The organism is Pseudomonas sp. PDM05 (assembly GCF_014851685.1).
Lineage (GTDB): Bacteria > Pseudomonadota > Gammaproteobacteria > Pseudomonadales > Pseudomonadaceae > Aquipseudomonas.
In genome coordinates this window covers 228,368-282,941 of record NZ_JACVAC010000006.1, presented here as the reverse complement: position 1 = coordinate 282,941, position 54,574 = coordinate 228,368, and the positions used below count along the sequence as shown (strand labels likewise).

Here is a 54,574-nt window from a genome sequence, read left to right as displayed (position 1 = left end):
TCAATTGGCGCACTTCCAAAAGGCCGACCCGGCTTATGGAGAAGCAATCGCAAAGGCGTTGGGTGTATCGCTTAACTGACTCTAAACGATAAGCAGAACCGCCCTCATTTGGGCGGTTTTTGCGTTATTTCAGCTACTTTTCTGCGAAAATCTTCACTTTTCTGCCGTTGATCCCGTGACCTCCGAGTCATCATGGTTCAAACTACAGACTTTCAAGCAGGGAGATGTAGGGCGATGCAAGGTCACCCCGACGTAATCGATTACCTCAACACGTTGCTGACGGGCGAACTGGCAGCTCGTGACCAATATTTCATCCATTCGCGTATGTACGAAGACTGGGGCTTTACTGAGCTCTACGAGCGTATCAACCACGAAATGGAAGAAGAGGCACAGCACGCCGACGCGCTGATGCGCCGTATCCTGATGCTCGAAGGCACGCCACGTATGCGTCCCGATGACCTGGATGTAGGTACCACAGTGCCTGACATGCTCGCTGCCGACCTGCGATTGGAATACAAAGTCCGTGCTGCACTCTGCAAAGGCATCGAACTCTGCGAACAGCACAACGACTATGTCACTCGTGAAATCCTCCGCGTGCAGCTGAACGATACCGAAGAAGATCACACCTACTGGCTGGAGAAGCAGTTGGGCCTGATCAAGCTCATTGGCCTGGAAAATTACCTGCAATCGCAGTTCTAATTCCCGGCTATAAAAAAGCCCCGGTCACCTTAGCGGTGACCGGGGCTTTTCATTGGGCCCGATAAAGTCAGGCCCGGTCGCGGGCCAACAATGGTTTCAAGTAGTAACCGGTGTGCGACTGAGGCATCTCGGAGACCTGCTCCGGCGTACCTACCGCGATGATCTGGCCACCTTTGGAGCCACCTTCCGGCCCAAGGTCCACCAGCCAGTCGGCGGTTTTGATCACATCCAGGTTGTGCTCGATCACGACCACCGTGTTTCCGTGGTCGCGCAAGCGGTGCAACACGTCCAGCAGTTGCTGGATGTCCGCAAAGTGCAGGCCGGTTGTCGGTTCATCGAGGATGTAGAGGGTCTTGCCGGTATCGCGCTTGGACAGCTCGCGCGACAGCTTGACCCGTTGCGCCTCACCACCGGACAGCGTGGTCGCCGATTGCCCCAGCTTGATATACGACAGGCCCACATCCATCAGTGTTTGCAGCTTGCGCGCCAACGCCGGGACTGCATCGAAGAACACCCGCGCTTCCTCGATGGTCATCTCCAGGGTTTCATGGATGCTCTTGCCCTTGTATTTGATCTCCAGGGTTTCGCGGTTGTAGCGCTTGCTCTTGCACACATCACACGGCACGTAGATGTCCGGAAGGAAGTGCATTTCCACCTTGATCAAGCCATCGCCCTGACAGGCTTCGCAGCGTCCACCCTTGACGTTGAACGAGAACCGGCCTGGCCCGTAGCCCCGCGAACGGGACTCCGGAACGCCCGCAAACAATTCGCGGATCGGCGTGAACAGCCCGGTATAGGTCGCTGGGTTTGAGCGTGGCGTGCGACCGATCGGGCTCTGGTCGATGTCGACTACTTTGTCCAGGTGTTCCAGGCCCTTGATGCTGTCGTGCGCCGCTGCTTCCAGGGTGGTTGCGCCATTCAAGGCGGTAGCGCTCAGCGGGAACAGGGTGTTGTTGATCAGCGTCGACTTGCCTGAGCCGGAAACACCTGTCACGCAGGTCAGCAGGCCAAGCGGGATTTCCAGGTCGACATTGCGCAAGTTGTTCCCGCGCGCGCCCTTGAGGTGCAACGCCAGCTTCTTGTTGCGCGGTGTCCGTTTGGCCGGCACTTCAATCTTGACGCGACCAGACAGGTACTTGCCGGTCAGTGAGTCCGGGTGCGCCATGACTTCGGCAGGCGTACCTTCGGCGACAATATGCCCACCATGCACACCGGCGCCCGGGCCAATATCGACGACGTAGTCCGCCAGGCGAATCGCATCTTCGTCGTGTTCAACCACGATCACGGTGTTGCCAATGTCCCGCAGGTGTTTCAGCGTACCGAGCAGGCGATCGTTGTCCCGTTGGTGCAAGCCAATGGACGGCTCATCAAGGATGTACAACACCCCTACAAGACCGGCACCAATCTGGCTGGCCAGGCGAATCCGCTGGGCTTCACCGCCCGACAAGGTATCCGCGCTGCGATCCAGCGACAGGTAGTCCAGGCCCACATTGACCAGGAACTGCAGTCGCTCGCGAATTTCCTTGAGGATCTTGTCGGCAATTTCCCCGCGACGGCCTGTCAGTTTAAGCACGCCAAAGTACTCGCAGGCATCACCGATAGGCAGGTTGGTTACCGCCGGCAACGTCTTCTCGCCTACCCACACATGCCGCGCCTCGCGACGTAAACGAGTGCCCCGGCAATCCGGGCACGGTTGGGTGCTTAGGAACTTCGCCAGTTCTTCGCGCACGCTAGCCGATTCGGTTTCGCGGTAGCGGCGCTCCAGGTTCGGCACGATGCCTTCGAACGGGTGGGAGCGTTTAACGACGTCGCCACGGTCGTTCAGGTACTTGAAGTCGACATTCTGCGTGCCGCTGCCGTGGAGGATGACCTTCTGCTGATCCGCCGGCAGTTGGTTGAACGGCACTTCGAGGCTGAATTTGTAGTGTGACGCCAACGACCCCAGCATCTGGAAGTAGTAGACGTTGCGCCTGTCCCAGCCGCGTATCGCGCCCTCCGCCAGGGTCAGCTCGCCGTTGACCAGGCGCTTGATGTCGAAGAACTGCTTCACACCGAGGCCATCGCAAGTCGGGCACGCGCCGGCCGGGTTGTTGAAGGAAAACAGCTTGGGTTCCAGCTCACTGATGGCGTGGCCACAGATCGGGCAGGCAAAGCGCGCGGAGAAGATGATTTCTTCACCCGGCTCGTCGTCCATCGGCGCCACCAGGGCAATGCCGTCTGCCAGCTTCAGTGCTGTCTCGAACGATTCCGCCAGACGCTGTTGCAGGTCGGCCCGCACCTTGAAGCGGTCCACCACGACATCGATGGAGTGCTTTTTCTGCTTGTCGAGTTTCGGCGCTTCATCCAGCTCATAGAGCTTGCCGTTGATCCGCGCGCGTACGAAACCTTGTGCGCGAAGCTCCTCGAAGACGGAAAGGTGTTCGCCCTTGCGTTCACGAATCACCGGCGCCAGCAGCATCAGCTTGGCGCCTTCCGGCTGTGCCAGTACCAGGTCAACCATCTGGCTGACGGTCTGGGCTTCCAGGGGAATGTCGTGGTCCGGGCAGCGCGGGATACCTACGCGCGCATAGAGAAGACGCAGGTAGTCGTAGATTTCGGTGATGGTGCCCACGGTGGAGCGCGGGTTATGGGAGGTCGACTTCTGTTCGATGGAGATCGCCGGCGACAGGCCTTCAATCGTGTCGACGTCGGGTTTTTCCATCATCGACAGGAACTGCCGGGCATAGGCCGACAACGATTCCACATAGCGCCGCTGGCCTTCGGCATACAGCGTGTCGAACGCCAGGGACGATTTGCCGGACCCGGACAAGCCGGTGATGACGATCAGTTTGTCCCGGGGCAGGGTCAGGTCGATGTTCTTCAGGTTGTGGGTTCTAGCCCCACGAATCAGGATCTTGTCCAAGATGGCCTCGCACGGCGGGCGTAAATAATGCAGGAGTATACGGCTAAAGACTGGATGAATATACACTGTCAAGTGGCCGCTTGCAGCCTTACATGAAAGCTGCGCGGCAAAGCGCCGCATATACCCTCTCAATCGATGGGACTGGTAGAATCGCCGCCGGTTCACACGAGGTTTTTCCATGCACGATCCCCACAGCGAACGCATGAGTAGCGGCGAGACCCGAGCGGCAAGCGGTCTGGCCCTGGTGTTCGCCTTCCGTATGCTTGGCATGTTTATGGTGTTGCCGGTACTCGCGACCTATGGAATGGATCTCGCAGGCGCGACCCCCGCCCTCATCGGCCTGGCGATTGGCGCCTACGGCCTGACCCAGGCAATTTTCCAGATTCCGTTCGGGATCATTTCCGACCGCGTTGGCCGTCGTCCGGTGATTTACCTGGGGCTGATCGTGTTCGCCCTCGGCAGTGTGCTCGCGGCGCAGTCCGATTCGATCTGGGGCGTGATCGCCGGTCGCGTCCTACAGGGCGCCGGTGCGATTTCTGCCGCCGTCATGGCGCTGCTGTCGGACCTGACCCGCGAACAGCATCGCACCAAGGCCATGGCCATGATCGGCATGACCATCGGCCTGTCGTTTGCCGTGGCCATGGTGGTCGGCCCCTTGCTGACGCGCGCGTTCGGCTTGCACGGGCTGTTCCTCGCCACGGGCGGCATGGCGTTGTTCGGCATCGTGATCGTCGCCTTCATGGTGCCGCGCTCCACTGGCACATTGCAGCACCGTGAGTCCGGGGTTGCGCGCAAGGCGTTGTTGCCGACACTCAAGCACCCCGACCTGCTGCGCCTGGATTTAGGTATCTTCGTATTACACGCGATGCTGATGTGCAGCTTTGTCGCCTTGCCCCTGGCCCTGGTGGAAAAAGCCGGCCTGCCCAAGGAGCAGCACTGGTGGGTCTACCTCACCGCGCTGTTGATTTCGTTCTTCGCCATGATCCCGTTCATCATCTATGGCGAGAAGAAACGCAAAATGAAACAAGTGCTGCTCGGCGCCGTCGCGACGCTGATGCTCACTGAGCTATTCTTCTGGCAGTTCGGCGATAGCCTGCGAGCGCTGGTCATCGGTACGGTGGTGTTCTTCACCGCGTTCAACCTGCTGGAGGCTTCGTTGCCTTCGCTGATCAGTAAAGTTTCACCGGCCGGTGGCAAGGGCACGGCGATGGGGGTGTACTCCACCAGCCAGTTCCTTGGTTCTGCATTGGGCGGCATCATGGGTGGCTGGATGTTCCAGCATGGCGGTTTGTCGGTTGTGTTCCTCGGATGCGCTGGGCTGGCTGCACTTTGGCTAGCCTTTGCTGTTACCATGCGCGAACCCCCATACGTCACAAGCCTGCGCCTGCCGTTGTCGCCCGAAGCCATTCGTGAAGCCGGCCTGGTAGAGCGCCTGAAGGCCGTTGTTGGGGTAACAGATGCGGTAGTGATCGCCGAAGAAGCCGCCATCTACATCAAATTGGACACCGAATTATTGGATCGCGCGACGCTCGAGCAACTGGTCAATCCAGTGCCGACAGCGCGCCCAGCCTAGGAGAACGTTATGGCCCGTGGGGTTAACAAAGTCATATTGGTCGGTACATGCGGCCAGGATCCCGAAGTTCGCTACTTGCCTAACGGTAACGCCGTGACCAACCTGAGTCTGGCGACCAGCGAACAGTGGACCGACAAGCAAACCGGCCAGAAGGTCGAGAAAACCGAATGGCACCGTGTGTCGATGTTCGGCAAGGTGGCAGAGATCGCCGGTGAATACCTGCGCAAAGGTTCGCAGGTCTACATCGAAGGCAAGCTGCAGACCCGCGAGTGGGAAAAAGACGGTATCAAGCGTTACACCACCGAAATCGTGGTCGACATGCAAGGCACCATGCAACTGCTGGGCGGCCGTCCACAGGGCGACCAACAGGGCCAGGGCGGCATGTCCAACTCGGCTCCGCGCCCACAGCAGTCGCGTCCGCAGCCAAGCCAGCAGCCACAGCGTGAGTCGCGTCCAGCGCCACAGCAGGCTGCTCCGCAACCGGCTCCGGATTTCGACAGCTTTGATGACGATATCCCGTTCTAGGATACCGCCCGGACCTGCCGTGCAGCGTCTTTCCCAAAAGCCCCCTGAGCCCTGCTCTCGGGGCTTTTTGTTTGCCTGCGAAAAACACCCTCAAGGATGAACACCGTGCCAAACACTCTTCTGGTCTTCCTGTTCAGTGCGATTTTTGTTGGCGTCTGCCCTACGCTGCAAGCGGCCCCAAACGCCTCGGCGTCCCTTGCGGGCGACAAAAAACTGGTCGTAGGAATCTGGGCCATGCAGGCGTTGAACGAAGGCAGAACCAATGTGGCCGAATTCAGGCCTGACGGCCAACTGTTGCTGCACGCGTTCAACTGTGTGGCATCCAGCCAGGAACCGACCGATGTGATGCGTTATTCCGTGGCCGATGACGGCAAGGTGATCAACATGATCTTGCCGACCAAAACCATCGAGCTGAAAGTGCTGACCTTCTCGCCGCAGTTCATGCAGTTCACCTCCCGTACCGGGGGGATGGAAATCAGGTACGACTTCGAGAAAGTCGACGACGTCGACTCAGTGTGTGAGCGATACCCGGAACTCAAGGCGGAGAAGGCGCGCAATACCCCCTATGCGAGCAGTGACTTTGTCGCCGCGCCGGCCATTCCCGAACACCCGGGCATGGAGCGATACCTTGGGACATGGGGGTCCAACAACGTCGCTGTGGTTGAAATCCTGCGAGACGCCGCCGACGGTTTTTACCTGAGTATGCCCAGCGACGGAACCTGGCATTACCTCTATAACGACGTGCATTGGGTCGGCGACGAACTGCACTTCCAGAGTTACACCTACTCGGATAATTCTGCGTCGTTTCCCTCACCCAAACACAAGCAGCGGATTCCGACCAGCCTGACGCCCATGTCCGACGGCATCTTGCGCCAAAACTTCACCCTGTTTGGCGATCCCTATCTGGGCATTTTGACGCGCATGAAATAGTCGGCGTGGTGTTTCGGCGGGTTTGTCGTCACGCCTCACAAGATTTAGGCTGTGGCCCACCTCAAGCGAAGGAGAGTCGCCATGACCTGGTCTGCCAAGCAGTACACGATGTTCGAACAACAGCGTACCCGCCCAGTCCGGGATTTGGTCGCGGCCATTCCTGACACCGAAGTCCACAGCGCCGTCGACCTGGGCTGCGGCCCCGGCAATTCCACTGAAGTATTGGCCGAGCGTTTCCCAGACGCCCACGTCACTGGCATGGACAGCTCCGTCGACATGCTGGCCGACGCGCGTAAACGCCTGCCGGCGCTGAATTTCGAACTGGCGGATATTGGCGACTGGAGCCCGGCGCAACCACTCGACGTGATCCTGGCCAACGCCTCGCTGCAATGGCTGCCGGACCACGCCACACTCTATCCGCACCTGGTCAGCCAACTGGCACCCGGCGGCACCCTGGCCGTGCAAACCCCGGACAACCTCGACGAACCCGCCCACCGGCTCGCCCGCGAAGTCGCAACGGATGGTCCCTGGGCCGCCAAGATCGGCGCGGTCAGACACAACGAGCGCCACACCGCGAGTTACTACTACGAGCTGCTGAGCCAACATTGCAGCACCGTCGATATATGGCGCACCACCTACCTGCACCCGTTGGCGAATCACGCGGCCGTGGTGGAGTGGTTCAAAGGCTCGGCATTACGCCCATTCCTTGCAGCGCTTACCGATAGCGAAAAGGCTGCGTTCCTACAGCAATACCAGGCACGGATTACCCAAGCTTACCCAGCCCTGGCCGATGGTACTGTCCTGCTGCCATTCCCGCGCCTGTTTATCATCGCTTCCCGCTGACACCGGCCGAGCAAGTGACGGTCATGCCGCCGTCGCTTGCGCCTTCAGGTATTCGTCCGCCGAAACCACGCCTGCGTAACCGAACGCCAACGATGCCATATACGCATCGTGCACTTGCGCGGCCGGAATCACTCGGCCATTGAACTCCAGGTCCCGCGTCGCGCAGGCATCGTGAATCAGCGTGACCTTGTAGCCCAGATCCGCCGCCGCCCTCACCACGGCATCGATGCACATATGGCTCATGCTGCCGACCACCACCAGTTCGGTGATGCTGCGTTGCTCCAGCAATGCACGCAGGTTGGTTTCGCGAAACGCGTTGACGAAGTGCTTCAGCACCACCGGCTCGTTGCCTTGGTTCAGCACCTTTGCATGCAAATGCGCGCCTTCGGAGCCCGGCGTGAAGAACGGCGCGTCCTCGGAGGTGAACTCATGGCGCACGTGAATCACCGCATCCCCGGCCTGCCGAAACGCTTGCAGCACCTGCGCCGCCTTGTCCGCAGCGGCGTCCACGCCGTCGAGCGGCCACTTGCCCTGCGGGAAGTAGTCGTTCTGTATATCGATTAGGATGAGTGCTCTCTTGGCCATGTGTATTGCCTCGTGATGGGTTGATAGGCCCAGTATCTTAGCTGGCGTGTGCACCCGGGATTGGCTGCACCGACAAAAACAGGGGGAAAACTGACAATGGCTGTTGTTGAATTGGGTGTGTTGATCTACCAAGGCGCGCAACTGGCCGCCGTGCACGGTTTGACCGACCTGTTTGGCGTGGCCAACCGGATCGCCGCCGAGCATCAATCTGCGCAGTTGCCGTTGCTGCGGGTCAGTCATTGGCAGGTGGATGTCACCGGCACACCTGCGCGGGTATTCGACAGCCATCCTGGCCCTGATCAACCGATGATGGCCGTCTTGGTGCCACCCGCCATTGGCGACTTTACCGAAGAACAAGCGCCGCCGGCGCTGCTGGAATGGATCCGCCAGCAGCACGCGATGGGTACAGTGCTCGGCGGCGTGTGTATCGGTTCGATCATGCTGGCGCGCAGCGGTCTGTTGGACGGGCGTAGCGCCACCACCCACTGGTCCTCCGCCCAGTCCTTCGCCAGGCGCTTTCCCGCTGTGCGCCTGGAAGCGGACAAACCCATCGTCGATGACGGCGACCTGATCACCACCGCCGGGCTGATGGCCTGGTCCGAACTGGGCCTGCGCCTGGTCGACCGGCTGATGGGGCCGAGTGTTGCAGCGGATACTGCGCGTTTTCTGGTGATCGAACACAGTGACAGCGCCAGCCAATGCGGCAGCAACTTCGCGCCGATTCTCGGGCATGGCGACGGCGCGATCCTCAAGGTTCAGCATTGGCTGCAAGCCAGCGGCGCAGTGGATGTCAGCGTCGCGGCCATGGCGCAAGAGGCGGGCCTGGAAGAGCGCACTTTCCTACGGCGCTTTCGCAGTGCCACGGGGTTGAAACCCACCGAATACTGTCAGCACCTGCGCGTGGGCAAGGCGCGGCAAATGCTTGAATTCACCAACGGCACCATCGACCACATCGCCTGGACCGTGGGTTACCAAGACCCCAGCGCCTTTCGTGCCACCTTCAAGAAAATCACCGGCCTGGCCCCCAGTGATTACCGCAGTCGGTTTGGTGTCTGATCGTGCAGAACACCACCGAATCACGGCCGCCTCGTGCAGAATAAAACAGGCGTTATGCCATCGCTTTTTGCGTAACGGCTTGATTTGACAGCCTTCTGTACTCTGCGGGCCTTGGCGTGATCCCTGCATTCCTTCCCCTACACACAGGGCTGCACAGCCGAGGGGAACGCATGACCCCGACACAACGCAAGAAACTCGTAGTCGCCCACTCCACCCGCGAGGGGGCTGCGCAGCATGAGGTCGACACCAATCATCCAGTCCCGATAAGCAGGGTGTCATTGACGCCGCCTTCGCGGGCAAGCCCGCTCCCACAGGAGAGTGCATTCCAGCAGGAAGAATGCATTCCAGCAGGAAGAATGCATTCCAGCAGGGAGAATGCATTCCAGCAGGGAGAATGCATTTCAACTGTGGGAGCGGGCTTGCCCGCGAAGGCAATAGATCAATCAACAGCGATTCAAGCCGGTGCCTTCTTCACCCGCAACGCCTTGGCCTTGGCCTCTACCGCGAGGTACATCACCAATGCAATCAACAGCGGCACAATAAAATAAATCGCCCGGTAGGCAATCAACCCCGCCAATAAACTGCCCCGCGACGCCTCATGCTGCAACAGCGCGATAAACACCGCCTCGAGCACGCCCAAACCCGCAGGAACATGGGTGAGCACACCGGCAATCGCGCTGATCAGCAATACCCCCAACACCAGTGGATAATCGAGCTTGGCCGGCAGCAGGGTGAAGATCACCGCCGCCATCAGCGACCAGTTCAACGCGCCCAAGGCCAGTTGCAGGCATGCCATGCGCACCGACGGCAGATTGATCTCCATGCCCCGGATCGCCCACGCGCGCTTTTTGCAAAACTGGCACGCTGCCAGATACCCCAGGCTCGCCAGCACCAACACCAGGCCAATGCCCTGCAACGCGCCGGTGCTGACTTTCCAGCCCGGCGGCATGCGCACCAGGCCGCTGCTGAACACCACCCCGGCCAGCGCCATGTAGCCAAACCAATTGGTTGCCAGGCTCAGGCCGAGGATCTTGGCGATATTGCCGTTGCTCACCCCCAGCCGCGAATACAATCGATAGCGCATGGCAATGCCGCCGACCCAGGCGCTGAGGTTGAGGTTGAACGCATAACTGATGATCCCCACCGGCAGAATCTGTTTCCAGCCCAGGTTCTGGCGGATGTAGGTGCGGCCGATCAGATCGAAGCTGGCGTACACCAGAAAACTGCACAGCGTCAGCGCGCCCGCGATCAACAAGGTGCGCAGCTTGAAATCGCCCAGGGTCTGCAGCACTTCACTCCAATCGATGCGTCGGGCGAGGAGGGTGAACAGCACAATCAGCGCCAGGAAGAACAACACGGTCAGTGGTTTCTTCCAGTTGGCAAAGCGCGAAGCGCTGGCTTCAGAGGTCATGGGCCTGGCTCTCGATGGGTTTCAACCGCGGCTTGTGCGCTGGCAACCAACCCGTCAGCGCGGGGAAGTGACGCATCACATGAAACACCAGGAACCCCACGGTCAACCGCCATAGCCATAAACGCGGCTTGCGGTTTTCCGGCATGGTCTGACAGTGGTCTTTCGCTAGGGTTTGCAGGCGCTCGTACAGCTGTTGGTTGAACCGGCGGTCATGAATCAACACGTTGGCCTCCAGGTTCAGCGACAGGCTCAGCGGGTCCAGGTTGCTTGAGCCCACGGTGCTCCACTCTTCATCCACCAGCGCGACCTTGCCGTGCAGTGGGCGCTGGCAATATTCGTGGATCACCACGCCGTCCTTGAGCAAGTAGTCGTAGAGCATGCGCGCCGCCAGCTTGGCCAGCAGCACATCGGGCTGGCCCTGCATGATCAGTTGCACCTGTACGCCCCGGCGCGCCGCATTGCGGATTGCGCGCAGCAGGCGGTAGCCGGGGAAGAAGTACGCGTTGGCTATCACCACGCGTGTCTGCGCCTTGCCCAGGGCATGGATATAGGCTTCTTCGATGTCATCGCGGTGTTGCAGGTTGTCACGGTAAATCAGGCGCACCAGCCCCTCGCCTTGATCACCGGGCCACGCTGACGGTGGTTGCTGACGCCGCCGCCAGCCGCGCCGCATTCGCACCTGGCGACCGCTCTGCGCCAGGGCGAAGTGATGCAAGTCCGCCACCGCCGGGCCCGTCACCTGCACGGCGTAATCCTGCTTGGCCTCAGGGCCGAAATCCCCCAGGTGATCCGCCGAAAAATTGATCCCGCCGATAAACGCCACGTTGGCGTCCACGACCACAATCTTGCGATGCAAGCGGCGAAACCAGTTGGTGCGAATGCCCAGGGTCTTGGACGCGGGGTCGAACATCTGCACCGTCACGCCGGCGTCGGCCAATTCGCCGAGAAACGCCGGCTGCAACTCACCGCAACCAAAACCGTCCAGGCTGACCACCACCTTCACCCCACGCCGGGCCGCCTCAATGAGCACGCCTTGCAGCTCAAGGCCTACCTTGTCTTCGAACAGGATAAAGGTCTCCAGCAGGATCTCCCGCTGCGCCTGGCGCAATACCTCGAACACCTTGGGGAAGTACGCTTCGCCGTTTTCCAGCAACTCAACCTGGTTACCGCTCTGCCAGCCGTAATCCAGGTCACGGGCCTTGGTTTGATCCGGCGGCTGGTCGGTGGCGATGTGTTCGACGGCAATGTTCATAGCTCGATCTCCACCGACAGCGGCACATGGTCAGACAAATGCGACCAGGGCCGCGTGGTCAACACCTGGGGGTTGTGTACCTTGAGGTTGCGCACGTAGATACGGTCCAGAGGCAGCAACGGCAGCCGCGCCGGGAACGTGCGCGCCGGCTTGCCATGGGCCTGCACGAATACTTCGGTGAGGCCGCTCTGGCTCAAGTCGGCCTTCTGCCGCCAGTCGTTGAAATCGCCAGCGACCACCAGCGGCGCTTCGGCGGGAATCTCGCGAATGCGCTGCTCCAGCAGGCGCAACTGTTGCTGGCGATGGACCTCGCGCAGGCCCAGGTGGATGCAGATCGCGTGCACCTCATGGCCGCTGCCCGGCAGGCGCAGCACACAATGCAGGAGGCCGCGGTTTTCATGGCCGCTCTGGGAAATGTCGAGGTTGTCATAGCGCACGATCTGGAATTTCGACAGCAGCGCGTTGCCGTGATCGCCGTGGGGATAGACGGCGTTGCGTCCGTAGGCGAACTGCGGCCAGATGCTGTCGGCGAGGAATTCGTACTGTGGCATGTTGGGCCAGTCGCTGTAGCGCTGCGGGTGGCGTTCGTGGGTGCCATGGATTTCCTGCAGGAACACCATGTCCGCGCCCACGGCACGCACCGCTTCGCGCAGCTCGGGCAGGATGAATCGCCGGTTCAGGGCGGTAAAACCCTTGTGGATATTGACCGTCAGCACCGTGAACCGAGTGATGGCGACGTTGGGGGTGATGGGCATCCAGTCGGGGATCGCAGCCATGGTTGCTCCTGAAAAAGAGTTGGGGGCTTACCCTCGTTTAAGGCTGACTCTAAGGGGCCGCGGAAAGTTTCCAGCGTCCTACGGATGGCATAAACATGGCCGCGCGGGGGAACGATCAAGCCTCAATCCCGTCAGTTCCTTACAGACCCATCTGCAAGGAGTCCGGTGTTTTGCTGAATTTCAAGACTGCATTCCTGCTCGCCGCGCTGCTGTTGTGCGCCAGCGGCGCCCTGTACGCCGCGGATTCCGCGCCCGAAGCCCAAGCACCGGCCAAGCCTGAGTTATTGGTGGAAGGCGGGCTGTTGGGGGCCATCAGTTCCAGCATCGACGATGTGCAACAGCAGCTCGACCTCAACCAGGGCCTCATCGACGCCTGGCGCCTGCGCGCCGATCGCGCGGCGGATGAAGTAGGGCGGTTGGTCGATCAGACGTCCGAGCGTTCGCCATGGAGCGTGGCCGGGGACTTCGTCTTGTTGTCCGGGGTGTGGGTCGGTGCGTTTGCCTTGCTGACGTTGCTCGGGCGCTTGATTGTGCAGCGCTTGGGGCGACGCCCATGGTTTGAGCCGCGCGAGCGCCTGCAGGCGCTGCTCGGGTACGTGGTGCCCTATACGATTCCCGCACTGATTTGTCTGCCGCTGACCCTCTATGTCAGCCACTTTTTACCGACTTCCGTAGGACGTGCGCTGGCGCTGTGTTTTGCCTACGCCACCAGCAGCGGGATCTTTTCCACATCGATGCTGCTTTGCGTGATCGTCATGTTCAATCTCGGTCACAAGCGTTCGGCGGTGCGGATTATTCGCAATTATTGTCCCAAGCCGCTGTTCCTGATCGGCTTCCTGGCTGCCCTCAGTGATGCCCTGACCAGCCCGCAAATCGCTCGCCAACTCGGCGGCAATATCACCAGCAGCGTCGCGGTATTTACCGGCCTGTTTGCCGCCGTGATCTTTGGCGTACTGGTCGTGCGCCTGCGCCGCCCGGTGGCCCATCTGATTCGCAATCGGCCGCTGGCCCAGCGCCTCAAGCATCCGGCGTTGCAACAATCCCTGCGGGTGTTTTCCGGGCTGTGGTACTGGCCGATCCTGTTGATGGTGCTGGTCTCGGCGATCAATCTGATTGGCGCCGGCGACGACAATCAAAAAGCCCTGCGCTGCGCCTTGTTCACCACGATCCTGCTGATCGGCACCGTGTTCCTCAGTACCGTGCTGCAACATCTGTTCAAGTCGCGCAGCCAGGTGGCGATCCAGCGCAGCAGTGCCTACAAGGAGCGTTTTCTCAGCCTGCTGCACGCAATCCTGCGCATTGCCATGGCGATCGGCTTTATCGAGATCCTCGGGCGCATCTGGGGTGTCTCGTTGTTCGAGTTCGCCGAGCGCAATTCCATCGGCCGGGCGATCAGCGATTCACTCAGCAGCATCGGCCTGATCCTGTTGATGACCTGGCTGTTCTGGGTGGTGCTCGACACCGCGATCCAGGAAGCCTTGAAACCGCCGGTGAACAAACGCTCCAGCCGCCAGCCGAGCACTCGGGTGAAAACCATCCTGCCGCTGGTGCGCAATGCGGTGAAGATCATCCTGGTGGTGATCTGCGCGATCACCACCATGGCCAATCTGGGGATCAACGTTGCGCCGCTGCTGGCGGGTGCCGGAGTGGTCGGCCTGGCGATCGGTTTTGGTTCGCAGCAACTGGTGCAGGATGTGATCACCGGGCTGTTCATCATCATCGAAGACACGCTGTCCATCGGCGACTGGGTGGTGCTCGACTCGGGCCACGCCGGTACGGTCGAGGGCTTGACCATTCGCACGTTGCGCCTGCGTGACGGCAAGGGGTTTGTGCATTCGGTGCCGTTCGGGCAGATCAAGGCGGTCACCAACCAGTCGCGGCAATTTGCCTATGCGTTCTTCTCGGTGCAGTTCACCTACGACACCGATGTGGACAAGGCCGTAGAGTTGATCCGCGAGGCGGGGCAGTCGATTCGCGACGATGTGTTCCTCAAGTACAACCTGCAAGGGCCGCTGGAGGTGTTTGGCGTCGACAAGATGGACCTCAATGGCGTGGTGCTCACGGCGCAGTTCCGCACGGTGTCGGGCGGGCAATACGCGGTGAGCCGTGCGTTCAACCAGCGCTTGAAAAAGCTTGTGGATAACTGTGCCGAGGTGCAGTTCGCGCAGACTTATCCACAGCAGGTCCTGGTGCCCGCACGAGCAACCCTTGAGCATGACCCGGCCGCGGCCAGCACGAAAACAGTTAATCCGTGACGGTTGCGCTACAAACCCGCAAAATGCAACGATTCTGACCAATACTTAAATAGCCATCGTTCCAAACTGACCGGGCCTGCTCAATCTATGCGAATGCGCCTTATGTTGTTGGGCGGCGGGAATGCCCTCGGGCAGGCGCTGATTCGCCTCGGTGCAGAGGAAGACATCGGTTTCCTCGCCCCCAAACCGCCCCAAGACGGCTGGGATGCCGCGAGCCTTACCCAATTGCTCGACGACACCCGTCCCGATGCGTTGATCAACCTCGCCTACTATTTCGACTGGTTCCAGGCCGAAGCCGTCAGCGAAACCCGTCTGGCCGCCCAGGAGTTCGCCATCGAACGCCTGGCCGAACTGTGCCAGCACCACACCATCACCTTGCTGCAACCCTCCAGCTACCGGGTGTTCGATGGCTCCCGCGCCACCGCCTACAGCGAAAAAGACGAGCCGGTGCCCCTGGGCCTGCGCGGCCAGGCGTTGTGGCGTATCGAACAGAGCGTGCGCGCCACCTGCCCGCAACATGTGTTGCTACGGTTTGGCTGGCTGCTGGATGACAGTGTCGAGGGCTCCCTCGGGCGCTTCCTGGCCCGTGCCGAGAAACCGGACGAATTGCTGATGGCGGACGACCGTCGCGGCAATCCGACGCCCGTGGACGATGCGGCGCGGGTGATCATTTCGGTGCTCAAGCAGCTCGATTGCGCGGCGCCGTTGTGGGGCACCTATCACTACGCGGGCCAAGAGGCGACCACACCGTTGGCGCTGGGCCAGGCGATCCTCACCGAAGCGCGCAATTACCACCCATTGGCCATCGAATCACCCACCGCCCAGGCCCATGCGGCCCGGCCGGATGCGGGTGACGAACCGCAGCATGCGGTGCTGGCCTGCAAGAAGATCCTGCACACCTTTGGTATCAAACCACGGGCCTGGCGGGCGGGGTTGCCGGCGTTGCTGGATCGTTACTACCGTCACAGCTGACACAGCCCAAACGCAAATGTGGGAGCTGACCGCTGTGGGAGCCGGGCTTGCCCGCGATGCAGACACCTCGGTGTATCAGTGATACCGAGGTGTTGCTATCGCAGGCAAGCCAGCTCCCACAGAGGCCAGCTCCCACATGGGTTATGCGCTGCCGCTTAGAACTTGTAGCCGATACCCACCATGTAGACCATCGGGTCCACGTCCACATTGACCTTGGCACGAGTGCCAGGTGCCACGGCGTTGTTTTCCACGGTGGCCTTGGTGCTGATGTCGATGTAGCGCGCCTGGGCGTTGATCATCCACTTGTCGTTGATCATGTAGTCCGCACCGATCTGTGCGGCCCAGCCCCAGGAGTTTTCAGCCTTGAAGTTGCTGAAACCGGCGCCTTGAGCGCGGCTGCCGACGTGCTCGTCGTAGATCCAGGTGTAGTTGATACCGGCGCCCACGTACGGTTGGAAGGCAGACTTGTTGTCCAGCGGGTAGTACACGACGCTCAGGGTCGGCGGCAGGTGTTTCAGGGTGCCGAGCTTGCCGTTGGCGGCGCCGAGGGCGGTGTTCTTGATCTTCACGTCATGTTCGAACGGCGTGGCGGCCAGCAGTTCGATACCGACGTGGTTGGTCAGCATGTAGGCGAAGTTCAGGCCCAGTTGGGTGTCGCTGCTCATGGTCGCCTTGCCGCCCAGGTTGGCGCCTGCCAGTGGGCCCTGGTCAACCTTTACGGTGCCGCTGTCGGCCTTCGGGTTGACGGTAATGGCACCGGCGCGAACCAGGATGTCGCCCGCTTCGTGAGCGTGGGCAACAGGGGCGACGAGGGCGAGCGCGAAGAGGGACGCGCCGAGCAGTGACTTGTTCATGGGAGCTCCAGGGGACGTTTAAAAGTTGTAGGTCCAATGGTAAAGATCGTTCCGTGCGGTCTTTTGATTCAGCTCAATGAAAGGGCGATCAGCGTTATTACTGCAGTTCGTACATGTAAATCTTCTCGGCCTCCATCTGGTAACCGGCGTCGGCCAGCTCGCTGGTGGACGGCTTGACCTGCATCGCGCCCTCGATCCAATACGGCTGGTATAGCTCATCGAGTTTCACGCCGACTTCGCTTTTGACATGCACGATCTGGTTCGACGGCGGCGGTGGCACATGGATGCATGCGCCGAAATACGGCACCAGCAAGAACTCGGTGGTGCGGCCTTCTTCGCTGACTTCCAGCGGCACGATATAGCCCGGCAGGCGGATGTGCTGGCCGTCGAGGGCCTGTACCACGGGGGCGTTGGGCAGGTCCTGCTTGGCGGCCGGCGCCGCTTCGACCGATAAGGTATCGGCCATGTTCGACAGGTCGTGCAGCGGTTTCATGTTCGGTACTTCCGGCGGCGCATCCGGCGGGATCATCTCCTGCCACGACAAATCCTTGGGCTGCCCGGCAGCCCAGGCAGGCACGCTCATCAGCAGCAACAGCGCAAACAGGGCACGACGCATCGAAGCCTTCCTCATAAACGAATGGACAGGCCGTCGGCCAGGGATTGTCGATAGGCACGCCACGCGGGCACGCCTCCCATCAACAGCGCGGCGGCCAGGATACCGGCGAGCAACGTCCATTCATATTCGCTTGGCCATGCCATCGGCAAGTCCAGGCCGTAGTTGGCCTGCAAGTACCCACGCGAGGCGGCGATGCACACGTACAGCAAGCCAATGCCCGCGACCACGCCGGACAGCGCCAGGGCGAAGGCCTCGAAGATCAGCAATGTCGCGATGTGCCACGGACGTGCGCCCACCGAGCGCAAGATCGCCATTTCGCGGCGGCGCTCGTTGAGGCTGGTGAGGATCGCTGTGAGCATGCCGATCAAACCGGTCAGCACCACGAACAGCGAGATCACGAACAGCGCTTTTTCGGCGGTGCTCATCATGCTCCACAACTCTTGCAGCGCCACGCCCGGCAAGATCGCCAGCATCGGCTCGCCACGGAATTCATTGATCTCCCGTTGCAGGGCGAACGTGGAAATCTTGTTGTTCAGGCCCAGCATGAACGCAGTGATGGCCTGCGGGGTGAGGTCCATGTTGCGCGCCTGATCTGCGCTGATACGGCCTTTGCCCTGGGCCGGCACGCCGTTGTGCCAGTCGATGTGGATCGCCTCCATGCCGCCCAGGCTGATGTGCAACGTGCGGTCTACCGGGGTGCCGGTGCGTTTGAGGATGCCGACCACGGTGAAGGGTTTGTCGTCGTGCTTGACCAGGCTGACCACCGCCACGCCATGGGCCAGTACCAGCTTGTCGCCGAGCTTGTAGTGCAACGCCTCGGCGACTTCGGCGCCGAGCACCACTTCGAACGGGTCGCTGGCGAAGGCGCGGCCGCTGGCCAGTTCGAGGTGTTGCTTGCGGCCGTACTGATAGTGCTCGAAGTAGGATTCGTTGGTGCCCATCACGCGGTAGCCACGATGAGAGTCGCCGAGGGAAATCGGGATCGCCCATTTCACCTGGGGGTTGGCGGCGAAGTGCTCGTAGCTGTCCCAGCGGATGTTGTTGGTGGCATTGCCGATGCGGAACACCGAGTACAGCAGCAGGTTCACCGAGCCGGAGCGGGCGCCGACGATCAGGTCGGTGCCGCTGATGGTGCTGGCGAAACTGTTGCGCGCCTCGACGCGCACACGCTCTACCGCCAGCAGCAGGCACACCGAGAGGGCGATGGCGAAGGCCGTGAGGATCGCGGTAAAGCGGCGGTTAGCCAGGCTGGCCATGGCTAGACGGAACAGATACATCTCAAACCTCTGCGGGCGTGGCGGCGCGATTGAGTTCGGCCAGCGACAGGTGGCGGTCGAACAGCGCAGCCAGGCTTTGATCGTGGCTCACAAACAGCAGGCTGGCGCCGGCTTCGCGGCATTCGGCGAACAACAGCTGAAGGAAAGCCTCGCGGGCGTCGTAGTCCAGGGCCGAGGTGGGCTCGTCGGCGATCACCAGTTCCGGTTGGCCGATCAATGCACGGGCGGCGGCGACACGTTGTTGTTGGCCGATGGACAGTGAATCGGCGCGGCGTTCCAGCAAGGTTTTATCCTTCAAGCCGAGGTGCGCGAGCAAGGTCGCGGCGGCTTGATCGACACTGCCGTGGCGCTGCCTGGCCCGTTGCGCACGCAGCTTGGAAAAGTGGCAGGGCAACTCGACATTCTCGCGCACCGACAGGAACGGCAGCAGGTTGAACTGCTGGAAGATATAGCCGGTGTGGTCGACGCGGAAGCGGTCGCGGGCGCCGGCCGAAAGCTCGGTCAGCTCCTGGCCGAGCAGGCGGATGCTGCCCTGGCTGGGCGTTTGCACACCGCCGAGCAGGCCCAGCAGCGTGGTTTTGCCGCTGCCGCTAGGGCCCTTGAGGAACAGGCTTTCACCCGCGTCCAGGCGGAACGCGGGGATGTCGAGCAACTGCGGGTGACCGGGCCAGTTGAAGCCCAGGTCGGACAGTTCGATCAGTGCTTGGGTCATGTGAACTCAGAACTTCAGAGTGGCGGCTGTGGCCGTCGCGTCAACACCTTGCTGGCCGCTCGGGCCGATCAGTTGTACCTGAATTTTCTGGGTGGCGGGGAAGGTCTTGAACACCTGGGTCAGGTCGAGGTTGCTCAGGGCCGTCGGCGTGGCGCAGGTGAATTGGTAGTGGGCGTGGATTTCGCTGTGGTCGTGATGATGCTCGCCGTCTTTGGCGTCGTGATCGTGGTCATCATCGTCGTCGTGATCGGCTTCGGGCTTGTCGCCGAACAGTGGGCTGTTGAGTTCCTGGGAGCTGGCCACGCAACCGGCGGCCTTGGGCAGGTTGAACAGGGCCAGCGGGTTCTCCAGCTGTTTGCGCACGGCCGCGACCTTGGCTTTGTCGGCGGCGCTGGTGGCAGGGTGTTCGAAACCCACCAGGTTCATTGCCGGGCTGTCCAGTTCCAGCTCCAGTGCCTGGCCGTCGAGCACAGCGTTGAGGCGGCCGACGCCATGTTCGTGGGCGCCGAGGCTGCCGTGCTCGTGGTCGTGCTCTTCATGGGCATGGGCAACCGCCAGTGGCAGCAGGGCAAACGGCAAAGCAAGCAACAAACGGCGCATGGGGCGGCTCCAGAGATGAAAGTTTTGTTATGTGATCTTATAACAATAGGGCTGAGAGTTTGACCGCCCGCTTGGCGTTGCGCAAGCCGCATGGGAGCATGCCCGTCAGAAAAAATGCAGGAGTACGGATGATGTTGAGAATTCGTGGAACCGTCGGCGACCTGCCGGTGGACTTGACCCTGGAGCTGGACGACGGCGATTGGGCACGCCTGGGCGCCCAGTTGCAGGCTGCCCCCGCGCCAAGTGCGCCGGCTGCAGTGCCAGTCAAGCAGGATGAAGATCTATGGCAGAAGGCCCAGGATGTATTGCGCAGCGCCGGGCAACTCAGCGGTCTGGAGTTGCTCGATCAATTGGAAGGCCTGGCCGGCGACGCCTCGGCGGGCAAGCGCCTGTTGGTGCGCCTGCGCCATAACGCCAAGGTGAAAGTCGCCAGCGGCGGGGATACGCCGCTGTACAGCTGGATCGGTGATTAGTACAACGCAGCGAACAGCTTGCGGCGGTACACCGTGACCAGCGGGTGATCATTGCCCAGCAGTTCGAACACCTGCAGCAAGGTCTTGTGCGGCAAGCCTTCGCTGTAGCTGCGGTTGCGGATAAACAACTTGAGTAAACCTTCCAGCGCCGCGTCGTACTGCTGGCGCGCCAGTTGCTGGATGCTCAGTTGGTAGGCCGCTTCGTCATCCTGCGGGTTTTGCGCCAGGCGGCTTTTCAGGTCGGCGGCGTCCGGCAGGTCGGCGGCCTGGCGCAGGAAGGTGATCTGCGCCTTGGCGCCGGCGAGGGCGGCCTTGTGCTCGTCGCTTTTGACCGCGTCGAGCACGGTTTGGGCTTCGCCCAGCTCACCGCGCTCGGCCAGGCAGCGTGCATACAGGATCAGCGCGGCGGCGTTGGTGTTGTCCTCGCCCAGCAGCGTCACCAGTACGGCCTCGGCATCGTTGATGCGGCCTTCGGCAAACAACGCCTGGGCCTGCTCCAACGGATCGGCTGCCGCCGGTGGTGGCATCTGCACATGCGGCTCCAGCATTGCCCGCACTGCCGACTCCGGCTGCGCCCCGGCAAACCCATCGACCGGCTGGCCATCCTTGAACAGCACCACCGTCGGCAGGCTGCGAATGCCAAAGCGCGCCACGATGTCCTGTTCGGCCTCGCAATCGACCTTGGCCAGCAGCAACTCGCCCTGGTAACTCTCGGCAATCTGCGCCAACAACGGCATCAACGCCTTGCACGGCGCACACCACTCGGCCCAGAAGTCCACCAGCACGGGCTTGTGGAAGGAGTTCTCGATCACTGCCTGGTCGAATGTGGCGGTGGTGACATCGAAGATATACGGCGTGGGCTCACTCATGGGGCGTCTCGAATAAAGCGGGAATGGGGGGAACTATAAGGGCTGGCGCAGTTGGCTGAAAGCACGGCGGGTTCAAGATCGCTATCGCGGGCAAGCCCGCTCCCACAGGGGAATGCATTTCAACAGGACGCGGCAGTGCGAATCTGGGAGCGGGCTTGCCGGCGATGGCCTCAAGGCCGCCGCGAGTGGTACAGGCTCACCTTGCGAAACTCCCAAGGCTCGGCCAGGTCCGGCAGCGTCAACGCGTCCAGGACTTCCAGTCTTTGATACTCCGCATGTTGAAAGTCGCGCACCCGCGAATCGGCCACCAGTGCCTCACGGCCGCGGGTCAGGAAGTGATCGAGCAGCGGCAGGTTGGCGCGGTCGTAAAGCACGTCGGCCACGAGGATCAGGTCGAAGCGGTCGGTTTCGGCAAAGAAGTCCTGTGAATACCCCAGTTCCACACCGTTGAGTTCGGCATTCGCCCGGCAAGACGCCAGCGCCAGCGGATCAAGATCGCACGCCACCACTTCCAGGGCGCCGGCCTTGACCGCCGCAATCCCGGCCACGCCGGAGCCGGCGCCAAAATCCAGCACGCGCTTGCCGGCAACCCACTCGGGATGCGCCGCCAGATACCGCGCCAGCGCCAGGCCGCTGGCCCAGCAGAAGCTCCAGTACGGCGGTTCATGCAGGATGCGCCGGGTTTCTTCGGGGCTGAAGGCGCGGTCCATGTTGTCTGCATCCAGCAGCCATAACGACAACTCGGTGCCCGGCAGCGGGCAGGGCATCAGTTGGGCGTCGCCGATCAGTTCGCTCAGTGCCGCTTGCAGGGCCAGCGGTGGCGTCATGGTGCCTTGACGAGTTGCAGGGGGCCGGTGGTCTGGGTGATCGCCTGGGTGATGCGCACGGCGGGCAGGTGCAGGATCAACTGGCCGGACTGGCTGGCGCGGCCGCGCAATTCAACGCGGGCGCCGGCCGGGAAGGCCTGGGGGTTGAAACGCAGGCGGAAGGCCAGGGGCTTGCCATTGCCGGTGAGCACGCTGCTGGCGAGCAACTGTTGTGGGCGCGAGCGATCGTCGATCACCAGCAGGGCCATCTCGACTTCGGCGCCGGCCGGCACGTTGGTCAGGCTGCCGTTGATTTCACGCTGATAGGCCGGTAGCGGGCCGAGGTCTTCAAGGCCCGGGACTTTTTTCTCTTGCGCAGGCTGAGGGGCGGGCGCGGAAGGTTTGGGGGCTTCGCTGCTGCAGGCGACCAGGAAACTGAACACGGTAAGTAATACAAGTGGTCGTAACTGCATGTACGGCTCCAGAAAGGGCAAAATCCGTGGCTTAAAAAATATGAAACATAATAGTCAGCCTATATACCGTAAAGGCTATGGCTTGTCTTGCCACGGGGATGCGCTACCATGGCCCTCCCTTTTTTTGTTGCCTGCCACCATGCACTGTCCCTTCTGCGGTGCCAACGACACCAAGGTCATTGACTCACGTCTGGTCGCCGAGGGCGATCAAGTGCGTCGCCGGCGCGAATGCCTGGCCTGTGGTGAACGTTTCACCACCTTCGAAACCGCCGAACTGGTATTGCCGCGCCTGATCAAGTCCGACGGCAGCCGCCAGCCTTTCGACGAAGAAAAACTGCGCGCCGGTATGCAGCGCGCCCTGGAAAAACGCCCGGTGAGTGTCGAGCGGCTGGAGGCGGCGCTGGCGCATATCAAGCACAAACTGCGTGCGACCGGCGAGCGCGAGGTCAAGAGCCTGGTGGTTGGAGAACTGGTGATGGGCGAGCTGCAAAAGCTCGACGAAGTCGCCTATATCCGTTTCGCCTCGGTCTATCGACGCTTCCAGGACCTCAATGAGTTCCGCGAAGAGATCGACCGCCTGGCCCGGGAGCCTGCCAAACAATGAACCCACCGTCTGCCGAACAAGCTGTCCTGGACGCCCACTACATGGCCCGTGCCCTCGAATTGGCGCGCAAAGGCTTGTACACCACCCATCCCAACCCTCGGGTCGGCTGCGTGATCGTGCGCGATGGGCAGATTGTCGGTGAAGGTTGGCATGAGCGCACCGGCGAGCCCCACGCCGAGCCCAACGCCTTGCGCGCCGCCGGTGACAAGGCCCGGGGCGCCACGGTGTACGTGACCCTCGAACCGTGCAGCCACCACGGGCGTACACCGCCGTGCGCCGATGCCTTGGTCACGGCCGGTGTCGCGCGCGTCGTGGCCGGCATGCAGGACCCGAACCCCGAAGTGGCCGGGCGCGGCATGCAGCGTCTGGCACAAGCCGGGATCGAGGTCTTTAGTGGCGTGCTGGAAGCCCAGGCCCGCGCATTGAATCCGGGGTTCCTCAAGCGCATGGAACACGGCCTGCCCTTCGTGCGGGTCAAGCTGGCAATGAGCCTGGACGGTCGCACCGCCATGGCCAGTGGCGAAAGCCAATGGATCACCGGTCCGGCTGCCCGCGCCGCCGTGCAGCGCCTGCGTGCCGAGGCCAGTGTGGTGCTGACCGGCGCCGACACGGTGCTCGCCGACGGCGCCCGCCTGACCGTGCGCGCTGCCGAACTGGGCCTGGACGAAGCCACCACGGCCCTGGCCATGTCGCGTCCGCCGTTACGTGTACTGATTGACGGCCGCCTGCGCGTGCCGCTCAACGCACCGTTCTTCAAGGCCGGGCCGGCGCTGGTCATCACCTGCGTAACCCCGGAGAACCAGTTCCCACGTGGCCCCGAATGCCTGGTGGTGCCGGGTGTCGATGGCCAGGTCGACCTGCGTTCGGCGCTGGTGGCGCTGGCCGCCCGTGGCGTCAACGAAGTGTTGGTCGAGGCAGGCCCAAGCCTGGCGGGGGCATTTGCCCAGCAAGGCCTGGTGGATGAGTACGTGATATTCATCGCCGGCAAGTTCCTCGGTTCCGCTGCACGGCCGTTGCTGGACTGGCCGCTTGAGAAACTGGCCGACGCTCCCCAACTCAAGATCACTGAAATGCGCGCTGTAGGCGACGACTGGCGAGTCACTGCCATCCCGCTTCCACCCGCGAGCGTATAATTCTGACCGGGCGCTCAAGTGCCCGCACCGTTTTCCAGGAGAAGGCCATGTTCACCGGCATCATCGAATCCATCGGCAGCATCCGCGCCATGACCCCAAAAGGCGGCGATGTGCGCCTGTCGGTTGAAACCGGCAAGCTCGACCTCGGCGACGTCAAGCTGGGTGACAGCATCGCGATCAACGGCGTGTGCCTGACCGTCATCGAGTTGCCGGGCAACGGCTTTGCCGCCGACGTCAGCCGGGAAACCCTGGATTGCACCGCGATGAACGACCTCAAGGCTGGCAGCCCGGTCAACCTGGAAAAAGCCCTCACCCCAACCACCCGCCTGGGTGGTCACCTGGTCAGCGGCCATGTCGATGGCGTCGGCGAAGTGGTAGCCCGCAGCGAAAACGCGCGTGCCGTGGAATTCCGTATCCGCGCGCCCAAAGAGCTGGCCAAGTACATCGCGCACAAAGGCTCGATCACCGTCGATGGCACCAGCCTGACCGTGAACGCCGTGAACGGCGCCGAATTCGAACTGACCATCATTCCCCACACCCTCAGCGAAACCATCATGGCGTCCTACCAGCCAGGCCGCCGGGTGAACCTGGAAGTCGACTTGCTTGCCCGTTACCTGGAGCGCCTGCTACTGGGCGATAAGGCCGCAGAGCCAACCGGAAGTAACATCACCGAAAGTTTTCTGGCCGCTAACGGCTACCTGAAATCCTGACCAAGGGGGTGCCACGTGGCGCTCAATAGCATCGAAGAACTGGTTGAAGACATCCGCCAAGGCAAGATGGTCATCCTCATGGATGACGAAGACCGCGAGAACGAAGGCGACATCATCATGGCCGCCGAGGCCTGCAAGCCCGAGCACATCAACTTCATGGCCAAGCACGCCCGTGGGTTGATCTGCATGCCCATGAGCCGCGAGCGCTGCGAATTGCTCAAGCTGCCGTTGATGGCGCCGCGCAACGGCTCCGGGTTTGGCACCAAGTTCACCGTGTCCATCGAAGCGACGACGGGCGTCACCACCGGTATCTCCGCTGCCGACCGCGCACGCACCGTGCAAGCGGCCGCCGCGAAGGACGCCAAGGCCGAAGACATCGTCAGCCCCGGCCACATCTTCCCGTTGATGGCCCAACCGGGTGGCACCCTGGCCCGCGCCGGCCACACCGAAGCCGCCTGCGACCTGGCGCGCATGGCCGGTTTCGAGCCCAGCGGCGTGATCTGCGAAGTGATGAATGACGACGGCACCATGGCCCGTCGCACCGAACTCGAGGCGTTTGCCGCCGAACACGACATCAAGATCGGCACCATCGCCGACCTGATTCACTACCGGATGATCCACGAACGTACCGTTCAGCGGATTGCCGAGCAGCCACTGGACAGCGAACTGGGCCAATTCAATTTGGTGACCTACCGTGATTCAGTGGAAGGCGACGTGCACATGGCCCTGACCCTGGGCACCGTGTGCGCCGAAGAGCCGACCCTGGTGCGCGTGCACAACATGGACCCACTGCGCGATCTGCTGATGGTCAAGCAGCCGGGCCGCTGGAGCCTGCGCGCCGCGATGGCTGCGGTCTCCGAGGCCGGCAGCGGTGTGGTGCTGTTGCTCGGTCACCCGCTGGATGGCGATGTGCTGCTGGCGCATATCCGTGAAACGGCCGACCACGCGCCGGTGAAAAAGCCGACCACGTACAGCATTGTCGGTGCCGGTTCGCAGATCCTGCGTGACCTGGGCGTGCGCAAAATGCGCCTGATGAGTGCGCCGATGAAATTTAATGCCATATCCGGTTTCGACCTGGAAGTTGTAGAATACGTGCCCTCCGAATAAAGGCCGGCGATTTCTGCCCCTTGTTCGCGGTTAAATCATCACTAAGGGACGCACTTTTCGCGTCCCCGCTCTTTAAGAGATTTGTCGAATGACCCTGAAGACCATCGAAGGTACCTTCATCGCCCCCAAAGGCCGCTACGCCCTGGTGGTTGGCCGCTTCAACAGCTTCGTGGTTGAAAGCCTGGTAAGCGGTGCCGTGGACGCCCTGGTTCGCCACGGTGTGAGCGAGAGCGACATCACGATCATCCGTGCGCCTGGCGCCTTCGAAATTCCGCTGGTTGCGCAAAAAGTTGCTCAACAGGGCGAATACGCGGCGATCATCGCCCTGGGCGCGGTCATTCGGGGCGGCACTCCGCACTTCGAATACGTGGCTGGCGAATGCACCAAGGGCCTGGCCCAGGTGTCCATGGAGTTCGGCGTGCCGGTTGCGTTCGGCGTTCTGACCGTTGATTCCATCGAGCAAGCCATCGAGCGTTCCGGCACCAAGGCCGGCAACAAAGGTGCTGAAGCTGCCCTGTCCGCCCTGGAAATGGTCAGCCTGCTGTCGCAGTTGGAGGCCAAGTGATTTCCGACGAGAGCGATCGTTTCAACCCACGCGACGAGCGTCCGGCCGATGCCGGCAAGCCATCGAAGAACGAGAAGCGTCGCGCTGCTCGTCAGTTGGCGACCCAGGCGCTGTACCAACGTCACCTGGCCGGTGCCTCGCTGAACGAAATCGAAGCGCAGTTTCGCGTCGACAACGATTTCACCTTCGCCGACCTGCCGTACTTCCACGACATCCTGCACGGCGTGCATGCGCACCTGACCGAGATCGACACGGCCCTGGCACCTTGCCTGGACCTGACCATCGAGGAACTGGACCCGGTTGAACTGTGCGTGATGCGCCTGTCCGCTTGGGAACTGCTCTATCGCGTCGACGTGCCGTACCGCGTAGTGATCAACGAGGGCATCGAACTGGCGAAAGTCTACGGTTCGACCGACGGTCACAAGTTCGTCAATGGCGTACTCGACAAGCTGGCCCCGCGCCTGCGCGAAGCCGAAGTGAAGGCGTACAAGCGCTAACCTGCGCTTGAATTCTTGATGGGCGAGTTTGAGCTGATCCGTAAATACTTCGCCGCCGCGCCCTGTGCGCAGGGCGGCGAAGGCATTGCCCTGGGGATCGGCGATGACTGCGCCTTGCTGGCGCTCCCCGCTGGGGAGCAGTTGGCAATCTCCACCGATACCTTGGTGGCCGGGGTGCATTTTTCCGACCCTTGCGACCCGTTCCTGCTCGGCCAGCGCTCGTTGGCCGTGGCGGTAAGCGACCTGGCGGCCATGGGCGCCCATCCCCTCGCATTTACCCTTGCCCTGACCACGCCGACCGTGGATGCCGATTGGCTGCAACGCTATGCCCAAGGTTTGAACGCCATGGCGCAGAGTTGCGGCGTGGGCCTGGTGGGCGGTGATACCACACGTGGCCCGCTGAGCCTGACCCTGACCGTGTTCGGTCGTGTGCCGGCCGGGCAGGCGTTGACCCGCAGCGGTGCGCAGCCGGGCGACCTGCTGTGCGTGGGCGGTGAGCTGGGCAACGCCGCCGGTGCCTTGGCTTTGGTCCTGGGGCAGCGCAGCGCCGACGCAGCCATCGCCGAACCGTTGCTGGCCCATTACTGGTCGCCACAACCGCAACTGGCCCTGGGGCTGGCGCTGCGGGGCAAGGCTACGTCTGCGATGGACATCTCCGACGGTCTGCTGGCTGATTGCGGGCATATCGCCAAGGCTTCGGCCGTCAGCCTGTTGATCGAGCGCGAGCGATTGCCGCTGTCAGAGGCGTTGCTGGCGTTTGTCGGCGATGACGAAGCGCGTGTGGCCGCGTTGAGTGGCGGCGATGATTATGTGCTGGCGTTCACCCTGCCACCTGCCGAACTGGCGCCGTTGCTGGCCAGCGGTTGGCCGGTGCGGGTGATTGGCCGGGTCGAGGTGGGGCAGGGCGTGACGCTGCTGGACGCCAACGGGCGGGACATCACCCCGGCCGTGCGCGGTTATCAGCACTTTCGCGATGCGCCGTAAGTCGGCGCGCTGCGCTACCCTCTATCCGATGGTTACGAAGTAGGAGGTTGTCCGTATGGATGTGCGCCGCTGGCTGCTTATCCTACTGTGCGCAATGACATCTTTGGCTCAGGCCGATCAGGTGCCCGGCAAGGTTCTGCTCGCCAGTGAAGCCTGGGACGACTACACCAATACCGATGGCAGCGGTCTGGCCTGGGACGTCTTGCGCCAGGTGTTCGAGCCGGAGGGAATCACCCTGCAAACCCGTACCGAACCCTATACACGCTCGGTCGGCCTTACCCAGCGCGGCGAGGTGGACGGCTGGGTGGGCGCCTATCGCGACGAAGCCACCGGCGTGTTGTATCCCCGCTCGAATTTCGACTCCGACCATATCTACGCCCTTGGACTGGCCAGCACGCCACCGCCGACGTTGGCCACATTGGGCAACTATCGCCTGGCCTGGGTGCGCGGCTACAAGTACGAGGACTACCTGCCCAATGTGCAGCGTTTCAACCAGATCGAGCGGCGCGACAGCGTCACGTCAATGCTCCTGCATGCCCGGGCGGACTTCTATATCGATGCCCTGACCGAGGTCAGCGAAGTCCTCAAGCAAGCGCCAGACCCTTCCAGGTTCAAACTGACGCATCTCGCGGAACTGCCGCTGTACGTGGGTTTTGCCGATACCGAACGAGGCCGCAGCCTGATGGCGGTATTTGACCGGCGCATGGCGGCCCTGGTGAGCAGCGGCGAGCTGAAGCCGATCTTTGAACGCTGGAAACAGCCGTATCCGTTCTGACCTGCATAGAACCGGGATGAAGGCCAATCGAACCGATTGATCTTTATCAGCGATAATTCAGCTTAAGCGTCTGTAGGAACGTGCTGTTACAATGGCCGCCTTTGTAAAAACTGAAATCAGGAGCACACGGTGCCCGTCGTTTTCGTCGCCGCTTCCAAGCTGCCTACCCCTTTTGCCACGTTCACCATGAACGGCTTTCTCGAAGAAGCCACCGGCCGCGAGCACGTTGTGCTCAGCCTTGGCGACATCGCTGACGGCGCGCCGGTGCTTGGCCGCGTGCACTCCGAATGCCTGACTGGCGACGCACTGTTCAGCCAGCGTTGCGACTGTGGTTCACAACTGGAAGCCGCCATGCGTGCCATCGCCCGTGAAGGCCGTGGTGTGTTGCTGTATCTGCGCCAGGAAGGCCGTGGCATTGGCCTGATGAACAAGATCCGCGCCTATGAGTTGCAAGATGGCGGCGCCGACACCGTCGAAGCCAACGAGCGCCTGGGGTTTGCCGCCGACCAGCGGGACTATGCGATCTGCCTGCCGATGCTCGAGCACCTGGGCGTCAAGTCCCTGCGCTTGATGACCAACAACCCGCGCAAGGTCAAGGCCTTGACCGAAATGGGTATCACCGTCGCCGAGCGTGTACCGCTGCACACCGGGCACAACCCGCACAACAAGCTCTACCTGGCCACCAAAGCCAGCAAGCTCGACCACATGATGGGCAATGAGCATCAGGGCGAGGTCGACCGCGCGTGACCCGTGGCCAGGTGAAACGGCGACTGTCCTTCAACTGGTGGCAGTACCTGGCCCTGGCGCTGCTGCCTTTGTTTGTAATCAACCTGGTGTTTGGTCAGACCGAAGCCCTGCTGCCGGTACTGGCCATGCCGTTCTTTATCGCCGGCGTGGCCTCGATGTTTCTCAGCCTGCGTTACTTTCACGGCTATAAACACGCGTTGATCGCCACCTCCAAAGCCCTCGATACCCCTGAAGAGCCCGCGGCCTGGATCACCCTGGCAGCCCGCCGACGTACCGCCTTGCTGATTGCCGCCATACCGGCCTGGATCGGCGCGCTGGCGGTGTTTGTCGGCCTCGAAGCGGTGCCACTGTTTTTGTTGGCGCTGTCGACGCTGGTGCTGTTTTACCTCTACCGCATCCCTCGCCAACTGGGATGAAGCGCCACTGGCTGGCGCTTGTGTTGCTGGCATCCAGCGTTCAGGTGCTGGCGGTTGAGCGTGTCGTCAGCCTGGCGCCATCCCTGTCTGAAATCGTGTTTGAGCTGGGCGCCGCCGACCTGCTGGTGGGCGTGCTCGACGGCGGCGAACGGCCGGCAGCCTTGGCAGAGGTGCCGTCAGTCGGGCGCTACGGCCAGTTGGACATGGAGCGTCTGCTCAGCCTCAAACCCGACCTGATCCTGCTGTGGCCCGGCAGTGTCGGCCCGGCGCAGCGTGAGCAGCTACAGCGCTTGAATATTCCGGTTTACCTCGCCGACCCCCATAGCCTTGAACAACTGGTCACCCAGGTGGACGCGATTGCCGTGCAACTGGGGCGTGCGGACGCTGGCCGCCGATTGGCCGCCAACTTGCGCGAACAACTGGTTGAACTGCGCCGGCGTTACCAGCGCGCCGAGCCGTTGCGGGTGTTTTACCAGGTGTGGAACCAGCCGCTGTATACCGTGGGCGGTGAGCAGATCATCAGTGATGCGCTGAAGGTGTGCGGCGCACGCAATGTGTTCGATGACCTCAAGCTGCCTGCGCCGCAGGTGAGTATCGAGTCGGTGTTGCAGCGTGATCCGCAGGTGATTCTGGTCGGTGATCAGGTGCAGAAAGAGGCCTGGAATGCCTGGCCGGCGATGGCGATGCGGGTTCGGGTGGTGCCGGACAAAGGGCTGGAGCGGCCCAGTGGGCAGATGGTGCAGGCGCTGGGGCGCTTGTGTCAGGTGATTGCGCCGAGCCTCTGAAGGTAGTCCAAACCAATGTGGGAAGGGCTTGCCCCTCCCACATTCTGATCCGGGTTACAGGCCCAGTTGCGCCGTGCGCTTGAGCACCGCCGCCTCGATACCCGCTTCATCCAAACCACATTCCGCCAGCATCTGCGCCGGCTTGGCGTGTTCGACGTACACATCCGGCAAGCCCAGGTGCAGCACCGACTTGAGGATGTTCTCCCGCGCCAGGAACTCGCTGACCGCCGCACCCGCGCCGCCCATGATGGCGTTTTCTTCAACCGTCACCAGCAGCTCGTGGCTGGCGGCCATCTCGCGGACCAAGGTTTCATCCAACGGTTTGACGAAGCGCATGTCGACCACGGTAGCGTCGATCTTCTGCGCCACTTTCAGGGCTTCGGCCAGTTGCACGCCAAACACCAGGAACGCTGTCTTGCTGCCTTGGCGCCGCACGATGCCCTTGCCGATCTCGATAGGCGCCAGGTCCTTCTCGATCACCGCGTTCGGGCCATTGCCGCGGGGGTAGCGCACGGCGGCCGGACCGTTGTAGAGGTGGCCGGTGCTGAGCATCTTGCGCAGTTCGTTCTCGTCGCTCGGGGTCATCACCAGCATGCCGGGGATGCAGCGCAAGTAGGACAAATCAAAGCTGCCGGCGTGGGTCGGGCCGTCTTCGCCAACCAGGCCGGCGCGGTCGATGGCGAAGAGCACGTCGAGGTTCTGCACGGCGACGTCATGTACCAGTTGGTCGTAGCCGCGTTGCAGGAATGTGGAGTAGATCGCCACCACCGGCTTGGCGCCTTCGCAGGCCATGCCAGCGGCGAACGTCACCGCGTGCTGCTCGGCAATCGCCACGTCGAAGTAGCGCAGCGGGAAACGCTCGCTGAAGGCCACCAGGTCGGAGCCTTCCTTCATCGCCGGGGTGATCCCCACCAGGCGCGGGTCGGCAGCGGCCATGTCGCACAGCCATTCGCCGAACACGCCGGAGTACTTCGGCCCACTGGCCTTTTTCGGCGCGGCGGCGGGGGCGTCCAGCGGTTCCAGCTTGGTGATGGCGTGGTAGCCAATCGGGTCGACTTCCGCAGGCGCGAAGCCTTTGCCTTTCTTGGTGACGATGTGCAGGAACTGCGGGCCCTTGAGGTCACGCATGTTGCGCAGCGTGGCGATCAGGGTCGGCAGGTCATGGCCGTCGATCGGGCCGATGTAGTTCCAGCCCAATTCTTCGAACAGGGTGCCGGGAACCAGCATGCCCTTGGCATATTCTTCGGTGCGCCGGGCAATTTCCCACGCGCCGGGCAGGCGCGAGAGCACTTTCTTGCTGCCTTCGCGCATGCTGGCGTAGGTGCGGCTGGAAAGGATTTTTGCCAGGTAATTGGACAAGCCACCGACGTTGCGCGAGATCGACATGTCGTTGTCGTTGAGGATCACCAACATGTTGGCGTCCACTTCCGGCGCGTGGTTCAACGCTTCGAAGGCCATGCCGGCGGTCAGCGCGCCATCACCGATCACCGCAATCGCCTTGCGATCGCTGCCTTGCAGGCGGGCGGCAATCGCCATGCCCAGCGCGGCACTGATGGAGGTGCTGGAGTGACCGACGCCAAAGGTGTCGTACTCGCTCTCGGAGCGACGCGGGAAGGCGGCAATGCCGTCCTTCTGGCGCAGGCTGCCCATCTGGTCGCGGCGGCCCGTGAGGATTTTATGCGGATACGCCTGATGGCCCACGTCCCACACCAGCCGGTCGTCCGGGGTGTCGAACACGTAATGCAGGGCGATAGTCAGCTCGATGACGCCCAGGCCGGCACCGAAATGCCCACCGGTCTGGCCGACCGTGTAGAGCAATTCCAGGCGCAACTCATCGGCCAGGGTTTCCAGCTCGGCTTCACCCAGACGACGCAGGCCGGCCGGCGTGGCAGCACGGTCGAGCAGGGGCGTGGACGGGCGCTTGCGGGGAATCTCTTGAAACGTCGTGGGCATCAGGCGAATCGTTATAGGTATAGAAGAGGCGGCAGTTTACCTCAAGCATCGCAAACTGCCCACGCAGAGCGCCGAACTTGGCTGATATGCGGCTGCAATGGCCGCAGTAATCAGTGCCGGCGTTCGACGATATACCGCGCCAGGTCGCGCAGTGGCTCGGCTGCCGCGTCGAAAGGTCGCAGGGCGTCAAGGGCCTGGTCGCGTAGTTCCAAGGCGTAGGCCTTCGCCGATTCAAGCCCAAGCAGTGCAGGATAAGTCGGTTTGTCCCGTGCGATGTCGGCGCCCTGGCGTTTGCCCAGGGTCGCGGTGTCACTTTCGACGTCGAGGATGTCGTCCTGCACCTGGAAAGCCAGGCCGATGGCGCGGGAATAGGTCTTTAACGCGGCCAACTGCGCAGCGTCGGCACGGCCACTGGCCAGGGCGCCGAGTTGCACGGCAGCTTCGATCAGCGCACCGGTCTTGTGGCGGTGCATGAATTCCAGGGCGTGTTGATCGAGCTTCTGGCCGACCGAACCCAGGTCGATGGCCTGGCCGCCGACCATACCGGCGGGGCCCGCTGCCAGGGCCAGGGCGGTGACCATGCGCAAGCGGATCTCGGCGTTGGCGTCGCTCAGCGTCGGGTCCAGCAGTGCGCTGAACGCCAGGCTTTGCAGGCCGTCACCGGCCAGAATCGCGCAGGCTTCGTCAAAGGCTTTGTGGGTGGTGGGCTGGCCGCGACGCAGATCGTCATCGTCCATGGCCGGCAAATCGTCATGCACCAGGGAATAGGCGTGGATCAACTCCACCGCACACGCCGCGCCGTTGGCCTGCTCGGCAGGCGCGCCGAGGGCTTCGCAGGCGGCATAGGCCAACAACGGGCGCACGCGCTTGCCGCCATTCATCACGCTATAGCGCATGGCTGCATAAAGACGTGTGAGTTCGGGGCTTGGCGCAACAAACAAGGGCTCCAGCGCCGCATTGACCCGGGCTTGGCTACTGGCCTGATACGCGTCGATCATTCCGGCTGTTCCGCATCGAAAGGTTCTTCGGCCAACTCCCCGTCACGCTCCAGCAGCACCTGGACCTTCTGCTCCGCCTGCGCCAAGGCGCTCTGGCAGTCGCGGGTCAGGCCGATGCCTTGCTCAAACGCTGTCAACGAGTCTTCCAGCGACAACTCGCCGTTCTCCAGACGCTCGACCAGGGTTTGCAGGTCGGCGAGGGATTGTTCGAAATCGAGTGCAACTTTTTTGCGGGCCATGGCGGCTATTCCGGTAGACGGTAAACCGGCGCGACACTAGCAGACATGGGGGATGGGGGCAAATGAGCGGGGGGGGCGATCGTCTGGGCCAGTGATTTGATAGCGCGTACCGCGTCCCTTATAGGGCCATGCCTTAAAAGGCACCGTTGGTCGATCAGGCCGTGCTGATCCACGTTGTACTGCTCGACGTTGCTGCATAGAAATGTGGTCGGCAGGCGTGTGAGCCGATTGTGTAGCCTAATTGACGGTTATCTCGATGATGGCCCGGTGCTATTCTGCGTCACGACCTGCAGCCATCCGTGGACAGTGCAGGCAAAAAAAGCGCGTTTGAGGAGATAGGGATATGTCGTTGTTGGCGTTCTTGCAGGCCAGGAAATACTCAAGCTCGGGGCGTGTCTATGTAGCACCCAATATTCCCAAGAAGCTGCTGAGCAACGCGCTGGCCGCTTACGATTTGACGCTGGACCCCAGCGACGTGGTGGTGTTGGTCGACGACACCATGTTTGGCAGCGGCAAGGATGGTTGCCTGATCGCGCACGACTGCCTGGCGATCCGTGAAACCTTCACTGACGCTGTCACCTACGCCTACAGCGAAGTGCAGTCGCTGGAGCTCCAGGGCAGCAAACTCTTCCTCAACAAGCGTCAGGCAATTGCCTTCAACATGCCGGACAAGGCGGATCTGAACCGCTGTTTCGCATTGGTCCTGGAGTGGATGAGCAGCCAGTCCGGTGCTGCGCCTTCGGCCAAGCGCACCGAAGTAAAAGCTGCCGCCGGCAATCAGGAGTTGAGCGCCGCCCAAGTCGAGGCGGTGGTGCAGATGAGCGTCAACCTGGCCGAACGCCTGGGCTTGGAGCGCGTCTACGTGCGCCCGCACATTCCGCAGAAAAAACTGCAAGCGGCGCTGGAGTCTTACGGCGCCAATATGCGTGAAGACGAAGTGCTGGTGCTGATCGATGACACCCTGTTCGGTGGCGCCAAGGAAGGCGTGCTGATGGGCGAGAGCAAGCTGGCGCTGAAAATGGTGTTTGAAGCGCCGCGCCTGTTTTTCTGGCGCCATCTGGAGGGGCTGTCGGTGGAGAAGCGCGACCTGTACGTCAACTCGCGTAAGGTCGGCTCCTTCACTCAGGTAGGCGAAAAGGAATTGGGCGAGTTCTTTTCGCTGATCGACCAGGCGTTGATCGATGTGCGCCAGGCCTCGGTCGACGACACCCCTGCGCCCCAGCAGGTGGTGCCCGAGCCTGAACCTGAGGTGTTGGAGCCTGCGCAGGTGGAAGAAATTTCTGCCCTGGCGGTCATCGAAGACACCCCTGTGCGTAGTCCCGCCGAGCAGCAGAGCAAGGTCAGCGGCAAAGACAAACTGCTCGGTTATGTCGCCGTGGCCATCGAGCAAAACAAGCCCAAGATCCTGCCGTTTCTCAAGGAAAAAACCGGCGAGGCGTCCCTGGCTGCACTGCGTGATGACGCCAACGTCGAGAAGCTGGGCGTGTTCATTTATGCCTTCCTGCCGGGGGTGGTTCGTCTCGCGCTGAAGGAAGATACCTTCGTGCGCTTCATGCTGGAAAACCGCAACAAACTCCTCGACAAGCTATTGGTCGGCGAAGCCGAACGCGTCGCTGCCTTGCCGGACATCACGCCGGCGGCGCCAGTGAGCCGTGGCTACCATGCCGATCTGGACGACCTGTTGATGGACGATGAACCCGAGCTGCGGCCGGGGCAGCAACCCGTCGACACCCTGCGTGCGATTTTGCAGGAGATGAAACAGGATCAGCTCGAAGACCCGGATGCCGAGTTCATCTGGCAGTTGCCCATTGATTTCCTGGAAGCGCTGATCCCCAAGGCGGAAAAACTGATTGGCGCCCCCGATAAAAAAGTCGAGGACCAGGTCTTCTTTGTGCTGGCGCTGATGTACGGTTTTTCCTTCCACAAGGTGCCGGAGGCCGTGCGTACTCAGGAGAACATTTTCGAGACATTCCTCAACGGTTTCGGCGTGATCTGCAGCAGCTACGAGGAACGTAACCCCGCCAGCACCTTCAATCTGGACGACGATGTGCTGCCGATGTTGCTGATCATGACCAAAGTGGCGAGCAAGCAGCAGCTCAACGAGCTGGTCAGGAAAATGCTCGACGAGCACAGCACCGTCAGTGAACCGGGTGACTTCGAGATGGATGACATCATGTTGCTGCTTCGTGCCGCCAACACCGGCGCGGTGGCCTGGGTGGACGCACTGACCCGTGTCTGCGTCGCCCAGGAGCGCGAAGTGCAACGCAAATGGGGGGACGTGCTCAACTAAGTGCGGGGCGGGCGGCCAGTTTCAACCAGGCGTTCAAACTGGCATTGCCCCTGCGCGTCTTGCAGGCTGGCCTCAAAGGCCAGCAAACCGGCCAGCACCTGCTGCTGGGCTGCAATCTGCGTGACCAGTTCATGCTTCTTTTGCGCAATCGCCGCCGTCGCCCGTTGTTGTGCCAACGCACCTGCCGGGGCGCCGTGGAGAATTTCCTGCAATTCCTTGAGCTTGAATCCCAGTTGCTGGGCGCACTTGATGAACATCAGCAACTCGACACTTTGCTCTGAATAGACCCGGTATTGGCCCTCGCGCCGGGCCGTCGGCAGCAGGCCGATCGCCTCATAGTGACGAATCGCCTTGATGGTCGTGCCCGACAGTTGCGCGGCTTTGCCGATGTACATGAAAACTCCCTTTTTCCAGAAGTGCGCTGGCTTGTTTCAGCCAGGCGTCGCGCTGCGTGGATGTCGATCCGAGGACCGGCCCGAACAGCAACGTCTTGATCGGCTTGATGCCGCAAAACGCCAGGGTGGTCTTGCGCATCTGATGTACGCCCGGCATGTGATAGAACCAACGGTAATACCACGGCGGCGTATCCAGGGTCACCAACAGGTGTGCGGTTCGGCCGCGCAGGAGTTTGTCAGGAAACGCCTTGCCTGCGCGGTATTTGAAGGCAAAACCGGGTAGGAAAATACGGTCGATAAAGCCTTTCATCAAGGCCGGTATGCCACCCCACCAGATGGGGAAGGCGAAGGCCAGGTGGGTGGCCCATAGGATGTCGGCTTGCGCGCGGAGCAGATCGGCTTCCAGGGGTTGAATCTGGTTGTAGCCGTTGTGCAGGATCGGGTCGAAATCAAGCTCGCCCAAGCGTAGGACGCGTACCTCATGGCCCGCGGTTTTTGCACTGCGGATGTAGGCGTCGGCGAGGGCAGAGCAGAGGCTGGTCGTGGAGGGGTGGCCGAGGATGACCAGGATGCGGTGGGCCATGGTGGGATGTCCTGAAAGCGGGGGTTCAGGGTAGGGGGTGCTGTATAGGGGAGAGTCAAGCAATACGCCTATTTGCAATTGCCAGCAGGACGGGTCTGCAATCCTTGAGAGGCCCTTCCTGAAGCGTTCGTTGTGCTTTGTGGCCTTGGATGACGCTGGCTAGCTTGCCTCAACACTCCCGCTTTGACTTTTTGAGCCTGGCGTTGGACGCGCAGGAGCACGACATAGAAACCGCGCTGATCAAGCATGTCACCGACTTTCTGCGGGGGTTGGAGGGGCGCAAACAACAAAAGCCTGCTTTTCAGGGCAGGCATTTTGTTTAACGCGCTTTGCTTAGTTCTTGTGCGCCGTCAGCGCCGCATAACCATTCATCAGGTTGCGATAGTTCGGAATGCGCTGGGACAACAGGTTGCCCAGGCCTTCGATGTCGTTGCGCCAGTCGCGGTGCAGCTCACACGCCACCGAGAACCAGTTCATCATCTGCGCGCCGGCCTGGGTCATGCGGCTCCATGCGGCCTGCTGCACGGTGGTGTTGAAGGTGCCCGAGGCATCGGTGACCACGAACACATCAAAGCCTTCGGCCAGTGCCGAGAGGGTAGGGAACGCTACGCACACATCGGTGACCACGCCGGCAATGATGATCTGCTTGCGGCCGGTGGCCTTGATCGCCTTGACGAAGTCTTCGTTGTCCCAGGCGTTGATCTGGCCTGGGCGGGCGATGTACGGCGCGTCCGGGAACATTTCCTTCAACTCTGGCACCAGCGGGCCGTTGGGGCCTTGCTCGAAGCTGGTGGTGAGGATGGTCGGCAGTTCGAAGAACTTGGCCAGGTCCGCCAGGGCGAGCACGTTGTTCTTGAACTCGTTGGGCGAGAAGTCCTGCACCAGGGAAATCAGGCCGGTCTGGTGGTCGACCAGCAGAACTACGGCGTCGTCTTTGTTCAAGCGGTTGTAGGTTGGAGTGCTCATGGTTGAATCCTTTTTTGTTTAGGTTGGTTGGGCGTTGCGTTCAACATGGGCACAGATTAATGGGTGGGTGGCGGTGGATAAATCGGCTGAAACGGGTAATACCGTCAACTCAAAAGCGACAATCGTTGAATCTTCACCCGTACGGGGAGGGACGTAGCCAAGAAAAGTCATACAAAAAATCTCACGCGTGAGCTATTGAGCGTGATGAAAATTGCCTGTAGATTTTCTCACGCGTGAGTTTTTCACTACGAGGTCAGCATCATGAAAAGCAGCTCTCCATCGAGCCCGTCCGCCGGGTCCGATTCCGATTCCGCAAGCTTTCAAGGAGAGCGCTTGAAACCGGCCGCGAAAAAGCCATCGAGCTTCTACATGAAACAGATGCGCGCGGGGCTGGCGGCCGCCGGGTATGTGAAACACGAGACTTGGGTGCTTCCCGAAAACCGAAGCCTGCTCAAGCAGATGGAGAAACAGCTCCGCCAGCCGATCCTGGCTGGCTCATTCATGTCGGAGAATTACATGAGCGCAGGTAACAACTGGAATATCGATCGCCTCTTCACCGCTCTCCAGGCCCTGGACGAAGTGGTCGCCAATGACATTACGCTTTCTCTGGTGCAAGGCTCCGAGTCCAGCATCAAGCTGGAGATGAACGACTTCGGTGGCTTGCCGATTTACATCGCGGTGGTGGGCGAGCAGATCATCGTGGATACCGTGCTGGTCGACGTCGAGTCCATCAACGACGTGCCGAAATTCAATGACGCCGTGTTGCGCAGCCGGGAAATGTTCCCGCTGTCCTCGATCGGCATCGAGTCCATGCCTAATGGGCAAGTTGTCTACAACATGTTCGGTGCGTTGAGCTCCGACTCCAGCCTGACCAACATCGTGACCGAGGTGAAAACCCTGGTCGACAACGTGCAGCGCGCCAGCGAAGCCTTCGAACGTTTCTTCAATTAAGTATTCGGGAGTACCCAATGACTCAGTCCATCTGGAGCAAATTGTTCACCGCGCTGCGTGGCGGTGCGAGCGAAGTCGGCGAGTCGATCGTCGACCAGCAGGCCCTGCGTATTCTCGACCAGGAAATCCGCGACGCCGACACCGCGCTTGCCAATGCCAAGCGTGAGTTGGTCAGCATCATGGCCAAGCACAAACTGGCGACTGATCGCGTCGGTGAGTACGACGCCAAGATCAAGGACCTGGAGTCCAAGGCGATGGCGGCTATCCAGGCCAATCGTGAAGACCTGGCCCTGGAAGTGGCCGAAGCCATTTCGACCCTGACCAACGAGCGGGATGTCGAGCAAAAGCAGGCCGCCGAGTTCGGTGGTTACGCGGACAGCATGCGCAAGGACATCACCAAGGCCGAAAGCCGGATCAAAAGCCTGCGCCAGCAAGTGGACATGGCCAAGGCGCGTGAAAGCGTGCAAAAGGCTCAAGTCAGCGCGTCCATCGCCAGTGGCGGTGCCAACGGCAAGCTGGAGACCGCTGTCGGTACGCTGAATCGCTTGCAGGCCAAGCAGCAGCAACGCGCGGCTGAACTGCAAGCCCAGGATGAACTGGCCGAGGCGTCGACGGGCTCCGACCTGGAGCGCAAGCTGCGTGAAGCCGGCATCACGCCGAATGAAGGCAGTGCCAATGCGATCCTCGAACGCCTGAAGAAAAAGTCAGCCGAGTAAGGCCGACAAGGGCGAACACTGCACCTTTGGTGAGGGCGCTTGCTCCCGCTGGACGGCGCAAACAAAAGCTGGGGGCCGCTTCGCGTCAAGCGCCCTCGCCACAGGTCAATTCTTACCCTATCTGCTTTTTAACGACGTCGAGGTCAGGATGGATGCCTTGAAGGGTTTCAAGATAATCGCAGGCCTGGCCTTGTGCATGGTTGCACTGCAACTGCTCAATGTCGCGACCGGGTACAGCCTCATGGCATTCGGCCTGGTCCCGAGAACGGTGCAGGGATTGCTTGGCATTCTCGCGTCACCGTTCCTGCACGGGTCCTTTGCCCACCTCAGTGCGAACCTGATCGCGTTTCTGGTACTGGGCACCCTGGTCATTATCGAAGGGCTCAACCGGTTCGTCAGCGTCAGCGCGATCATAATTGTGCTGGGCGGCTCATTGGTCTGGCTGTTCGGTTTTGCGGGTATACACGTGGGCGCCAGCGGCTGGGTATTCGGGCTGTGGGCTTATCTGTTGTCTCGGGCCTGGTTTCACCGCAGCTGGGCCAACCTGATAACGGCCGGTGTGGTGGCGGTACTTTATGGTGGCCTGATCCTTGGTTTCCTGCCTCGCCAGGGGGTTTCCTTCGAAGGGCATCTGTTTGGTGCGTTCGCCGGATTTATTGCAGCCAAGGTACTTCTCTCGGCGCCGCGCAGCAGGTTTAATGCCGGCTGACTGCGCTTGAGCATCCTGCTTTCAGGAATCAAGTACCCAAGGAACCAGGGGCAAAAATGTCGACTTTCCTGTTGTTGCGCCAACTCTCTTCTTGCTTCGATCAGCCCGCCCAGTGCCATGCGCATTGAAGGCTGCGCCTCTACCTGCCTCAAGGAAATCTCCAATGGGATGGTTTAAACAGTTGATGGGGCTTGAGGCCCCGCGAGCCAATGCCGAGTCGAAACCGGTCTTGCCAAGCACTGGCCCATTGGGCCTGGCCCCAGGCAAAGGCGTGATGTTCGACACGACCCTGAAGTTGCTGCTCGATGAGAAAACCTCGGTGGTGATTCCCGGCTCCCAGGAAATCTGGAGCAACGGCACCGTGGATCTCGGGCAGTCGACCTGGCTGTCGCGCTATTACATGAACGACGAGGATTACTGGTTGCAGGTCCACACCACGGGCGAGATCGCCGGGCAGGTGGAGTCCGTGATCCTGTTTAACTACCTGAGCTACGTCACCCTCAGTAGCGAAGCCGAACTGCGTCGACTGGCCGGGCCGCAGAGTCTGATCGGGTTGCCGACCTACACCCTCGACGGTGTCGAATACGCCCGTGTGTGGGGCAGCGAAAACGGCCAGACAGAATTGGTGGCGATGAGCGAGCAGGTGATAAGCCCCGAGGATTCCTACAGCGTCGAGCACCGCTCGATGCTATATGCCCGTGACACCGGACTGACCGATCGACGCGAGTTCCTTTTGTTTTCTGTCGAAGAAGACGCTGAAGGCACCATCAGCCTGAGCACGTCGCTGGGCATTTCGCTGTACACCACCGACCTGACCGTGCTCTAAAAAAGGAAGCCATCCATGCTAGAAGCTCTTTCCATTTCCCTGAACAAAGCCGCCGTACTCGGGTTTGTCCTCTACATCCTCGGTGCGGCCGTACTGTTCGTGCTGTTCCAGTTCATCTACACCCGCATCACCCCGCACAAGGAGTTCGAGTTGATCCGTGCGGGCAACGTGTCCGCGGCGGTCGCCCTGGGTGGCGCCATCATCGGTTTTGCCATTCCTGCCAGCAACGTGATTGCCTATTCGATCAGCCTTCTCGACTTCGCCGTTTGGGCGATCATCGCGGCTGTCGTCCAACTGCTGGCGTTTTTGTTGACCAGCCTGGTGCTCAAAGGCACGTCCGAGCGCATCAGGAACGGCGAGCTCGCGGCCGGCATCTACGTGGCGGCAGTGGCCATCAGCGTCGGCATGTTGAATGCCGCGTGCATGACGCCTACCCAGAACTGATCGCGCACGGAGCTCCCGATGAAACGAAGCAAGTATGTCCAGCTTTCGCTGGCAGCGTCGGTCGCCATGGCGATCTCCGGCTGTGGGCCGACGGAAAAAACCTACGATTTGCAGAAGAAGTACAACTTCCAGTCGGTTCAGCAATGTGCCGATGAGAAGCTGCCGGTGGACGTCTGCTCGGACGCCTATATGACCGCCATGGCCGAGCACCGCCGCATTGCGCCGGTGTACGACAGTCAGGCCGATTGCGATGCCGACTTTGTCGCTGACTGGTGCCAACAGGACTCCAGCGGAAAATTCATCCCCAGGCTGGGTGGTTTCGAACTGACCGCCGAAGGCCAGGTGACGCAATCCCAGGTCGATGCGGCCAACGCCCAGGCGGCGGGCGCGCAAGCGAGCAGTGGTGGCTCAGGCTTTTCCACCAGCAGCCTGCTGACTGGGCTGCTGATCGGCAACATGCTGAGCAACAATCGCAACAGCTACCGCTCCGAGCCGGTGTACCGCTATCGCGATGATCGCGGCGATTACGCCTCTTCAACGCTCAACCAACGTGTCTCGAAAGGCGCGACCTTCGGCCGCTCGAACCAGGCCAGGTACGGCAGCAGCAATTACACCAACACGCTGCGTTCCTCCAGCAAGTCCAGCTCCGTTGCGTCGGCCACCTCACGTGGTGGCTTCGGCAGCAAGGCCAGCGCACGCAGTGGCTGGGGCGGCGGCAGGTCGAGCAGCTAAGGAGGGCTGGCCATGAAGAAAATCCAATGCGCAGAACGTCACGACTGGAAACAAACCGCCGACAGCCTCGGCTTTCTGTTCCACACCATCGACAACGAGCCCTATTGGGATGAGCGCGCGTACTACCAGTTCACGCTCAAGCAAATTGAGCAGGACCTGGAAGACCCGACCACCGAGATCCATGAGATGTGCATGGACCTCGTGGCCCGTGTGGTCCAGAGCGAAGAGTTGCTCGAGCGCCTGAGCATTCCCGCGCCGTTCTTTGACATGATCCGCACCTCATGGCTCGAAGGCCACCCGCACCTGTATGGGCGCATGGACTTTTCCTACAACGGCAACGGTCCCGCCAAACTGCTCGAACTCAACTACGACACACCGACCAGCCTCTACGAGGCTGCGGCGTTTCAGTGGGGCTGGCTGGAACAATGCATCGAGCGCGGCCTGCTGCCCAAGCATGCCGACCAGTTCAACAGCATCGACACCAAACTGCACCAGGCCTTTGCCCAATTGCAGGTCAACCAGCCCTTCTACTTCGCCTCGATGAAAGACTCGGTCGAAGACAAAGGCACCACCGACTACCTGCGCCTCGTCGCGGAAAAAGTCGGCATCGAATCCCGTCATATCGACATCGAAGACATCGGCCTGACCAGCGAAGGCCGCTTCGTCGACCTTGAGGATCGCTGGATTCCCCACCTGTTCAAGCTGCACGCTTGGGAGTTCATCTTCCATGAGCCGTTTGGTGCCGCGATTGCCCAGAGCGACACGCAGTTCTTCGAGCCGGCATGGAAATCCATCCTCTCCAACAAAGGCGTGCTTCCCCTGTTATGGGAGTTCAACAGCGGCCATCCGAATTTGCTCGCGGCGCACCTGGATACCGATCCGGGTAAAGCCGTGCCGAAGGGCTGGGTGCGCAAGCCGTTCTTCTCACGGGAAGGGGCGAACATTGAACTGCAAACGGTGGATGGGCTGATCGTGAAAGAAGACGGGCCCTATACGGATGCGCCGTTCATCCTTCAGGAGTTCGCGCCGCTGCCGCGGTTTGGGGACAGTTATACGTTGATTGGTTCCTGGGTGATCGGGGACCAGGCGGCGGGGATTGGCGTGCGCGAGGATAATAGTTTGATAACGAAGGATTCGAGTCGGTTTTTGCCGCATTTGATACTGGATTGAAAACGACGGGCTTCTCGGCAATGTCTGGTGAATGTCAGTCGGTTATTGATCAGGGCTGAAGTTGAGAGGGAAACTTTGTGCGCGTGGGCGTTATATTGAAGTAAAACAGCATGGCTTAAAAATAAGCAGAGTGAGTATTAAAGTTTAATTGTGTTCTGTTTTCGGTGAATTTACCTGCATAAGCCGTTCTGATATAGTGCTCCGCTGAGGAGAGAAATATGCTATTGCCACGTTTTCCCGCAACACGCTTTCAAGGTTCAAAAAGAAAGATTCTTCCGGAAATTGCAGCACTGATAGAAGCTGAAAAGTGCGAGTCAATAATTGATCTGTATTCCGGGTCCGGGATCGTGGCATTGTTATTTCGTTATCTGGGCAAAAAAGTTCTGGCAAACGATTACTTGAAATACAATCAAAATACCGCCTCTTTGTTCTTGAATTACTCACAGGAAGAGCTGAGTGCGCTGGATTTGGATGCGGACTTGGATTTCTTGTTGAATCATCGTGCCGATGACTTTGAATCTATTGTGTCTGACGAGTTTCAAGGGGTTTACTTCAAACCTCATGAAAATAGCGAGATAGACAACTTTTGCCAGAACATACAGCGCTATTGCGGATTAAAGCAAAGCCTTTATATCTACGCAGTGGGGCAGGCGCTCATCAAGAAGAGACCTTACAATCTGTTTCATCGCGCGAATCTGGATATGCGCCTCAAGGATGTCGTCAGGTCCTTTGGCAACGCAAAGACCTGGGAGACCTCAATCAAGGAACATGCCGTAAAGTGCATCAAGGAATTGGCAGCCTTGCCTGCTGTTGATGCACGGCAGCCGATAACAACCTGTGTTGACACGGCCTGCCTGGAAGCGCTTCCTCAAGATTATGATGTTGTGTATATGGACCCTCCCTACATGAATGGGAAGTCTGTGTCGGTTAATTACTCCAACTTTTATCATTTTCTGGAAGGCTTATGTGACTATAGCCTTTTCTCGAAAGGCGATACTCGATACCCGCACAAACCCATCGTAAATATAGAAAGTGCCTGGCATAAAAAAGAGTCTGCGCTCAAGCAATTAAAGTACATATGTGAGTATTTTCATTCGTCGACCATCATCATGAGCTATAGAAGCGACGGCACACCGTCTCCCCTTGAGATCCAGGCGGTCATGCAGGGCTGTGGCAGACAGGTGGAGATACACACGGCAGGTGAATACAAATATGCACTGAGCAAAAACGCAGACAATGAAGAGATTTTTATCATCGCACGCCTGTAGTTGACGACGGGGCACTCAACTACAGGCATGTGGACGCACAAAAGTTTACAGAAACCTCTGGAAGTCCGGGTGAGCCAGCAGGTCTTGCTGGGTTTTAATCGCGCCCTTGTAGTGGTCGTAGTTCTGCCAATAAAAGTCGCAGGCTTCTTTTACTTGAGAGAAATGTGAGAACGGCCCTTTGACTGTCGAGAACTCCTGAGGGCTTTTCAGCTTGATGGAGCCAATGTTGGCGGTATTGCCGCTTCCCGCTCTCAACCCTACAACATCAGTCTTTTCTCTGATGAAGATGCTCTGCAAGTCATAAGGGCATTTGATGTCGCCGGCTTTTGGTATGTTGGTTAGATCATACTCTTCAAATGCCAGGTTTCGCGTGTAGATAAAGCCAATCACCCAATGATGGGTGTAGGTCGAATACGGATGTAAAATGTTTTTGGTGTCATTCCTGATAAACGACTTATAACTTCCCAGGGTCAGGCCCATGGGTTTTCCTTGGGCGTGATAGGTCGTCTTGATGTCGATGGCGATGCGTTGCACGACATTGCCATAGTTATCGAACTTGGTGAAGGTGAAATCGGGATACGTGGTCTGATTAGCGTTGGCTACGATAAAACCGTGATTGAGTGCGATGGTTCTGAGAACCGGGCTGGCAAGCCTTTCGAACACAGTACTGATGACTTTTGTATCGGAGTCGATGGGGTAGACCCGGTTTTGCTCGTCAATAAAACCCTGGATTTCCCAGGTCCAGCCTTTTGTGTAGTTACGAAATTCTTTTTCGAAATCATTGAGTGTGATCACTACTACCTCTTAACTCTGCCCAATCAAAAAACACATCAAGCTCCCTGTCAAAGCGCCTTGCTAGTGTCCGAGTTGTTTCAGACGCAGGATATACTGCGGGTTGGATTGGTGTCCATTTGCGCAGCTCGCTTAAAAGCAGCGCGCGCGACTCTCTCCGAGGACGCGTGAGGTGGGGCCCCTGAAAGTCAATTCGGCCATTTATTGCAGGCATTAAAAAGCCGGCTTGTGGCCGGCTTCTCGGGGACTGCTTCAGCTTGTTTTTGACAAGCCTCACCAGCCTTCAAATCGCTCAGCCAACGTCGCGTCTGGCTGAATGGTAGGGGCATCCGCGGGAACTCCTCCGCATCGCCAGACAGGGGAAACAGCTGAACGCCACCCCTGCCAAATGTGCGGCGCATGATACCCACATTCACCTCAATTGCCCACCTCCGGATCCGATTTAGAGCCTTCCCAGCCCAATAACTGCTCATCCAGCGGCACGGGTGGGCGACGGGTGTTGAGTGTGGCCCACCAGAACACCCACCCCACGATCTGGAAGTTCTGTTCAAAGCGTTGCTCGTAGGTGAGGTATTCGTCGGGATGTTCACCGGCGTTGTGGCTGCGCATACGCAGGCTGCCGCCGGGGCGGTTGTAGAGGTATTTGATGCGTAGCATGCCGTCATGTTCGACCGCGTAGATTTCGCCGTCGATGATTTGGGTGCGACCGCTGTCGATGGCGAGTATGGCGCCCTGTTGGATGATGTCGGTCATGCTGTTGTCGACCATGTACGCGCCTACTGCGCGCTCGGGGTTTACTTTGAGGGTTTCGAGGCTGAGCAGGGAGACGCGGATGCACTCGGTGGACGTAAATGTGGGGTGGAGGGGGATTTCCACGTCGGTTTTTTCTGGGTTGCAGGCCGAGCCTGTGAGGTATTTGCCGGTGGTTTCGCGGGTGGGGAGTGCATTCCTTGCGTTCGGACCGTCCAACAGAAAGTTGACCGGTGGGTGTTTAGGGCCCATGCCGGTGTGCAACCACCGACTGGAGACGCACAACAACTCTGCAATCTCGTTGAGTTTGCCCATGGGTACGCCGCGTTTGAACCAGTTGTTCACGTGTTGAGGCGTGACGCCGCGGTTCTTGGCGAAGTCGGAGGCGGAAAGATGAACTTCCCGTAGCAGTGCTTTTAAACGATCACCTGATGTATTCATAAACGCAGAGTTTACTGGCGGGAAAAACAAATCAAATAAACCATGCGTTGAATTGCGCGTGTAGGGTTTTACTTAGTTGTGGCCTGATTTTTCAGTTTTCTTGTATTGTTAAACGTTAGTTTTTGTTTGTTGATCCGAGTGTTTAATTACATGCATAAAAAAGCCCCGAATAGTCGGGGCTTTTTCTATTGCCGGGGTAATACCGGACGGGTATCAGCCTTTGTAGGCGGCAACCGATTTCAGGATCTCGGCGCGGGCGGCGTCTGCATTGCCCCAACCGTCGATCTTCACCCACTTGCCTTTTTCGAGGTCTTTGTAGTTCTCGAAGAAGTGCTTGATCTGTTCCAGCAGCAGTGGCGGCAGATCGGTGTATTCCTTCACATCCACGTACAGCTGGGACAGCTTGTCGTGTGGAACTGCGATAACTTTGGCATCGCCGCCGCCGTCGTCGGTCATGTTCAGGATGCCGACTGGGCGGGCACGGATAACCGAGCCTGGGGTCACCGGGTAAGGGGTTACCACCAGCACGTCGAGGGGGTCACCGTCGTCAGCCAGGGTGTTGGGGATGAAACCGTAGTTGGCCGGGTAGAACATCGGGGTGGCCATGAAACGGTCAACGAACAGGCAGTCGCTGTCTTTGTCGATTTCGTATTTGATCGGCGCGTGGTTGGCCGGAATCTCGATGGCGACGTAGATGTCGTTCGGCAGGTCTTTGCCAGCCGGAATCTTGCTGTAGCTCATTGGGCGTTGCCCCCGTTAATTGGCCAAGATACTTGGCCGGATTGGCCTAAAAGTGGCGGCGATTATAGGCACATTCCGCCGCCGATGCCATGCGCCAGACGTCGTACGGTTATTCGCCCTGCGGCTGATAACGCGGGTCCGTGGCTTGTAGCTGGTTCAAGCGGGCCAGGGTGTCCTGGCGATAAAAGCGGCTGAGTTGGGCGTACACCTGTGGATAACTATTGACCAGTAAATCCGGGGCGCTGAAAAAATATTCGCTGGTAACGGCAAAGAATTCCGCCGGGTTTTCCGCCGCGTAGGGGTCGATCTCGGTTTCGGCGTCCGGGTTGGCGTCCAGCTGGCGATTGAGGTCGTCGTAGGCGCTTTGCATCACGCTGGCCCATTCCTGCACGCGCATGTCGCTGTGCAGCGGCGGCAGGCCATTGGCGTCGCCGTTGAGCATGTCGAGTTTGTGCGCCAGTTCGTGGATGACCAGGTTGTAGCCTTCCCAGTTGCCACTGGCCAGCACGCCTGGCCAGGCCAGGATCACCGGACCCTGTTGCCAGGCTTCGCCGCTGTGCTCACCGTCCCACTCGTGCTCGATGCCACTGCTGTCGCGATGGCGTTGGGGGCTGAGAAAGTCGTCGGGGTACAGCACGATTTCGTGGAAACCCCGATACCAATCGAGGTCGCCCAGGTTCATCAGCGGCAGTTGCGCCTGGGCGGCGAGCAGCAGGCGTTGTTCCTGATGCAGCTCGACGCCGGGGAGGGCGGTGAGGTGTTTTTCGGCGAGAAATACCACGCAGGCTTCGCGCAGCCATTGATCCTGCTCGGCGCTGATGCCGTCGAGAAAGGTCAGATGGTGGCGCACCCGCTGCCAGGTGTCATCGGCAATCGGGTGCTTGGCCAGCAGGCGCCGGCGACGCCAGGCGCTGAGGGACCACATCCGCGGTTACTGCGGCTTGGCTTCGGAGGAGGCGCGACCAAAGCGGCTGCGAAACACGCCAATGATCATCGGCACCAGCGACAGCAGGATGATGAACACCACCAGCAGCGAGAGGTTCTTCTTGATGAACGGCACGTTGCCGAAGAAGTAACCCAGGGTCACCAGGCCACCGACCCAGAGGATAGTGCCCAGCACGCTGAAACCGAAGAAGCGTGCGTAAGGCATTTTGGCGATGCCGGCGACAAATGGTGCAAAGGTCCGCAGGATCGGCAGGAAGCGCGCCAGGGTCACGGTTTTGCCGCCGTGCTTGTCGTAGAAGTCGTGGGTTTTCTGCAGGTAGTCGCGTCGGAAGATCTTCGAGTTCGGGTTGCTGAACAGGCGCTCTCCCGCTGTTCGTCCGATGACGTAGTTGGTGCTGTCCCCGAGGATCGCCGCCAACATCAGCAGGCCGGCCAGCAAGACCGGGTCCATGCCGCCGCCTGCGGCGACCGCACCGGCGATGAACAGCAGCGAATCACCGGGCAGGAAGGGCATGACCACCAGGCCGGTTTCGCAAAAAATCACCAGGAACAAAATAGCGTAGATCCACGGACCGTAATTGGTTACCAGCAGGTCGAGGTAGACGTCGAGATGCAGGATAAGGTCGAGCGGGTTGAAATCCATGGATGGCACCTGTGTGAATGGCTCGGCTCAGCAGGCCAGTGCGGAAGCTGGGGTAAGTAAGGCTACAAGTGTATGCCGCGATTCTTACATCCCTGAAAGGTCCGCATTATACGGATCGAGAGGTGAAAAGCCTGTTGGTTTTGTAGCGGGGGATGTCGCGGTTTTCGAAAATATACACCGATCCAAATGTGGGAGCGGGCTTGCTCGCGAAAGCGTCGTGTCAGTCAGCACATCTGATGCTGAACCACCGCATTCGCGGGCAAGCCCGCTCCCACAGGGGATTTTGGGGGGCAGTGGTCAGTCTTCGCTGATCGGCAGCACGTAGTTCTTGAACTCGGTGTCTTCACGAAACCCGATCGACTCATACGTCTTCTGCGCCACTTGATTGTCACTGCTGGTAGACACCCGCAGCCGCACCGCATGGGTCTCCTTGGCCATTTTCTTCGCGGTGCGCATCAGGTTGTCGGCCACCAGTTGCCGACGAGCGTCTTCGGCCACATAGATGTCGTTGAGGATCCACACGCGCTTGAGCGACAGCGAAGAAAAGCTCGGATACAGCTGGCAAAAACCGAGCAGCTTTTTATCGTCATCATCGGCCAGGGCCAGGTAGATCACCGATTCCTTGCGGCGCAGGCGCTTTTCCAGGAAGGCCCGCGACGAGTCTGGGAAGGGCAATGCACCGTAGAATTCGCGGTATTTGACGAACAATGGGGTCAACAGGTCCAGGTGTTCCAGGGTCGCTTGAGTAATCCGCATGCCAGGCCTCAACTTCCAAATGGGGTATGACCACAGAAGCGGCCGTGACTCGATGCTGCCTAACGGCGCGAAAAAGCGCAATCATGCAGCGTTCAGTCATCCGGTGAACTGAGCAGGAAATTACCTTTCATCAGGTCCGGATCATCCGATTCGATGGTCTGAACCTGCGCCTCATCCTTGAGGTTGACCCCCGACAGTTGCCGGCAACACGCCTCTCGCATCAAGTAAAGCAGGCGATGGGCTGCCATGCCGTAGCTCAAGCCCTCCAGGCGTACGTTGGAGATGCAATTGCGATACGCATCGGTGAGGCCGACCTTGGGGTTGTAGGTGAAATACAACCCCAGGCTGTCCGGCGAGCTGAGCCCTGGCCGTTCGCCGATCAGGATCACCACCATCTTGGCGCCGAGCAATTGGCCAATCTCATCGGCCACGGCCACACGGCCTTGTTCGACCAGGATGACGGGTGACAAGGACCAGCCTTCGGCGTGGGTCTGTTCTTCCATGCGTGTCAGAAACGGCAACGTATGTTTATGCACCGCCAGTGCGGACAAGCCATCTGCCACCACCACTGCCAGGTCCACGCCACCGGGATTGGCCGCCGCATGTGCGCGCAGCGCCTGGGCCGACTCATCGCTCAAGCGCCGCCCCAGGTCCGGGCGTTGCAGGTAGCTGTGCCGGTCAGTTGCGGCGCTGTGCAGCAACAGGCTCTCACGGCCGCGTTCGGCCAGTTGGCCGCTGAGGCCGGCATGGTCGAAGGGCAGGTGCACGGCGTCCCGCGCCTGGGCGTGGGCGAACTGGAAGTCCAGTTGCGCCTGGGTGGGAATGCTGGTGCCGGTACGGCCCAGGGCAATGCGCGCCGGGGTCAGGCGGCGCAGTTCCAGCCACGGGTTCTCAGGTAGGTCGAGTTGCACGGGCGGCTCCTTCATCCCAATTGCGCCAAGGCTTGGCGAAACGCCGGTGGCAGGCTGTTACCGAAGCGCACCTTGCCATCGGCTTGCGTGAAGATACCCATCTTCGCCAGCCACTGTTCAAACTCCGGTGCCGGCTTCAAGCCCAGGGTCTGGCGGGCGTACAGGGCGTCGTGGAACGAGGTGGTCTGGTAGTTGAGCATGATGTCGTCAGAGCCGGGGATGCCCATGATGAAGTTGATCCCCGCCACGCCGAGCAGGGTCAGCAGGGTGTCCATGTCGTCCTGGTCGGCTTCGGCGTGGTTGGTGTAGCAGATGTCGCAACCCATCGGCACGCCCAGTAGCTTGCCGCAGAAGTGGTCTTCGAGGCCGGCGCGGATGATCTGCTTGCCGTTGTACAGGTACTCCGGGCCGATAAAACCGACCACGGTGTTGACCAGGAACGGCTTGAAATGCCGCGCCACCGCATAGGCCCGGGTTTCACAGGTTTGCTGGTCGACCCCAAAGTGCGCGTTGGCCGACAAGGCGCTGCCCTGGCCGGTTTCGAAATACATCAGGTTCTGGCCCAGGGTACCGCGATTGAGGCTCAGGCCCGCGTCGTAACCTTCCTGCAACACGTTCAGGTTGATGCCGAAACTGGCGTTGGCCGCTTCGGTGCCGGCAATCGACTGGAACACCAGGTCCAACGGCACGCCACGGTTGATCGCTTCGATGGAGGTGGTGACGTGGGTCAGCACGCAGGCCTGGGTCGGGATCTCGTAGCGCTGGATGATTGCGTCGAGCATTTCGAGCATGGCGCAGATCGAGGCGATGCTGTCGGTGGCCGGGTTGATGCCGATCATGGCGTCGCCGTTACCGTACAGCAGGCCGTCGAGAATGCTCGCGGCGATACCGGCCGGCTCATCGGTTGGGTGGTTGGGCTGCAGGCGTGTGGATAAGCGCCCGCGCAGGCCCATGGTGCCGCGGAACTGGGTGACGACGCGGATCTTCTGCGCCACCAGCACCAGATCCTGCACGCGCATGATCTTGGACACGGCGGCAGCCATTTCCGGCGTCAGCCCAGGCGCCAGCGCGCGTAGGCTATGTTCGTCGGCCGCGTCGCTCAGCAGCCAGTCGCGCAAGCCGCCGACGGTCAGGTGGCTGACCACGGCAAACGCCTGCTTATCATGGGTGTCGATGATCAGCCGGGTGACTTCATCGCTTTCATAGGGGATCAGCGCTTCTTCGAGGAAGTGTTTCAGCGGGATATTCGCCAGCGCCATCTGCGCGGCCACCCGTTCACCGTCGTTTTGCGCGGCCACGCCAGCGAGAAAGTCCCCGGAGCGTGCAGGACTGGCCTTGGCCATTACGTCCTTGAGGCTGTCGAAGCGGTAGGTTTGTGTACCCACCGCGTGGGAAAAGCTTGCCATACAGTGTCTCCTTGACGACGCGGGCACGGCGCTCGCGTCGAGGTTTACGGCAGTCAGTGCAAGGCGGCCTCTGCGGCCTGGATCGCCGCGAATTCCTCTTCGGGCGTGCCTGCTACCAAGTGATGCCGGCTGTAGAAAGCAAAGTAAGCAATTAATACTCCATAGATGATCGCAGCGCCAATCACCACCCGTGGATCGACCAGGAAGCCCGCCACTACGGCCACGCAAGCCAGTACCAAGGCGACGCCGGAGGTGAAGATGCCCCCAGGTGTGCGGTACGGGCGGTCCATTTTGGGGCGACGAATGCGCAGGGTGATGTGCGCGGCCATCATCAGCACGTAGGAAATCGTCGCGCCGAACACCGCCACCAGGATCAGCAAATCACCCTGGCCGGTCAAAGACAGGCCAAAACCGATGATGCCGGGGATGACCAATGCCAGCACCGGTGCTTTGCTTTTATTGGTCTGGGACAGTTTGCGTGGCAGGTAGCCCGCACGGGAAAGCGCGAAGATCTGCCGCGAATAGGCGTAGATGATCGAGAAAAAACTCGCAATCAAGCCGGCCAGGCCGACGAGGTTGACGAAGCTGCCCATCCACGTCGAACCACCGTAGGACAGCGCCAGCGCTTCAACCAATGGGTTGCCCGATTTGATCAGTGCATAGGTTCCCGCACCGCCCGGCGCAATCACCAGGATCAGCAGGGCAAAACTGGTCAGCACCACAATGGCGCCAATCAGGCCGCGAGGGAGGTCGCGTTTCGGGTTCTTGGTTTCTTCGGCAGCCAGCGGTACGCCTTCGACGGCGAGGAAAAACCAGATCGCATAAGGAATCGCCGCCCACACGCCGACGTAGCCGAACGGCAGGAACGTGCTGGCGCCCTTGGCTTCGGTCACGGGAATGTCGAGCAGGTTGGCGACGTTGAAGTGCGGCACCATCGACACCAGGAACACACCCAGGGCAATCGCGGCGATAGCGGTGATCACAAACATCAACTTCAGGGCTTCACCGACACCAAAGATGTGGATGCCGATAAAGATGATGTAGAACGCCAGGTAGATCATCCAGCCGCCAACCCCGAAGAGCGACTCGCAATAGGCGCCGATGAACACCGCGATGGCTGCCGGTGCAATGGCATATTCGATCAGGATCGCGGTGCCCGTGAGGAACCCGCCCCAGGGGCCAAACGCACTGCGGGCAAACCCGTAGCCGCCGCCGGCGGTTGGGATCATCGAGGACAGTTCGGCCAGGGAAAAACACATGCACAGGTACATGGTGGCCATCAGCAAAGTGGCGAGGAACATGCCACCCCAGCCACCTTGGGCCAGGCCGAAGTTCCAGCCGGCGTAGTCGCCGGAAATAACATAGGCAACGCCAAGGCCAACCAACAGCACCCAGCCGGCGGCGCCTTTTTTGAGTTCGCGTTGTTGGAAGTATTGGGAGTCGACTTTTTCGAAGTCGACAGAAGATCCACTCGGTTCGCTAGGCATGAGGAAGTACCTTTCATTGTTATTGTTCTAATTCGGCATCTGTGTGCCGGATGAAGTTCGCAAGTACTTATGAAACTTCAAGTGTGGGAGCGGGCTTGCTCGCGAAAACGGTAGGTCAGTTGATAAGTCTGTAACTGATACACTGCTTTCGCGAGCAAGCCTGCTCCCACATTTTCAATTGCATTTCAAATGTGGGAGGGCAGTGGTTAGTTAGAAGAAGCCCAACGGATTAATGTCATAACTAACCAGCAAGTTCTTGGTTTGCTGGTAGTGATCCAACATCATCTTGTGCGTCTCACGTCCCACGCCGGACTTCTTGTAACCGCCGAACGCGGCATGCGCCGGGTACAGGTGATAGCAGTTGGTCCACACGCGGCCCGCCTTGATTGCCCGGCCTACGCGATAGGCGCGGTTGATGTCGCGTGTCCACACGCCAGCACCCAGGCCGAACTCGGTGTCGTTGGCAATGGCCAAGGCCTCGGCTTCGTCCTTGAAGGTGGTGATGCTTACCACCGGGCCGAAGATTTCTTCCTGGAACACGCGCATTGCGTTGGTGCCCTTGAGCAGGGTCGGTTGGATGTAATAGCCGCCAGCCATGTCGCCGGTGAGCTTCTCGACCTTGCCGCCGGTGAGCAGCTGCGCGCCTTCACCCTTGGCGATTTCCAGGTAGGACAGGATCT

60 protein-coding genes (2 of these 60 cut by a window edge) are annotated in these 54,574 nt (G+C 60.5%); 31 read left to right on the top strand and 29 right to left on the bottom strand.

The window, feature by feature from the left end; genetic code table 11:
- Window positions 1-79: the 3' portion of a catalase gene (locus IB241_RS14915; RefSeq protein ID WP_192299099.1), read on the top strand. 1,370 nt of this gene lie to the left of the window's left edge; 79 of the gene's 1,449 nt are visible here — the last part of the coding sequence; its start codon lies beyond the left edge, outside the window; its stop codon occupies window positions 77-79.
- 155 nt (window positions 80-234) lie between these two features.
- The gene (gene bfr / locus IB241_RS14910) at window positions 235-699 is read left to right on the top strand and encodes a bacterioferritin (protein WP_003176400.1); all 465 of its coding nucleotides are present in this window, start codon (window positions 235-237) and stop codon (window positions 697-699) included.
- A 67-nt stretch (window positions 700-766) separates the two neighbouring features.
- Here the strand turns inward: bfr and uvrA are convergent, their stop codons facing one another.
- Entirely contained in the window at window positions 767-3,601 is a 2,835-nt protein-coding gene (gene uvrA, locus IB241_RS14905; RefSeq protein WP_192299098.1) for an excinuclease ABC subunit UvrA, read from the bottom strand.
- Between the two features lie 178 nt (window positions 3,602-3,779).
- Between uvrA and IB241_RS14900 the strand changes: the two genes are divergently transcribed.
- The 4 genes from IB241_RS14900 (at window position 3,780) to tam (ending at window position 7,472) form a co-directional block, all read left to right on the top strand.
- Window positions 3,780-5,174, top strand: a complete 1,395-nt coding sequence (locus IB241_RS14900; RefSeq protein WP_192299097.1) for an MFS transporter — start codon at window positions 3,780-3,782, stop codon at window positions 5,172-5,174.
- A 9-nt stretch (window positions 5,175-5,183) separates the two neighbouring features.
- On the top strand, window positions 5,184-5,699 hold the full coding sequence (locus IB241_RS14895; protein ID WP_003232445.1) for a single-stranded DNA-binding protein: 516 nt from the start codon (window positions 5,184-5,186) through the stop codon (window positions 5,697-5,699).
- Between the two features lie 105 nt (window positions 5,700-5,804).
- On the top strand, window positions 5,805-6,629 hold the full coding sequence (locus IB241_RS14890) for a hypothetical protein (protein ID WP_192299096.1): 825 nt from the start codon (window positions 5,805-5,807) through the stop codon (window positions 6,627-6,629).
- An 81-nt stretch (window positions 6,630-6,710) separates the two neighbouring features.
- Window positions 6,711-7,472, top strand: coding sequence for a trans-aconitate 2-methyltransferase (gene tam / locus IB241_RS14885; protein ID WP_192299095.1), 762 nt, complete (start codon window positions 6,711-6,713; stop codon window positions 7,470-7,472).
- A gap of 21 nt (window positions 7,473-7,493) precedes the next feature.
- Here the strand turns inward: tam and IB241_RS14880 are convergent, their stop codons facing one another.
- Window positions 7,494-8,057: a cysteine hydrolase family protein gene (locus IB241_RS14880; RefSeq protein WP_192299094.1), complete on the bottom strand. Its 564-nt coding sequence runs from the start codon at window positions 8,055-8,057 to the stop codon at window positions 7,494-7,496.
- 96 nt (window positions 8,058-8,153) lie between these two features.
- Here IB241_RS14880 and IB241_RS14875 point away from each other — a divergent pair, with 96 nt between their 5' ends.
- The gene (locus IB241_RS14875; RefSeq protein WP_192299093.1) at window positions 8,154-9,113 is read left to right on the top strand and encodes a GlxA family transcriptional regulator; all 960 of its coding nucleotides are present in this window, start codon (window positions 8,154-8,156) and stop codon (window positions 9,111-9,113) included.
- A 454-nt stretch (window positions 9,114-9,567) separates the two neighbouring features.
- Here IB241_RS14875 and IB241_RS14870 read toward each other — a convergent pair whose 3' ends face one another.
- The 3 genes from IB241_RS14870 to IB241_RS14860 are packed head-to-tail and all read right to left on the bottom strand — an operon-like array spanning window position 9,568 to window position 12,552.
- Window positions 9,568-10,524, bottom strand: coding sequence for a lysylphosphatidylglycerol synthase domain-containing protein (locus IB241_RS14870; RefSeq protein ID WP_192299092.1), 957 nt, complete (start codon window positions 10,522-10,524; stop codon window positions 9,568-9,570).
- Window positions 10,514-11,776, bottom strand: coding sequence for a cardiolipin synthase ClsB (gene clsB, locus IB241_RS14865; RefSeq protein WP_192299091.1), 1,263 nt, complete (start codon window positions 11,774-11,776; stop codon window positions 10,514-10,516). Before clsB ends, IB241_RS14870 begins: the two co-directional genes overlap by 11 nt.
- Complete coding sequence (locus tag IB241_RS14860) at window positions 11,773-12,552, bottom strand: endonuclease/exonuclease/phosphatase family protein (RefSeq protein WP_192299090.1); 780 nt, start codon at window positions 12,550-12,552, stop codon at window positions 11,773-11,775. The genes clsB and IB241_RS14860 overlap by 4 nt, the downstream gene beginning before the upstream one ends.
- A gap of 170 nt (window positions 12,553-12,722) precedes the next feature.
- Between IB241_RS14860 and IB241_RS14855 the strand changes: the two genes are divergently transcribed.
- Window positions 12,723-14,807: a mechanosensitive ion channel family protein gene (locus tag IB241_RS14855; protein ID WP_192299089.1), complete on the top strand. Its 2,085-nt coding sequence runs from the start codon at window positions 12,723-12,725 to the stop codon at window positions 14,805-14,807.
- An 87-nt stretch (window positions 14,808-14,894) separates the two neighbouring features.
- On the top strand, window positions 14,895-15,779 hold the full coding sequence (locus IB241_RS14850; protein WP_192299088.1) for a sugar nucleotide-binding protein: 885 nt from the start codon (window positions 14,895-14,897) through the stop codon (window positions 15,777-15,779).
- Between the two features lie 155 nt (window positions 15,780-15,934).
- Here the strand turns inward: IB241_RS14850 and IB241_RS14845 are convergent, their stop codons facing one another.
- The 5 genes from IB241_RS14845 to IB241_RS14825 all read right to left on the bottom strand — a co-directional run bounded on the left by IB241_RS14845 (window position 15,935) and on the right by IB241_RS14825 (window position 19,838).
- Window positions 15,935-16,633 (bottom strand): OmpW/AlkL family protein, encoded by a 699-nt coding sequence (locus IB241_RS14845; protein ID WP_192299087.1) that lies wholly within the window; start codon window positions 16,631-16,633, stop codon window positions 15,935-15,937.
- 97 nt (window positions 16,634-16,730) lie between these two features.
- Window positions 16,731-17,249: a DUF3299 domain-containing protein gene (locus IB241_RS14840; protein WP_192299086.1), complete on the bottom strand. Its 519-nt coding sequence runs from the start codon at window positions 17,247-17,249 to the stop codon at window positions 16,731-16,733.
- Window positions 17,250-17,260: 11 nt separating this feature from the next.
- Window positions 17,261-18,526, bottom strand: a complete 1,266-nt coding sequence (locus tag IB241_RS14835) for an ABC transporter permease (protein ID WP_192299085.1) — start codon at window positions 18,524-18,526, stop codon at window positions 17,261-17,263.
- 1 nt (window position 18,527) lies between these two features.
- Window positions 18,528-19,238, bottom strand: coding sequence for an ABC transporter ATP-binding protein (locus IB241_RS14830; RefSeq protein ID WP_192299084.1), 711 nt, complete (start codon window positions 19,236-19,238; stop codon window positions 18,528-18,530).
- Between the two features lie 6 nt (window positions 19,239-19,244).
- Window positions 19,245-19,838 carry a DUF2796 domain-containing protein gene (locus tag IB241_RS14825; protein ID WP_192299083.1) on the bottom strand — a complete coding sequence of 198 codons (594 nt, stop codon included), beginning with the start codon at window positions 19,836-19,838 and terminating at the stop codon, window positions 19,245-19,247.
- A gap of 131 nt (window positions 19,839-19,969) precedes the next feature.
- Between IB241_RS14825 and IB241_RS14820 the strand changes: the two genes are divergently transcribed.
- Window positions 19,970-20,311 (top strand): hypothetical protein, encoded by a 342-nt coding sequence (locus tag IB241_RS14820; protein ID WP_192299082.1) that lies wholly within the window; start codon window positions 19,970-19,972, stop codon window positions 20,309-20,311.
- Here the strand turns inward: IB241_RS14820 and trxA are convergent.
- From trxA to IB241_RS14805, 3 genes are all read right to left on the bottom strand, one after another.
- Window positions 20,308-21,180 carry a thioredoxin gene (gene trxA, locus IB241_RS14815; RefSeq protein ID WP_192299081.1) on the bottom strand — a complete coding sequence of 291 codons (873 nt, stop codon included), beginning with the start codon at window positions 21,178-21,180 and terminating at the stop codon, window positions 20,308-20,310. The genes IB241_RS14820 and trxA overlap by 4 nt on opposite strands.
- Window positions 21,181-21,350: 170 nt before the next feature.
- Window positions 21,351-22,007 (bottom strand): class I SAM-dependent methyltransferase, encoded by a 657-nt coding sequence (locus tag IB241_RS14810; protein WP_192299080.1) that lies wholly within the window; start codon window positions 22,005-22,007, stop codon window positions 21,351-21,353.
- A complete protein-coding gene (locus IB241_RS14805; protein ID WP_192299079.1) occupies window positions 22,004-22,459 on the bottom strand; it encodes a YbaY family lipoprotein in 456 nt (151 codons plus the stop codon). Before IB241_RS14805 ends, IB241_RS14810 begins: the two co-directional genes overlap by 4 nt.
- Window positions 22,460-22,598: 139 nt before the next feature.
- On the opposite strand from IB241_RS14805, the gene nrdR reads away from it, so the two are divergent.
- The 11 genes from nrdR to IB241_RS14750 all read left to right on the top strand — a co-directional run bounded on the left by nrdR (window position 22,599) and on the right by IB241_RS14750 (window position 30,782).
- The gene (gene nrdR, locus IB241_RS14800) at window positions 22,599-23,063 is read left to right on the top strand and encodes a transcriptional regulator NrdR (RefSeq protein ID WP_192299078.1); all 465 of its coding nucleotides are present in this window, start codon (window positions 22,599-22,601) and stop codon (window positions 23,061-23,063) included.
- The gene (gene ribD / locus IB241_RS14795) at window positions 23,060-24,196 is read left to right on the top strand and encodes a bifunctional diaminohydroxyphosphoribosylaminopyrimidine deaminase/5-amino-6-(5-phosphoribosylamino)uracil reductase RibD (RefSeq protein WP_192299077.1); all 1,137 of its coding nucleotides are present in this window, start codon (window positions 23,060-23,062) and stop codon (window positions 24,194-24,196) included. The genes nrdR and ribD overlap by 4 nt, the downstream gene beginning before the upstream one ends.
- Before the next feature lie 47 nt (window positions 24,197-24,243).
- Window positions 24,244-24,906, top strand: coding sequence for a riboflavin synthase (locus tag IB241_RS14790; RefSeq protein WP_017736638.1), 663 nt, complete (start codon window positions 24,244-24,246; stop codon window positions 24,904-24,906).
- Between the two features lie 15 nt (window positions 24,907-24,921).
- Complete coding sequence (gene ribBA, locus IB241_RS14785) at window positions 24,922-26,013, top strand: bifunctional 3,4-dihydroxy-2-butanone-4-phosphate synthase/GTP cyclohydrolase II (protein ID WP_192299076.1); 1,092 nt, start codon at window positions 24,922-24,924, stop codon at window positions 26,011-26,013.
- An 88-nt stretch (window positions 26,014-26,101) separates the two neighbouring features.
- Window positions 26,102-26,578, top strand: a complete 477-nt coding sequence (gene ribE / locus IB241_RS14780; RefSeq protein WP_003176356.1) for a 6,7-dimethyl-8-ribityllumazine synthase — start codon at window positions 26,102-26,104, stop codon at window positions 26,576-26,578.
- The gene (nusB, locus tag IB241_RS14775) at window positions 26,575-27,075 is read left to right on the top strand and encodes a transcription antitermination factor NusB (RefSeq protein ID WP_192299075.1); all 501 of its coding nucleotides are present in this window, start codon (window positions 26,575-26,577) and stop codon (window positions 27,073-27,075) included. Before ribE ends, nusB begins: the two co-directional genes overlap by 4 nt.
- Before the next feature lie 18 nt (window positions 27,076-27,093).
- Complete coding sequence (thiL, locus tag IB241_RS14770) at window positions 27,094-28,059, top strand: thiamine-phosphate kinase (RefSeq protein ID WP_192299074.1); 966 nt, start codon at window positions 27,094-27,096, stop codon at window positions 28,057-28,059.
- Window positions 28,060-28,114: 55 nt separating this feature from the next.
- Complete coding sequence (locus tag IB241_RS14765; protein WP_192299073.1) at window positions 28,115-28,834, top strand: substrate-binding periplasmic protein; 720 nt, start codon at window positions 28,115-28,117, stop codon at window positions 28,832-28,834.
- Between the two features lie 129 nt (window positions 28,835-28,963).
- Window positions 28,964-29,581, top strand: coding sequence for a GTP cyclohydrolase II (gene ribA / locus IB241_RS14760; RefSeq protein ID WP_016978544.1), 618 nt, complete (start codon window positions 28,964-28,966; stop codon window positions 29,579-29,581).
- Complete coding sequence (locus IB241_RS14755) at window positions 29,578-29,997, top strand: nuclear FMR1 interacting 1 family protein (protein WP_192299072.1); 420 nt, start codon at window positions 29,578-29,580, stop codon at window positions 29,995-29,997. Before ribA ends, IB241_RS14755 begins: the two co-directional genes overlap by 4 nt.
- Window positions 29,994-30,782, top strand: a complete 789-nt coding sequence (locus tag IB241_RS14750; RefSeq protein WP_192299071.1) for a cobalamin-binding protein — start codon at window positions 29,994-29,996, stop codon at window positions 30,780-30,782. Before IB241_RS14755 ends, IB241_RS14750 begins: the two co-directional genes overlap by 4 nt.
- A 54-nt stretch (window positions 30,783-30,836) precedes the next feature.
- Here IB241_RS14750 and dxs read toward each other — a convergent pair whose 3' ends face one another.
- The 3 genes from dxs to IB241_RS14735 form a co-directional block, all read right to left on the bottom strand.
- Window positions 30,837-32,735, bottom strand: a complete 1,899-nt coding sequence (dxs, locus tag IB241_RS14745) for a 1-deoxy-D-xylulose-5-phosphate synthase (RefSeq protein WP_192299070.1) — start codon at window positions 32,733-32,735, stop codon at window positions 30,837-30,839.
- Between the two features lie 110 nt (window positions 32,736-32,845).
- Window positions 32,846-33,733 (bottom strand): (2E,6E)-farnesyl diphosphate synthase, encoded by an 888-nt coding sequence (ispA, locus tag IB241_RS14740; RefSeq protein ID WP_192299069.1) that lies wholly within the window; start codon window positions 33,731-33,733, stop codon window positions 32,846-32,848.
- Window positions 33,730-33,972 (bottom strand): exodeoxyribonuclease VII small subunit, encoded by a 243-nt coding sequence (locus IB241_RS14735; protein WP_003176346.1) that lies wholly within the window; start codon window positions 33,970-33,972, stop codon window positions 33,730-33,732. The genes ispA and IB241_RS14735 overlap by 4 nt, the downstream gene beginning before the upstream one ends.
- A 343-nt stretch (window positions 33,973-34,315) precedes the next feature.
- On the opposite strand from IB241_RS14735, the gene IB241_RS14730 reads away from it, so the two are divergent.
- Entirely contained in the window at window positions 34,316-36,262 is a 1,947-nt protein-coding gene (locus IB241_RS14730; RefSeq protein ID WP_192299068.1) for a hypothetical protein, read from the top strand.
- Here IB241_RS14730 and IB241_RS14725 read toward each other — a convergent pair.
- Both IB241_RS14725 and IB241_RS14720 read right to left on the bottom strand, forming a co-directional pair.
- A complete protein-coding gene (locus IB241_RS14725; RefSeq protein ID WP_192299067.1) occupies window positions 36,259-36,657 on the bottom strand; it encodes a MerR family transcriptional regulator in 399 nt (132 codons plus the stop codon). The two genes, IB241_RS14730 and IB241_RS14725, sit on opposite strands and share 4 nt — an antisense overlap.
- A complete protein-coding gene (locus tag IB241_RS14720; protein ID WP_192299066.1) occupies window positions 36,596-37,240 on the bottom strand; it encodes an NAD(P)H-dependent oxidoreductase in 645 nt (214 codons plus the stop codon). Before IB241_RS14720 ends, IB241_RS14725 begins: the two co-directional genes overlap by 62 nt.
- A 149-nt stretch (window positions 37,241-37,389) precedes the next feature.
- On the opposite strand from IB241_RS14720, the gene IB241_RS14715 reads away from it, so the two are divergent.
- Entirely contained in the window at window positions 37,390-37,563 is a 174-nt protein-coding gene (locus IB241_RS14715; RefSeq protein WP_192299114.1) for a hypothetical protein, read from the top strand.
- Window positions 37,564-37,573: 10 nt separating this feature from the next.
- Here IB241_RS14715 and ycaC read toward each other — a convergent pair whose 3' ends face one another.
- Window positions 37,574-38,206 carry an isochorismate family cysteine hydrolase YcaC gene (ycaC, locus tag IB241_RS14710; protein ID WP_192299065.1) on the bottom strand — a complete coding sequence of 211 codons (633 nt, stop codon included), beginning with the start codon at window positions 38,204-38,206 and terminating at the stop codon, window positions 37,574-37,576.
- 369 nt (window positions 38,207-38,575) lie between these two features.
- Here ycaC and IB241_RS14705 point away from each other — a divergent pair, with 369 nt between their 5' ends.
- From IB241_RS14705 to IB241_RS14670, 8 genes are all read left to right on the top strand, one after another.
- Window positions 38,576-39,157: a YjfI family protein gene (locus tag IB241_RS14705; RefSeq protein WP_192299064.1), complete on the top strand. Its 582-nt coding sequence runs from the start codon at window positions 38,576-38,578 to the stop codon at window positions 39,155-39,157.
- 17 nt (window positions 39,158-39,174) lie between these two features.
- Window positions 39,175-39,873: a PspA/IM30 family protein gene (locus IB241_RS14700; RefSeq protein WP_192299063.1), complete on the top strand. Its 699-nt coding sequence runs from the start codon at window positions 39,175-39,177 to the stop codon at window positions 39,871-39,873.
- Between the two features lie 148 nt (window positions 39,874-40,021).
- Window positions 40,022-40,582: a rhomboid family intramembrane serine protease gene (locus IB241_RS14695; protein WP_192299062.1), complete on the top strand. Its 561-nt coding sequence runs from the start codon at window positions 40,022-40,024 to the stop codon at window positions 40,580-40,582.
- 163 nt (window positions 40,583-40,745) lie between these two features.
- The gene (locus IB241_RS14690) at window positions 40,746-41,408 is read left to right on the top strand and encodes a DUF2491 family protein (protein ID WP_192299061.1); all 663 of its coding nucleotides are present in this window, start codon (window positions 40,746-40,748) and stop codon (window positions 41,406-41,408) included.
- Window positions 41,409-41,423: 15 nt separating this feature from the next.
- Window positions 41,424-41,852 (top strand): DUF350 domain-containing protein, encoded by a 429-nt coding sequence (locus IB241_RS14685; protein WP_192299060.1) that lies wholly within the window; start codon window positions 41,424-41,426, stop codon window positions 41,850-41,852.
- Between the two features lie 18 nt (window positions 41,853-41,870).
- On the top strand, window positions 41,871-42,584 hold the full coding sequence (locus IB241_RS14680) for a DUF1190 domain-containing protein (protein ID WP_192299059.1): 714 nt from the start codon (window positions 41,871-41,873) through the stop codon (window positions 42,582-42,584).
- 12 nt (window positions 42,585-42,596) lie between these two features.
- Window positions 42,597-43,754, top strand: a complete 1,158-nt coding sequence (locus IB241_RS14675) for a glutathionylspermidine synthase family protein (RefSeq protein ID WP_192299058.1) — start codon at window positions 42,597-42,599, stop codon at window positions 43,752-43,754.
- A gap of 218 nt (window positions 43,755-43,972) precedes the next feature.
- Window positions 43,973-45,022 (top strand): DNA adenine methylase, encoded by a 1,050-nt coding sequence (locus tag IB241_RS14670; protein ID WP_192299057.1) that lies wholly within the window; start codon window positions 43,973-43,975, stop codon window positions 45,020-45,022.
- A 45-nt stretch (window positions 45,023-45,067) separates the two neighbouring features.
- On the opposite strand, the gene IB241_RS14665 is transcribed toward IB241_RS14670, so the two are convergent.
- From IB241_RS14665 to IB241_RS14620, 10 genes are all read right to left on the bottom strand, one after another.
- The gene (locus IB241_RS14665; RefSeq protein ID WP_192299056.1) at window positions 45,068-45,817 is read right to left on the bottom strand and encodes a type II restriction endonuclease; all 750 of its coding nucleotides are present in this window, start codon (window positions 45,815-45,817) and stop codon (window positions 45,068-45,070) included.
- Window positions 45,818-46,231: 414 nt separating this feature from the next.
- Entirely contained in the window at window positions 46,232-47,005 is a 774-nt protein-coding gene (locus IB241_RS14660) for a helix-turn-helix transcriptional regulator (RefSeq protein ID WP_192299055.1), read from the bottom strand.
- Between the two features lie 213 nt (window positions 47,006-47,218).
- Window positions 47,219-47,746: an inorganic diphosphatase gene (gene ppa, locus IB241_RS14655; RefSeq protein ID WP_003219382.1), complete on the bottom strand. Its 528-nt coding sequence runs from the start codon at window positions 47,744-47,746 to the stop codon at window positions 47,219-47,221.
- 109 nt (window positions 47,747-47,855) lie between these two features.
- Window positions 47,856-48,671: a zinc-dependent peptidase gene (locus tag IB241_RS14650; protein WP_192299054.1), complete on the bottom strand. Its 816-nt coding sequence runs from the start codon at window positions 48,669-48,671 to the stop codon at window positions 47,856-47,858.
- Between the two features lie 6 nt (window positions 48,672-48,677).
- The gene (locus IB241_RS14645; protein ID WP_192299053.1) at window positions 48,678-49,334 is read right to left on the bottom strand and encodes a DedA family protein; all 657 of its coding nucleotides are present in this window, start codon (window positions 49,332-49,334) and stop codon (window positions 48,678-48,680) included.
- A gap of 297 nt (window positions 49,335-49,631) precedes the next feature.
- Window positions 49,632-50,090, bottom strand: coding sequence for a GNAT family N-acetyltransferase (locus tag IB241_RS14640; protein ID WP_192299052.1), 459 nt, complete (start codon window positions 50,088-50,090; stop codon window positions 49,632-49,634).
- Window positions 50,091-50,182: 92 nt separating this feature from the next.
- Window positions 50,183-51,016 (bottom strand): ethanolamine ammonia-lyase subunit EutC, encoded by an 834-nt coding sequence (gene eutC, locus IB241_RS14635; RefSeq protein ID WP_192299051.1) that lies wholly within the window; start codon window positions 51,014-51,016, stop codon window positions 50,183-50,185.
- Complete coding sequence (locus IB241_RS14630; RefSeq protein WP_124525118.1) at window positions 51,013-52,407, bottom strand: ethanolamine ammonia-lyase subunit EutB; 1,395 nt, start codon at window positions 52,405-52,407, stop codon at window positions 51,013-51,015. The genes eutC and IB241_RS14630 overlap by 4 nt, the downstream gene beginning before the upstream one ends.
- Before the next feature lie 53 nt (window positions 52,408-52,460).
- On the bottom strand, window positions 52,461-53,894 hold the full coding sequence (gene eat / locus IB241_RS14625) for an ethanolamine permease (protein WP_192299050.1): 1,434 nt from the start codon (window positions 53,892-53,894) through the stop codon (window positions 52,461-52,463).
- Window positions 53,895-54,104: 210 nt separating this feature from the next.
- Window positions 54,105-54,574, bottom strand: the 3' portion of a protein-coding gene (locus tag IB241_RS14620) for an aldehyde dehydrogenase family protein (RefSeq protein WP_192299049.1). Its footprint extends 1,051 nt past the window's final position; the window shows 470 of its 1,521 coding nt (coding positions 1,052-1,521); its start codon lies beyond the right edge, outside the window; the stop codon is at window positions 54,105-54,107.

What these genes read in the sequence shown, in the direction of transcription:
- bfr (WP_003176400.1), top strand. Translation starts at nt 235, where the DNA reads ATGCAAGGTCACCCCGACGTAATCGATTACCTCAACACGTTGCTGACG.
- IB241_RS14645 (WP_192299053.1), bottom strand. Translation starts at nt 49,334, where the DNA reads ATGGATTTCAACCCGCTCGACCTTATCCTGCATCTCGACGTCTACCTC.
- IB241_RS14875 (WP_192299093.1), top strand. Translation starts at nt 8,154, where the DNA reads ATGGCTGTTGTTGAATTGGGTGTGTTGATCTACCAAGGCGCGCAACTG.
- IB241_RS14690 (WP_192299061.1), top strand. Translation starts at nt 40,746, where the DNA reads ATGGGATGGTTTAAACAGTTGATGGGGCTTGAGGCCCCGCGAGCCAAT.
- IB241_RS14860 (WP_192299090.1), bottom strand. Translation starts at nt 12,552, where the DNA reads ATGGCTGCGATCCCCGACTGGATGCCCATCACCCCCAACGTCGCCATC.
- IB241_RS14840 (WP_192299086.1), bottom strand. Translation starts at nt 17,249, where the DNA reads ATGCGTCGTGCCCTGTTTGCGCTGTTGCTGCTGATGAGCGTGCCTGCC.
- eat (WP_192299050.1), bottom strand. Translation starts at nt 53,894, where the DNA reads ATGCCTAGCGAACCGAGTGGATCTTCTGTCGACTTCGAAAAAGTCGAC.
- IB241_RS14705 (WP_192299064.1), top strand. Translation starts at nt 38,576, where the DNA reads ATGAAACAGATGCGCGCGGGGCTGGCGGCCGCCGGGTATGTGAAACAC.
- IB241_RS14895 (WP_003232445.1), top strand. Translation starts at nt 5,184, where the DNA reads ATGGCCCGTGGGGTTAACAAAGTCATATTGGTCGGTACATGCGGCCAG.
- IB241_RS14835 (WP_192299085.1), bottom strand. Translation starts at nt 18,526, where the DNA reads ATGTATCTGTTCCGTCTAGCCATGGCCAGCCTGGCTAACCGCCGCTTT.
- IB241_RS14695 (WP_192299062.1), top strand. Translation starts at nt 40,022, where the DNA reads ATGGATGCCTTGAAGGGTTTCAAGATAATCGCAGGCCTGGCCTTGTGC.
- IB241_RS14845 (WP_192299087.1), bottom strand. Translation starts at nt 16,633, where the DNA reads ATGAACAAGTCACTGCTCGGCGCGTCCCTCTTCGCGCTCGCCCTCGTC.
- thiL (WP_192299074.1), top strand. Translation starts at nt 27,094, where the DNA reads ATGGGCGAGTTTGAGCTGATCCGTAAATACTTCGCCGCCGCGCCCTGT.
- IB241_RS14820 (WP_192299082.1), top strand. Translation starts at nt 19,970, where the DNA reads ATGTTGAGAATTCGTGGAACCGTCGGCGACCTGCCGGTGGACTTGACC.
- IB241_RS14900 (WP_192299097.1), top strand. Translation starts at nt 3,780, where the DNA reads ATGCACGATCCCCACAGCGAACGCATGAGTAGCGGCGAGACCCGAGCG.
- IB241_RS14660 (WP_192299055.1), bottom strand. Translation starts at nt 47,005, where the DNA reads ATGAATACATCAGGTGATCGTTTAAAAGCACTGCTACGGGAAGTTCAT.
- IB241_RS14735 (WP_003176346.1), bottom strand. Translation starts at nt 33,972, where the DNA reads ATGGCCCGCAAAAAAGTTGCACTCGATTTCGAACAATCCCTCGCCGAC.
- IB241_RS14750 (WP_192299071.1), top strand. Translation starts at nt 29,994, where the DNA reads ATGAAGCGCCACTGGCTGGCGCTTGTGTTGCTGGCATCCAGCGTTCAG.
- IB241_RS14650 (WP_192299054.1), bottom strand. Translation starts at nt 48,671, where the DNA reads ATGTGGTCCCTCAGCGCCTGGCGTCGCCGGCGCCTGCTGGCCAAGCAC.
- trxA (WP_192299081.1), bottom strand. Translation starts at nt 21,180, where the DNA reads ATGAGTGAGCCCACGCCGTATATCTTCGATGTCACCACCGCCACATTC.
- IB241_RS14830 (WP_192299084.1), bottom strand. Translation starts at nt 19,238, where the DNA reads ATGACCCAAGCACTGATCGAACTGTCCGACCTGGGCTTCAACTGGCCC.
- IB241_RS14805 (WP_192299079.1), bottom strand. Translation starts at nt 22,459, where the DNA reads ATGCAGTTACGACCACTTGTATTACTTACCGTGTTCAGTTTCCTGGTC.
- IB241_RS14685 (WP_192299060.1), top strand. Translation starts at nt 41,424, where the DNA reads ATGCTAGAAGCTCTTTCCATTTCCCTGAACAAAGCCGCCGTACTCGGG.
- IB241_RS14825 (WP_192299083.1), bottom strand. Translation starts at nt 19,838, where the DNA reads ATGCGCCGTTTGTTGCTTGCTTTGCCGTTTGCCCTGCTGCCACTGGCG.
- nrdR (WP_192299078.1), top strand. Translation starts at nt 22,599, where the DNA reads ATGCACTGTCCCTTCTGCGGTGCCAACGACACCAAGGTCATTGACTCA.
- IB241_RS14680 (WP_192299059.1), top strand. Translation starts at nt 41,871, where the DNA reads ATGAAACGAAGCAAGTATGTCCAGCTTTCGCTGGCAGCGTCGGTCGCC.
- ispA (WP_192299069.1), bottom strand. Translation starts at nt 33,733, where the DNA reads ATGATCGACGCGTATCAGGCCAGTAGCCAAGCCCGGGTCAATGCGGCG.
- ycaC (WP_192299065.1), bottom strand. Translation starts at nt 38,206, where the DNA reads ATGAGCACTCCAACCTACAACCGCTTGAACAAAGACGACGCCGTAGTT.
- tam (WP_192299095.1), top strand. Translation starts at nt 6,711, where the DNA reads ATGACCTGGTCTGCCAAGCAGTACACGATGTTCGAACAACAGCGTACC.
- IB241_RS14700 (WP_192299063.1), top strand. Translation starts at nt 39,175, where the DNA reads ATGACTCAGTCCATCTGGAGCAAATTGTTCACCGCGCTGCGTGGCGGT.
- IB241_RS14725 (WP_192299067.1), bottom strand. Translation starts at nt 36,657, where the DNA reads ATGTACATCGGCAAAGCCGCGCAACTGTCGGGCACGACCATCAAGGCG.
- dxs (WP_192299070.1), bottom strand. Translation starts at nt 32,735, where the DNA reads ATGCCCACGACGTTTCAAGAGATTCCCCGCAAGCGCCCGTCCACGCCC.
- IB241_RS14850 (WP_192299088.1), top strand. Translation starts at nt 14,895, where the DNA reads ATGCGAATGCGCCTTATGTTGTTGGGCGGCGGGAATGCCCTCGGGCAG.
- eutC (WP_192299051.1), bottom strand. Translation starts at nt 51,016, where the DNA reads ATGAAGGAGCCGCCCGTGCAACTCGACCTACCTGAGAACCCGTGGCTG.
- IB241_RS14720 (WP_192299066.1), bottom strand. Translation starts at nt 37,240, where the DNA reads ATGGCCCACCGCATCCTGGTCATCCTCGGCCACCCCTCCACGACCAGC.
- ppa (WP_003219382.1), bottom strand. Translation starts at nt 47,746, where the DNA reads ATGAGCTACAGCAAGATTCCGGCTGGCAAAGACCTGCCGAACGACATC.
- IB241_RS14730 (WP_192299068.1), top strand. Translation starts at nt 34,316, where the DNA reads ATGTCGTTGTTGGCGTTCTTGCAGGCCAGGAAATACTCAAGCTCGGGG.
- clsB (WP_192299091.1), bottom strand. Translation starts at nt 11,776, where the DNA reads ATGAACATTGCCGTCGAACACATCGCCACCGACCAGCCGCCGGATCAA.
- IB241_RS14640 (WP_192299052.1), bottom strand. Translation starts at nt 50,090, where the DNA reads ATGCGGATTACTCAAGCGACCCTGGAACACCTGGACCTGTTGACCCCA.
- IB241_RS14790 (WP_017736638.1), top strand. Translation starts at nt 24,244, where the DNA reads ATGTTCACCGGCATCATCGAATCCATCGGCAGCATCCGCGCCATGACC.
- IB241_RS14630 (WP_124525118.1), bottom strand. Translation starts at nt 52,407, where the DNA reads ATGGCAAGCTTTTCCCACGCGGTGGGTACACAAACCTACCGCTTCGAC.
- IB241_RS14810 (WP_192299080.1), bottom strand. Translation starts at nt 22,007, where the DNA reads ATGACGCCACCGCTGGCCCTGCAAGCGGCACTGAGCGAACTGATCGGC.
- IB241_RS14870 (WP_192299092.1), bottom strand. Translation starts at nt 10,524, where the DNA reads ATGACCTCTGAAGCCAGCGCTTCGCGCTTTGCCAACTGGAAGAAACCA.
- IB241_RS14765 (WP_192299073.1), top strand. Translation starts at nt 28,115, where the DNA reads ATGGATGTGCGCCGCTGGCTGCTTATCCTACTGTGCGCAATGACATCT.
- ribE (WP_003176356.1), top strand. Translation starts at nt 26,102, where the DNA reads ATGACCCTGAAGACCATCGAAGGTACCTTCATCGCCCCCAAAGGCCGC.
- IB241_RS14670 (WP_192299057.1), top strand. Translation starts at nt 43,973, where the DNA reads ATGCTATTGCCACGTTTTCCCGCAACACGCTTTCAAGGTTCAAAAAGA.
- IB241_RS14675 (WP_192299058.1), top strand. Translation starts at nt 42,597, where the DNA reads ATGAAGAAAATCCAATGCGCAGAACGTCACGACTGGAAACAAACCGCC.
- ribD (WP_192299077.1), top strand. Translation starts at nt 23,060, where the DNA reads ATGAACCCACCGTCTGCCGAACAAGCTGTCCTGGACGCCCACTACATG.
- IB241_RS14715 (WP_192299114.1), top strand. Translation starts at nt 37,390, where the DNA reads ATGACGCTGGCTAGCTTGCCTCAACACTCCCGCTTTGACTTTTTGAGC.
- IB241_RS14880 (WP_192299094.1), bottom strand. Translation starts at nt 8,057, where the DNA reads ATGGCCAAGAGAGCACTCATCCTAATCGATATACAGAACGACTACTTC.